Here is a 56401-nt window from a genome sequence, read left to right as displayed (position 1 = left end):
ATCCAAACATAAGGGTTGTCTTGGAACTGTGGCGTAATTACTCTGTCAGCGACACCATAACGTTTTGCAAGTTTGAGTGCCTTAGGTATATTTTTACACAGCAATACTAGTTTTATATCCGGGACTAATCTCAACGCTTTAAAAAGAATGTCATGACGCTTCTGTTTTACAACTCGACCTGCGTGAATAAGGTAAGGTTCATTAGGGATGTCAGGGTTTGTTGCTTCAGAAGCGGTTACAATCTCAGCTTTATTAATCGGATTATAAATTGTAGTTACGCTAGCTGGTTTTATAAGCTTTCCAGATAGTGCTTCTTGAGCTACGCCTTCACTTACAGCAACAATATGTTTGTTGTTATAAGCTTTCTTCTGCCTCAGCTTTCTGAATAACTTTAACGGGCCCAACTTACCTTCTCTTTTAATTTCTTGGGCCATGGCATTATGCAAAACGTAGTAAATGTTTTTAAATGAACATAGATTTGCAACTTGGCAAGAAGGGTCAAGGTTAGCCAAGTGAAGATTAAATTTACCGACACTTTTTTCCGTTTGTAAGACAAGTTGCTGCATGTCTCTTGCTGTTTGCTTTAACCGACCCGTCGAAGTACTTTTACGATGGCAGGTGGTTTCGTACAAAACGCTATAATTTAAACTCTTATCCGTATATTCAATACGAGGCTCTAAGATAAAAAAGTGAACATAATGACCTTGATACTGCATTTGTCGCGCTAACGTTATCATTACCTTCTCAGCGCCGCCGCCGCCAAGGCTATCAATAAATATGGCAATGTTTCGTTTTGTCATTAATGTCATCTTGTTAGGATTTAGAGTTAAGCGGAAGAAATTTGAAGCATCATAATATCGTAAAACGCCTAGAATATAACGGAAATATTAAAAAAAGCTTGTTTACGTCGATCATCTCCTTAGAATCTTATTCTAATGATGAGTAAAAGAACTCTTTTTTTAGGTTAGGTTGTTTAAATTAGGTATATGAAAAAAATTAAATATTTGTTTATATCGCGGGTATCGTCTCATTATCGCTACTATCGTAAGCTTACGAAATTCTTAGGCGATGAGGCTCACCTACAAAAACTAAAGTTTTTCGCTTTTCCTCGACCATCATTTTTCTCACAAGTTAATGACCTTGATTTAGATGACCTAGTTAATGTACATGTTGAAAGAAAGAAAGTTAGGCACCCAATTCTAAATACTAACCCTATATTGCTAGGTGCTATTACTCGTTACTATCGTTTTATTGAAAAGTGCAGAGCAAGTTACTATTTTAGCTATTTCTCTAGTCATGATATCGATACTGTCATTGTCTGGAATGGCATGAAGCAACCAAATAAAACACCTTATGAAGTCGCCAAAGCATGCGGTATCAAAACTCAATTGTTTGAAAACGGGTTGCTTCCAAATACAACAGTACTTGATCCAAAAGGTGTGAACGCTTTAAATTCAATGCCTAGAGATGCAAACTTCTATTTAAACTGGGACTCAGGCTCCACTGAAAAAAGTGAGTTGTCGTCTAATTTAGTGAAAAGAGCACCACATAAGAATCGGAAATCTGATGATGCCCAAGTGACATTGCCAGAACGATTTATCTTTGTTCCATTTCAAGTGCCGAATGACACCCAGATTGTTTGTCACTCACCATGGATTAAATCAATGGAAGCTTTTTACGAAGAACTCGAAAAAGCAGTTAGCTTTATGGATTCGGACGTAAAGTTTGTCGTTAAAGAACATCCATCTTGGCCGCGCTCATTTGTAGATTTACACCATAAAAATCCACAAATTATTTTTGCAAATAACAATGAAACGTCATCACTCATTCAAGAGTCCGAAGCTGTACTAACAATAAACTCAACTGTAGGTATTGAAGCATTATTGTTGAACAAAAAAGTGATCACGTTAGGCAATACCTTTTTAAATATTCAAGGTCTGGTAAAGCACTGCCAATCGCCCAAAGAGTTAGCAGATGCGATCACTGAACTTAAGATCTGGAACTTTGATCCTATTTTACGTGTTCAGTTCTTAGATTATTTAGCCAATGAATATTTAATCAAACAAAGTTGGAATAACTTATCTAACGAGCAAGAGCATTTTAGAGAAGTAAAAGCTAGGCTGGAAACTCCTTACCAAGTTGATTAGTACTTTATTAGGAGAACAGTGAAAGATCTCGTTGTTCATCTAGGTTTTCGTTTAAATATCCGTTAGTTAAAGTGGCGAAGTGAATTTAATTTGAAATGAAGCCAGTAAAAGTGATCTTTTCTTTGTACTGTTGCCGAAAAAAAAGTAGAATACGCGCCACTAAATTAGTCACTCTGACGTTATATTTTCCAGATTTTGATTGTAAAAAGACCAATATCGAGTTTTTCGAGGTGCGAACACGAATTAACTTGATCTTTAGCGTCAAATTCTGTATAAATTGCGCCCTTTCAAATGCCCGGGCAAATAATTAGCCGTAAGGGTTAATTAGATTGGCGTCAGAATTTAAGTTTTGGAGTAAATTGACATGTCAAAAGTGTGCCAAGTAACTGGCAAGCGTCCTACAGTTGGTAACAACCGTTCACACGCTCGCAATGCTACACGACGTCGTTTCTTGCCTAACCTACAAACTCACCGTTTTTGGGTTGAAAGTGAGAAGCGTTTCGTTAAATTACGTTTATCTACTAAAGGTATGCGTATCATCGATAAAAATGGTATTGATTCAGTGCTTGCAGATATGCGTGCAGCTGGTCAAAAGGTTTAAGGAACTAAATCATGCGTGATAAAATTCGTTTAGTTTCAACGGCTGGAACTGGTTATTTTTATACAACTGATAAAAATAAGAAGTTAATGCCTGAAAAGATGGAAATCAAAAAATTTGATCCAAAGATCCGTAAGCACGTGATCTTCAAAGAAGCTAAAATTAAGTAAGCTTTAAATTGATTCTATTGAAACTTTTGCAAAAGTTTTAAAAACCCAGCCAAGTGCTGGGTTTTTTGTATCTTCAAATCCCTCATTCACAGCTTTTCCTTAATTTTCTTCCTATAAGTTGCTAATCTTTAAGAATCTTATTTAAAAAGAAGAATCAATCTTATGCGTCTTTCTCAAAAAGGCTGGAACAACGTTCTTATTTTCGCCTGTTTATTTATGATTATTCTGTTTAACTACACGAGTAATATGTTTGCTACAAACTCAGAAAAAATGGCTGTTGAGCCTTTGGTGCCAAACTCTAAGCTAGTGCAAGCTATCGACTTTAGTGGTATTGAAATTCAAAGGTTAGGGGCGAGTTGGCGAGTGTTAAGTAAAATCCCTACAGCGACTATCTCCAATCCTGAGGAATACGTAGACACATGGGTTCAACAACCTCTTGAGCAAATTGAGTCAGTGCCTTTAGTTTTAGACAGCGCGGTGTCATTGCCTGTTGTAGTTTGGTTAGCGGGTAACGAAGAGGGTTTAATTTTTGAATTTGTCATCGATCACCAAGAGCAGTCCGTATACGTACAAAACAAAATGACGGGAAATTGGTATGCGTTAAAGTATTCGATGCTACCTCAGTTTATCCCAAGAGAGCTTTTAGATGCCTGAATTACCAGAAGTAGAAGTCAGTCGGCTAGGTATATCACCTCACATTACCGACCAAAAAATATCAAAAGTGATAATCCGCAACCCTAACTTGCGTTGGCCGGTTCCCGATGATGTGAAAAGCGCAGAAGGACAAGTGGTTGACTCAGTGAGTCGAAGGGCTAAATACCTGTTATTAAATACCAAAGTAGGTAGTATTATTTTGCACTTGGGAATGTCAGGTAATTTGCGAGTCGTTGATAAGTCGGTACCATTATTAAAGCACGATCATATTGATATTGAATTTGGCAATGGCGCGGTACTTAGATTAAACGATGCTCGTCGTTTTGGAGCTTGTTTATGGCAGGCGCCAGACACACAGCATGAATTAATGGGAAAACTTGGCCCTGAGCCATTAACCGACGACTTTACAGATATTCATTTGTTCGAAAAATCCAGAAACAAACAAGTTGCTGTGAAGAACTTTATAATGGACAACCATGTTGTGGTTGGCGTAGGTAATATTTATGCCAACGAAAGTTTGTTTAAGGCTGGTATACATCCCAATCGGGCGGCAGGGAAGATATCGAAAAAACGATATGAAGTTCTTACTCAACATATTAAAGAGACTTTGGCGAACGCCATAAAGCAAGGCGGAACAACGCTTAAAGACTTTATACAAACCGACGGTAAACCGGGCTATTTTGCGCAAGAACTTTTAGTTTATGGGCGCAGCGGCGAAGCGTGTGTAAAGTGTGACCAAAAGCTAAAAGAAATAAGATTAGGACAGCGCAGTACCGTATTTTGCGGGCATTGCCAACGATAACTAAGTGGGAAACGATGGAATTTTTAAATACGCTACAAGCTACTTTTAACGAAGGTAAAACAAAACCTCTGTCATGGCGGAAGTCGCAATTGTTAGCATTAAAAGAATGTTAATGGAAAACGAAAATGCAATATATGACGCGCTATCTTCTGACCTTAGTAAGTGTCAATTTGAAGCTTACGTTTCTGAATATCAATATGTATTAAAAGACATTAAGCACTCTATTAAGCAGCTAAAGTCTTGGAGCAAACCGCAACACGTTTCCACACCAATGTTAGCGCAACCTGGTCGAAGCTTTATACGTCCAGAGCCATACGGTACTGTGTTAATTATGGGAGCATGGAATTATCCATTGCAACTAGTTTTAAGTCCTATGGTGGCTGCTATAGCCGCTGGTAACTGTGTTGTATTGAAACCATCAGAACTTGCTGCGGCAACATCAACACTGCTTGCTACTTTAATTCCTAAATATATGGATGCCAGTGCTATCGCCGTTTATGAAGGTGGTGTTGAAGAAACTACAGCGCTATTAAAACTCCGATTTGACTACATCATGTATACCGGTAGTGAAAACGTTGGGAAGATAGTGATGCGTGCGGCCAGTGAACATCTAACCCCTGTTACCCTAGAGCTTGGTGGCAAGAGTCCGTGCATTATTGACGCCGACGCAAATCTTAAAGTGACGGCCGATCGTTTGATATGGGCAAAGTTTTTAAATGCCGGGCAAACCTGTATTGCACCAGATTACGTGCTAGTTGAGCGCAAACACTCAAAAGCGTTAATTGAAGCTTTAAAACAGTCATTATTAAAGCAGTATGGTGAGTCTGCAAAAGAGTCGCAAGACTATGGCAGGATCATTAATCAGCGTCACTTTGACCGTATATCTGAGTATGTTGCTGCCGAATCTGACACGATTGTGCATGGTGGACAGGTTAGTCGCGATGAAAAGTATATTGAACCAACACTGATGTTAAACCCTGATTTAACCAGTGGTGTGATGCAAGAAGAGATCTTTGGACCTGTGTTGCCAATTATCGAAGTGGAGTCGCTACAAGAATCAATAGATTTTGTTAACAGTCGTGAAAAACCATTGGCGCTATATATGTTCAGCAACAATGATAAGAATGTTAAATTAGTCACTCAGCGAACGAGCTCTGGCACCTTATGTATCAATGATGCCGTTATATTCATGGTGAACCATAACTTACCATTTGGTGGTGTAGGCAATTCGGGCATGGGGAGTTATCACGGTAAATGGGGATTTGATACGTTTAGTCACCTCAAGCCAATTATGCATCGTAGCTTTTGGGCAGATGCACCAATCAGATATGCACCTTATACATCGCTTAAAAAGAAACTATTTAAATTAGTGGCTAAATTATAAAGATAAATGGCGGGGTAGCGGCTTAATTAATATGACGTTATTTCTGCTAAGTCGTCTCTAAAGCCGTTGTACTGGCAGTATATGCTGTCGTCAAAACGGGCGATGATATTGCTGGTACAATATCGATGTGCAACATCCGCATCAATATAAATAAGATCGCCCGCATTACAAGGATGCGGGCTTTTTCTTACGTAAACGTTTTCGCATTGAGTGTATTTAGGCTCATAATTTTTCGTTGAAAAATCATTCACTTTAACTTCCCAAAGAAAAACAACGGTGACCGCAATAATAAGTGCAGCAATAACACCAATTAGTGACTTGTTCACTGTTGTTTCTCATCACGTTTCATTTTTTAAGCGTCCAATTTAGCAAAATAAACTTTAGCTGCGGCTTTTACTTTTGGTGCTAAAAGGAACGCAGAAAGCATTGTTGGAATAGCCATTAAGCCATACATACCAATCATGAAATTAAACACAACGTCGAGCGTTACAATACAACCAGCAACGATAGACAATAGATAGAACCATTTATATAAGTGGGCATTTTTGTCACCTACCATAAAGGCAAAACATTTTTCACCGTAATACCAATAGGTAAACATGGTTGATGCAGCTAAGAACAGAATTTGAATAGCGAGCAGTATCTGGCCAACTAAACCTAGTTCTTGACCAAACACTTGCATGGTCAGTTCAACGCCTTTAACACCTTCAACGTCTTGCCACATGCCAGATGCTAAAATCACGAGAGCAGTACAAGTACAGATTAATAGCGTATCGATCATTGGACCTAACATACCAACCAACCTTCTCTTATTGGCTCGTCCGTTTTAACTGCACCGTGTGCTAGAACTTCAGTACCAATACCGGCTTCGTTTGAGAACACACCGCGTGAAACACCAATAATGATGACACCTAAAATACCTCCTGATATTGCTTCAGCTTTAAAAGCTTGCACAAAAATACTAGAAAATATGGCCGGTATCTCAGGTAAATGGTTAAACAGAACCGCAAGTGTCATTAAGAAATAACTAATAGCCATGATAGGAACTAAACGACTCGTTACATAAGCAACGCGTTTTAAGCCACCTAAAATTACGCCGGCAACAAGGGCCGTAATAACAACCGCTATAATGGCATTGAACATCATTGGGTTAGTAACCCAACTATCGGGAACCAATTCCTCTCTAAATGCAGCCGTTAATTGGTTAGCTTGAAACGATGGAATAGTGCCAAACAAGCCAGCAAATGCGAACAATAGTGCAAGCGGTTTCCAACGTTTACCAAGGCCTTCCATGATGACGTACATTGGACCACCATGAACATCTCCATTTTCATCTGTTTTACGATACATAACACCAAGTGAACAGGTGAAAAATTTAGTGGAAACACCTAGTAATGCCGTTAGCCACATCCAGAAAACCGCACCTGGACCGCCAGCGGTAATTGCGAGTGCCACGCCACTAATATTACCCATGCCCACTGTACCGGCTAGCGCTGCCGATAGTGCCTGCGCGTGAGTAAGGTCACCCTTTTCTGAATCATGATCATGCTTGCCTGTTAGTAAGCTGATGCCATGAGACAAGTAACGGAAGGGAATTAACCGCGAGTATATTGAGAAAAAGATACCGCCGCCAACAAGCCACACTATCATTGGCATTCCCCATACAAAATTGGAGAATGCGGCTGTTACATTAATTAACCATTCCATCTAAAAATCCTAAACGTTATTATTATTTTTTCTGCTTTTTTGCCAAACATAAACTATCCACAGAGTTAACAGTAGCAGTGGAATACACATAGTTAGCAAACTATTCCAACCGTACGACTTTATTACCCACCCAGCGGAGAGCGATGCTATGGCTTGGCAAGAGAACATTATCAAGTCGTTAAACCCTTGCACTCTAAACCGTTCTTCTGGCTCGTAGCTCTTGGGAAGCAAGGATGTTGCAGATATGAACATAAAGTTCCACCCAACACCTAACAGTACCAATGACGCCCAGTAATGAACATACTCTTTTCCTAAAAATCCGATCAATAGGCATAAAAAGAAGATAATAACGCCAGAAATGATCATTTTTTTGTGACCAAAGCGCTTTACTAAAGAGCCAGTGAAAAAAGAAGGCAGATACATGGCGATAATGTGACTTTGAATTACCCATTTAGTATCGGCCATATCAAAGCCATGATGAACATGCATACTGATAGGTGTTGCGGTCATAATGAAACTCATGACACTAAATGCAACGGTTGCAGAAATTATGGCAACGAGGAAGATTGGTTGGGAGATAATCGTTTTTAACGATCTAGCTTCGCCTTCAACCTGGCTGGTGGCTTTATGAACATCCACATACTTTGAAAGAAGTAATAAAGCAGGAATATAAAGAAGTGACATAACTGCAAAAGAGCCGACAAATTCAATGTCGAAAATATCCTTTCCAACATAGGCAATCTCGGGCCCAATATAAGCGGCAATTAATCCTGCTATCAACATAACAGAAATGGCTTCACTGGCATGTTGCTCTTTAACAGACTCCATAGCGGCAAAGCGGAACTGCTGGGAGTTTGCAATCATAAAACCGAAGTTAAAGATGGTGAAACAGAACATCCAAAAGTGCTGTAAGTAAATGGCATAACTAGTTATTAAGCAGTTTATCAACCCCCAACTCGCAGCAAGCAAAAAGCCTTTTTTACGACCAATTGTTGCGAGCAGCTTTACGGCGGGCAACATATAACAAGCAATGCCAACAATCATGCAAGCAATAGGCAGAGTTGCTAAAACAGGAGATGGGGCGAGCTTTAACCCAACAAAACCACCAACAAAAACAACAACAGGGCCAATAGAGCCCATTAAGGCTTGAGCGAACATCAGTAGCCAGACGTTCTTATGCATGTTTGAAAACACAGGAATTCCAATTTGAACTAGTATTAATAGAGAAGGGCAAACCTGTTAAGTTAGATTCAACCATGTAGTATGGTATGACTATGTGAAAGTTTCACCTTTAACGCAAGAGGAAAAACATGAGGATTTTTAATCTTTTATTTATCGCAACTAGCTTGTTCGTGTCTTTTGGTAGTTTAGCGAATGAAAAGGCTAACAAGTCAGCCGTCAGTTTTGAAAACCCAAAAGAGTTTCGCGATATTAAAGCGAGTGATGAAAGTCAGAAGCGGTTTACCTCGCGATTGCAAAATAAGTTACAAGACTATATCCAAAAGTTATCTAAAAAACTGCCGGCAGGTTATTCGTTAAATATTGTATTCACTAATATCGATCTAGCTGGCCGAGTAGAGTATAACTTTAACATGAGCCGAGAGATTCGAGTGGTAAGGCAGCATGACTGGCCACGCTTAAACTTTAAAGCAGAACTTCTTAAAGACGGCAACGTGATACAAAACCAAGACTTCGAACTAAAAGACTTAGCATTTATGGATCGCTCAATTGGGCGACTCTCTTCTGGAGATACGCTTCGATATGAAAAAAGAATGTTAAAAGAATGGTTTACCAGGGATAAATTTTTCAGAATTTAATAAAATCGGGCGAGTAAAGCAAAGTGTAAATGTTTGTAAATTAAAGGGCATTCAAATTGACAACAAACTTGATGGTGGCTAATATTTGGCCGTTGATAACAAGGAGAGATTCATGAAATTTTTACATTCAATTATTCTTATTTCGCTGATGAGTTCAGCAGCTTTTGCCGATGAAAAAAAAGCAACGGTTACTTGGAAAAACCCAGATAATTACGTTGATATCGATTCTGCTGACGACCATAAAGATAACTTTAGAACAAAGGTGTTTACTCAGTTAGAGTTGGAGATAGAAAAGTTAGCAGGTGAGTTACCAGAAGGTTATAGCATTGACATGGAATTTGTTAATGTAGATTTAGCCGGTACAGTAGATCATAGTTTTCAGATCACGCGAAAGATGAGAGCTATTCAAGAAAGTACGGTTCCTGCCTTTGCATTTAATCTAGTATTAAAGCAAAACGGAAAGCCTATCTTAAAAGGACCTATCCGATTGCAAGACCGTCACATCATCGCTAGGGGTGAGAGAATCAAGGCGTTTAGTGGTATGGAATCATTTAAAATAGAAAAGCGACTGTTAAATAATTGGTTTTCTGGTGATTTAGTTAAAATCATCAAGAGTTGGGAAGAGAATAAAGACTCGCTTGTGGCAAACAGGTAGTCATAAGCAGGCAGTCATAAAGGCAAGCAACTAGAAGTCGCTTGCCTTTTTATTAGCTACAAGTTGCTTCTCTTACTGAGTCAATAAATACATTCTCCACGGGCACATTGCTCATACCGCCAACACTGCCAGTTTCTAACAGCTTCAATTGCATCTACGACGTCCATGCCTTCAATAACACCGCCAAACACTGTATAGCCATAACCATCACTGGCTTCGTTTTGGTTTAAGAATGAGTTATTTACGGTATTAATAAAAAACTGAGAAGTGGCTGAATTTGGTGCTGACGTTCTTGCCATCGCAATACGACCACGGTAATTTTTAGTCCATTTCTAGATTCAAGGTCAATGGCATCTGCTGTTTCTATTCTATTTAGTTCGGCATCAAAACCACCGCCTTGGATCATAAAATTGGCAATCACTCGATGAAAAATAAGTTCATCGTAAAATCCAAGCGTTGCATAATTCTTAAAGTTTTCGGCTGTGGCCGGTGCGTATTTCTCATCAACTGCTAGTTTAATTAGGCCAAAGCTCGTTGTCATATCATAACAAGCGTAATTGCCTCTAGAAACATCAATAGCTGCACTGCTGTCATTGGCTAATACAGGATAATCAGGAGCAGGCTCACTGCTTGATTCATCCGAACCACAACTGATAAGTAAACTGGCGGATAATACAGAGACTAATAGGGTGCGAAACATAGGTCTAAATTCCATATATTGTTAATTATTTTTATTTGAGTGTACGGAGTTCATACAACCTTCACAAGCCCATCTATCATAAAAAAATAGCTCTGTTATTATGAGCATAATTAAAAATAAAATAACGGAATTTATCATGCAACAGCAAATTTTAACGATGTTGACTATGCAAGATGAGATGAATACAAAGGTTCATCCAGAGTGGCGCAAACAGGGCTTTGCTTGGCATAGAGCTATGTGGGTTGAATTGGCAGAAATGTTAGATCACTATGGTTGGAAGTGGTGGAAACACCAACAGCCAGATATTGAACAGGTTCACTTAGAACTAATTGACATTTTTCACTTTGGCCTAAGTGCTAGGTTAGTATCAGGTGAGTCTGTAGACGTTATTGCAAATAGTGTTGAGGAGTTACTTAAAACACCAAACAAAGAAGCATCGTTTGCCGAAACTATTGAAACTATGGTTGCTAACACGCTTGCTACAAAAGGTTTTGATGTTGCTACGTTTGCAGGCTTGATGGAGCAAAGTGAATTAAGTTTTGATGAGTTATTCCGTCATTACGTCGGTAAAAATGTATTAAACTTTTTTAGACAAGATCACGGTTATAAAACGGGCGAATATATTAAAATTTGGAATGGCAAAGAAGACAATGAAGTATTAATGGACGTTTTACGTTCAACGGATGCTTCACAAGCTGATTTCAAAGACAAAGTTTACCAAGGTTTAAAAGCAGCTTATCCAGCGTAGTATAAACTGCATAAAAAAAGCGCTCAACGAGCGCTTCTTATGTTTAAAGCAACGAAATAACTTGCTGCTATAAAACGAATATTAACCTGTTTTGCAGTCTAACGATTACTTTATAGCACCTTTAAACTCGCTTAGAGTGCTATGAAGCGCGTGCAGTTTTTTCACTACGCTCTCAATTTCATGTTTTTGCATCGCTGGAGTTTGGTTAGACTCTTTGATTTGTAAAATTTGCTCAGCGGTTTCTTCTAGGTAAGGCATAAACTTTTTAGCCGAGCAGTTAAATCCGGCTTCTTCCTTAAAGATATTGCCAAACTTACCGTGGCCCTGTTTTTTTAATTCATCTATAGACTTATCGGCGTCGATGGCTTTGCGATATAACTCTTTTAAATTCTCTTCAAGACTAACGATTAAACTTTCCACTCAAGATTTTCCTGCATTTTCCGATAACTGATAGTGGCTAGTTTAACCGAAATTAACTAGGCTAAACAGCGAGACATCCAATTTAAGTAATTTTATTGGTACCTTGAATAAACAAACCAGGAGAAAAACTGTGTTCGTTTCATCATCAAGTAATGGAATCGCCTCACAAGCAATGGAAGGTGGCGAGGCATTGGCGGCTAACTTAGCCAAAAGTGCGCAGGAGATTGAAGGTCAGGCCGCATTGCAGCTATTAGCAAGTACGGCTCAACTTCAACTTGCAACGCCCTCTGTTGGCAGTACAGGTGGACTAATAGGGACTACAATTAATATTACCGCATAACGTAATGTTATTTGGTGCTGGCTTTACAGCTTAATGCGCCATCGTAATCCTAGGTTGTTAGGGGAGAGTTAGAGGCTAATTGGCGTTTTGCTGGCCTCTCCCCCTATTTCTCTCACTAACTTAGGCATTAAAAAACCAGGCAATTCTACTAACATTTGTCCATAAACTCGTTTAGCGTCAGCCTCGTCTACGTTGAAGTGACTCGCACCATCAACCTTATCAAATAAATGTAAGTAATAAGGCAGTATCCCAACCTCAAATAATCGTTCACTCAAGTTGACTTGTGTTGCAACGTTATCATTGATGTTCTTGAGTAAAACGGCTTGGTTTAACAGGGTGCAATTAGCTTGCTTTAACTTTAGTAAACCATTGGCCAGCTCAGGTGAAATCTCATTTTCATGATTAATGTGCAAAACCATTATGGTTTTTAATCGGCTGTTTTTAAGAATGTCACAAAGAGCTTGTGTAATTCTTGATGGAATTACCACCGGCAGTCGAGTGTGGATACGTAAACGTTTAATATTTGGAATGAGCTCTAGTTGCGATACAAACCATGAGGTGGCATCGTCTTTTGCCATTAGTGGATCGCCTCCACTTAAAATCACTTCATTTATTTCAGAGTGATCCTCTAAATATTGTAAATGTTGTTTAAGTTGCGATTTATTTACCGAATTATCTGCATATGGAAAGTGTCGTCTAAAACAATAACGGCAATTTACAGCGCAGCCGGTTTTGAACATGATAAGCACCCTAGACTTGTATTTATGCAATAAGCCAGGTTGCGCTGAATTGTGTTCATCAAGTGGGTCGGTAATAAACCCTGCTTTGGTCTCAAACTCCTGAACACTAGGCATCACTTGCTTTAGCAAAGGATCGTCTATGTCACCTGGCATCATTAATTTAGCGAATGGCTTTGGTACGCGCATCGAAAAAAGGCGTCTGGCTTCGCTGTGTTGGTCTATATTTTCAGTACTTATTTGTAAAAATGACAGCAAATCATCCAGTCGTGAGAAGCTTTGTTTCAATTCTTTTTGCCATTGGGGCTCAACAGATAGGTTTGCTTGTTGTATCATTCGTTTCACTTATATTTTGGTATTAATCTACTTAGAGGATGACATGGCTTCATTCAGCACAAACCAATTTAAAGCTGGCCTAAAATTAATGATCGACGGCGAGCCTTGCAATATTTTAGAAAATGAAATTGTTAAACCTGGTAAAGGCCAAGCTTTTAACCGTGTTCGCATCCGTAAATTAGTTAGCGGTAAAGTTCTAGAGAAAACATTTAAGTCTGGCGAATCAGTTGAAGGTGCAGACGTAATGGATACTGAACTAGCTTACTTATATTCAGACGGCGAGTTCTGGCACTTCATGAACAACGATACATTCGAGCAGATTGCTGCTGATGAAAAAGCCGTTGCGGATTCTGTAAAGTGGCTAGTAGAAAACGACGTTTGTACGCTAACGTTGTGGAATGGTAACCCAATTGCAGTAGCACCGCCTAATTTTGTTGAATTAGAAATTACTGAAACAGACCCAGGCCTTAAAGGTGATACAGCTGGTACTGGTGGTAAACCAGCTACATTAAGCACAGGTGCGGTTGTACGTGTTCCTTTATTCGTGCAAACGGGTGAAGTGATTCGTGTAGATACTCGCAATGGCGAATATGTTGGTAGAGCACAAAAATAACTCTAATAAGTTAAATGCGTACCTTTAAAAGTGTGCGTTTAGCTTTATGAGTTAGCACAAATTAACATGTGCATAAAAATTAAGAGTCGCGTAGAGGCTCTTTTTTTGTTTTTAATTTAACGTATCGGATTACAAAGAAACATAAATATGAACAATAGCACCTCTTGGCAACCCAGCAGCAACATCGAAACTTTAAAGCAACGTGCGGCCTTTATCTCTGATATTCGTCATTTTTTTGCAAGTCGTCATGTTGTAGAAGTGGAAACGCCACTGTTAAGTCAGGGCACTGTTACTGATGTTCATTTAGATGCATTTAATACAAACTTTGAGCACGATACGTCCGGCGAAAATAAAACACTTTATCTTCAAACATCTCCAGAATTTGCTATGAAAAGACTGCTTTGCGCCGGTTCAGGTCCTATTTTTCAAATATCTAAAGCTTTTAGAAACGAAACCGCTGGGCGATTTCATAATCCTGAGTTCACTATGCTTGAATGGTACAGGCCAGACTTTGATGAACATCAGCTAATGGATGAACTTGATGACTTGCTACAACATCTTCTTAATTGTGAGCGCGGATTAAGAGTCAATTATCAGCAGGTTTTTATAGAGACTTTAGGTATAGACCCAATGCAGGAGTCATTGGAAGAGTTAAAGGTAGTAGTGTTATCACATAGCCCAAATGACGATTGGGTTGAGGCAGAAACGAACAAAGATACGTTGCTGCAATGGTTATTCAGCATCCTAATTGAACCTACACTTGGTTTTGACCCAAAAAGTAAAAGTTGGCAGCCTTGTTTTGTTTATGACTTTCCATCTTCGCAAGCGGCATTAGCTAAAGTGAATTCAGAAAATGAACAAGTATCCCATCGATTTGAGCTTTATTTTAAAGGCGTAGAATTGGCGAATGGTTATTTTGAGCTGCAAAGTGAAGTAGAGCAGTTGCAACGATTCGAAAAAGACAATCAGCAACGACTAAGCATTAATAAAGCTGCTAAACCAATAGACCACAACCTGATAGATGCACTTACGGTAGGCTTACCGTCTTGTGCTGGCGTTGCCGTTGGCATCGATAGGTTGTTCATGCTAAAAGTTGGTGCAAAATCTATTGCGGACGTTATTAGCTTTGATGTCTCTCGCTGCTAAACCTAAACCTAAACCTAAACCTAAACCTAAACCTAAACCTAAACAAAGATTGATAGATTCGTTTTTAAATGGCTCAAATAACCAATTAACCAATTAACCAAATAAACCCGACAAGGTTTGTTTGAGTCCGTCTAGCGAAATTGGTTTAGTAAGTTTATGTTTAAAGAGTTTTTCATTTTCGTGAGAAAAAACATCTGCAGTTAGTGCAACCACTATGCTATCTGGGTCATGTGCTTTTATCAGTTCGGTTGCTTCAAAGCCATTAATATCAGGAAGATTAATATCCATTAAGACTAAATCAAACTCATGGTTTTTATACAGCTCGGCGCTTTCTTTTCCTAAGTCCGTAAGGGTTACCACGCAATTTAAGTTTTCTAACATCGCCTTAACCAAGACCTGGTTTATCATGTTGTCTTCGACAACTAAAATACGGAGTCCTTCTGGAATAGGTTTTTCAATACTTTCTTCTGTATTTGCAGAAGCTGCTGGCGGTGGAGTCAGTGGAATAGAAATACTAACGTGGGTACCAACATTAACTGAACTTTTTAGTGAAATTTCACCTTCCATAAGCTCAACCAAACCTAGCGTAATACTCAAGCCTAAGCCTGTTCCTCCTGCGCTTTTTGACCTACTTGATGGTACTTGTCAAATATTGTCGGTAAGTCTTCTTCTGCTATACCGATACCTTGGTCAATAATATCGATAAGTATTAGGTTATTTTCAATCTTTAGATTGAGTTGTATCGTTGAATCGGACGGTGAAAACTTTATGGCGTTGCTCACTAAGTTAATGACGATTTGTGAAAACTTGCCTGCGTCGAGGTATACGTCAAAATTACTGTCCGACGTATATGAGTGAACAATTTTAATGTTACTTTGTGAAGCTTTAACATTAAGCATGTTTAATAAGTTGTCTAGCGTGTCGCATATATCAAATTGATTAGGCTCAAGTTCCATTTTACCCGCTTCAATTTTACTTAAATCTAATACGGCGTTAATCATCGACAACAAGTGTTTCGAACTGAAATCTATGTTTTCTAGGTAGGTTTTAGCAATAGGTGTTTTTAAATACTCTTCGGCATTATTTAATACTAAATCAGTGAAGCCTAAAATAGCATTAAGAGGAGTACGGATTTCATGAGACATGTTAGATAAAAATTCAGTTTTGAACTGATTCGCCTGCTCTAAACGTTTTGTCTTAACTCTCAACTCAAGTTTACTAATAACTTCGCTACCAAGGATCTTCAACGCTTTTCGTTGGTGCTCAGCTAACTTTTTAGGCTCTCGGTCGATAACACATAAGGTGCCAATAGGAAGACCATCAGGAGAAATTAAAGGCATGCCTGCGTAAAACCGAATATCTGGATTGCTAGTGACTAATGGATTGTCAAAAAAGCGTTCATCTTTTGTTGCATCTTCAACTTCAAATACTTCATCTTGAAGAATGGCATGGCTACAAAAAGCGATATCGCGCTCCGTCTCATTTGCGCCTAAACCTACTTTGCTTTTGAACCACTGCCGGTTTGGGTCAACTAAGCTAATTAAGGAAATTGGCGTACCGCATATTTCCGAAGCTAACTCAGTCAAGTCATCAAAAGATTTTTCGGCCTCGGTATCAAGAACTTCGTATTCCAAAAGTTTTTGTATACGAGCTGATTCGTTTTTGTGCAGAGGTGCGGACTTCATTTACTGCGTTCCTTATTTAGAACAGTTCGATCGCTTCATCATTTGAAGTAGTATTGAGCTCTTTTTTAAATATTTCAATAGCCTCTGTAATAGTAGCACCGTTCATTACTGCCTCATACATAACAACTTCACTATCGATGCTATAACTGCTTTTAATTCTAGTTCTCAAACACTGCCAGTCGTCAGGGTTATCAAGTTTTTCGTTATCGCTAAGTATTTCAGATAATAAAATAAGGTTTTTTTGAACATGATCAAGTCGCTGCGCTAGGCGATCATAAAATTGAAAAGCAACAATAGCCCCGTTTACCTTTTGGTACATTAATGCCGCTTCTTGTTTTAGTTCAGGAGGGCACTCGGATTTATTTTGCATGTTTAAACAAAAGCTTGCTAAATCTTGAAAAGAATCGCCAATTTGCTCAATGGAGTTTTCGCCATCTAGCATTCCGGTTTGTATTTGAGCTACATTCAAAGCTAGTAATCTAGCGGTTTCAGAACGAAAGCAAAGATCTGGCTTAGGCGTCAAATTAATAGACATACACGCTCTCCTAACTAGTAGGTGTTGGTTTAAGCTGCTCAATTATATTAAAAGCTTGTCTTGGGTGGTTAGCAAATATGCCATTGGCCCCCACGTTAAATAGCCACTCAATCTCTTCAGTGTGGTCGACCGTAAAAACAAACACTTTTAAACCAAAAGATTGGATTTTATGTATCAAAGCTTTATTTAAACAGTCCATATCTAGATGGACGCTATACAGCGGAAAGTCCTTTAGCAACAGCTCAATATTAATTGGGTTTACCGCTAATAATAGACCAAGTTTGAGATCTGGCAGGTGTGTCGCGATATTTTCTAAATAATGATGGTTAAATGATGAAATTAATAGTCTTGAACGGTCAAAGTTGTGTTGAGTACAAAGCCTTGATAATTCTTTTTCAAATTTATGAATAGACTTCAAATATTTAATTTCGATATTAAGCGTGAAGCTAAATTGGGCACAGTATTCAATTAACCAAGCAAGCGTTGGTAGTGGCTCGCCGTCATTACCTTTTATTGTCGCTAAGTCATAATCGGTGAGTTGCGTAACGTGCTTATCAATGTTGAGTAAACGAGTTAACCAACGGTCATGGAAAATAACAAAGTCATTCTCGGTTTCAAAAACGTCGACTTCAATGCCATCCATCATCTGATCATTACAATGACGGATAGCGACTTGACTGTTTTCTGGGTGAATTGCGGACTCACCTCTGTGTGCAAACACTATCATAAAGAGCGGTCGCTACTTTGCTGGTAGTGAACTGGGCTTGGTTCTCTTTGTTGCTTGTGTTTCATAAATTGCCGCCGCTAAAATAATGGAACCTCCACCAATAGTAGCAAGTGCAGGCACTTCAGCAAGAATTAAAAATGCGAAGGTAATTCCATAAACCGGTTGTAAGCAACCAACCAAAGAGGCGGTTTTTGCAGAGGTCAATGAAATAGCAGACGCAAATAAAGCATGCGCACAAGCGGAGAATACAACAGCAAACAAGACTAGCTTAGCGATGGTTTCAAACGTTAGATCAAGCGCTGGGGTTTCTGTAATTGGAAACAATAAAAGTGCAGTCACTACAAATTGAAAGAACATAGATTGGCCGCCAGAATAGTGACTAAATTTATGTTGTACTAGGATGTTACGAAGCGCAAAACAAAACGCAGAAATTAAACCACAGCCTATGCCTATTAATGTATCGTCACTTAATGACTCTCCACCAAACCATAAATCTGGGAATAACATAGCCACACCAAATAAAACCGCTAAACCCAAAACCATATCTTTATTGGTTGGGTGAGTTCGCCTAAATAAGGGCTCAATAAAAACGGTCATCATTGGGTAGGTGAAAAGCGCTAACATGGCGATAGCAACGGTTGTAATTTGAATTGCGTAAAAGTAGGTAACCCAATGGATAGCAGCCAATGTACCAATCGCTAAGGCGGTCAGCGCATCTTTTTTTGACTTAAGCGTTAAGGATTGTTTTTTATAACGAATGAATAAAGCCAGGAATATAACGGCAAAAAAGGCTCGATAAGCCGTCATATCCAAAGCGGGTAAATCAATTAATTTGGCAAAAAGCCCAGCACCACCTAGTAATAAAACACCTAGGTGGAGTTGAAGTAAACCGGACATAAAGATTTAGCTAGATTTTTTAGTTGCGAACAGTTCGCCTAAGCGAGTTGTTGAGCCTGCTTCAACATCGTCTGCAAATTCAATAGCGTCTTTGCCAAAAAGACAAACAACCGTTGAGCCAAGCTTAAAGCGGCCCATCTCTTCGCCACGCTCTAGTTTCACAGACTTTTCGCCTTCCGCTGGATAATCCCAACGATTCACAAACTTACCGCGAGGAGGTGTGATTTCGCCAGCCCAAACGGTTTCAATACTTCTTACAATAGTGGCGCCTACTAACACCATCGCCATTGGACCAAGTTCAGTATCAAACATTGCTACTACACGTTCGTTACGAGCAAACAAGTTAGGTACGTTTTGAGCCGTTAATGGATTAACAGAGAATGCATCGCCCGGTACGTAAATCATATCAGTTAACGTGCCAGCAACTGGCATATGCAAACGGTGGTAGTCGCTAGGAGCAAGATAGATACAGGCAAAGTCACCGTCATCAAATTTCTCTGCCAAATCTTCGTAACCACCTAGTAACTCTAATGCGGTGTAGTAGTGATTTTTGGCTTGTACTAAACGACCATCGTCAATTTTACCTAATTGACTTACTGCGCCATCTACTGGATGTGCAATTTCGTTTTCGCCATCAACAATAGTACGTACGTCTTCAGCTAACTCACGGGTGAAAAACTCGTTAAAGGTCTTATAGTGTTTTGGATCTGGATATTTAGCTTCATCCATATTGATGTCGTAAGCTTTGATAAAACTTTTAACAAAAAACGTGGTAACAAAACCTAATTTAGCTTTTGCTAAGTAACCGACAAGCTTGGAAATACCATGTTTAGGCAAGGCATATTGAAAGGCTAATTTTAAATTGTCGTATTTCACTGTATTTTCCTACTGTTTTTTGTGAGCCGGTAATTGTAACCGACCCATCTTAAATTGAGAATTATTTTGCGTCTTTTGACTGGTGACGAAGGGTGATTTCATCAACGGTTTGTAAAATTCGTATATAACTTTGATAGCGTTGTTGACTCACTTTACCGTCTTTTATCGCCTGCTTTAATGCACAACCAGGGTCATTTTTATGACTGCAGTCTCTAAACTTACATTGCGTTATAAAGTCTGAAAACTCTATAAAACCAGCCAATATTTCTTCTTGGCTTAAATGCCACATGGCAAATTCACGAATCCCTGGCGAGTCAATAACAGCACCGCCATTCTCTAAACGATAAAGCCTAGAAGCGGTTGTTGTGTGCTGACCCAAACGGCTGTTCGTTGATACAATTTTTGTTTCTATATTAACGTCTGGCAAGATTGCATTTGTAAGTGATGATTTGCCCACACCAGACTGGCCAACAAACACGCTAGTGTGACCTTCAATGAGTTGTCTAACTTGGTCAATACCTTCTTCTTCAATAGCAGACAAAGTAACCACTTCGTATCCAATAGAACGATACAAGGCAACGGTATTTTCAACTACATCGCGATTACTGTCGTCTAACAAATCCATTTTATTGATTAAAATGATTGGTGTGATGCTCAATTGCTCAACGGCCACTAAGTAACGGTCAATAATGTTAGGTGTTAAATCTGGAAGCAGGGCAGAAACAATTAATATTCTATCAATATTCGCTGCCACAGGTTTTAAACCATCATAAAAGTCCGGTCGAACAAACTCACTGGTTCGTGGTTCAACGGCTTCTATTACGCCCTGGAAGTCTTCATTGTTAACTGTGTATGGTCGCCAAACAACGGAATCACCGCATACTAAAGAGGCTACGTTACGACGAATGTTGCATCGGATCATACTTTCGTCTTCTAACTCTACGTCGGCGTGTTGGCCATAACGCGTAATAATTCGGCCAAAGGTTTGAGGGCCTAATAAAGCGTCATCGACAATAACTTCTGGCTCATTGTTTTCAGCGCTCTTGGCCTTAGCCAGGCGCTTACTTTGGTTAGCCTTTATGCGACGTGTCTGTGATTTGGATAATTTCTTTTGTTTTGCCACTTTTGCTCTATGATTTAGTTATTAAAACTTGTGAAAGTCATTAAAAAGAATAACAATGCCTTTATAGTATACGTAACCGACCTTGATAAAAAGGAATCAGTAGGACCTTATATGTCTTTTAGTGAAAATAATCTAGTTTGGGTAGATTTAGAAATGACTGGACTAGAACCAAGACATTGCAAAGTTTTGGAAATAGCCACCATAGTAACCGACAGTGAATTAAATATCATTGCTGAAGGCCCAGAGCTAGCTATCCATCAGTCGGACGAAGTTTTAGATAACATGGATGAGTGGTGCATTCGTCAACACGGTAAAACTGGCCTTACTGACCGCTGTAAAAAAAGCACAGTAACAGAAGCGCAAGCCTGTGAAATGACTATCGATTTTCTAAAGGATTATGTGCCAGCTGGTGTTTCTCCAATGTGCGGAAATAGCATAGGTCAAGACCGTCGCTTTATGCACATTTACATGCTTTCTTTAGAAGAGTTTTTCCACTATAGAAATATAGATGTCAGCACAATTAAAGAATTAGGCAGAAGATGGCGCCCTGAAGTTCTAGACGGCGTTCAGAAAAAAGGTGTTCATTTAGCGTTAGACGATATTCGCGAGAGTATTGCTGAGCTTAAACATTATAAAGACACCTTCTTTAAGCTTTAATTTAAAAGAAAAGCGAAAACCCAAAACCGCAATGTTAGATGTGAATCTCATGCGGTTTTTTTGTATTAGTCTTGCATCGACTCAAGTTCAATTTCAATCGCTCTGCAACTTATCCACACTTCATATAGTGACATTAATAACGACAGTACTAACGTTAACAAGCTGCCGCCAAACATTAACGACCCCATTTGAGGCTGCTCTAAAAATAACGCCAACATGGCCAATACACATAACAAAAAACTCAATACACCACAGGTTTGCATGGATCTGATTAAATGCAATCGACTTTTTAAGTTGGTAATTTGTCTTTTCACGACCACTTCTAAACCTTTATTATTTCTTTGATTTAGTTCTCTAATTAACTGAGCAAGCACTAAAAATCGATTTGTGTAGGCTAAAAGCAATAAGGAAATAGCAGGAAATAAAAGGGCGGGAGTGGTTAGGGTCATTAGATAGATCCACAAAAAATAGGGTTTAAAAAGCATACAGATTGTATCAGCGAATTTACAATAGTTTTTGGCTACAAAAAGTAGTTATTTTTAAACACAAAAGTTGCTATTCTGTTTTGAATAGAGTCTAGCCTTTCATGGAGAGCGACCATTGGCTGTAAATAAAGTGGACGAAAAAGAACTACTTAAGGTAAAAGACGAACTGGCAAAACTGCAAAAGTCTTTAGCTATAGTAGAAAGTGATAAACAAGAAGCGGAGGATGCGCTTCTTGAATTATCGCAGCACCTGACTGCGCAAGAAGAGTCACTTGAGTTATTACACACCAATTCAAACTCAACTATCGCAAGGTCCACGTCTTCTGATAGTGAGCTAGACAGCCTTTATGCTCGACTTAAAAAATCTGAATTGGAAGCTGAAAGTTTATCTGAACAGTTATTAGCAAAAGACTTATCCATGAGTCAGTTATTTACTGAAATCGGCGACTTAAAAGATTTACTAGAACACTATCAATCAATCGAGTCCAATCAAAATCAAGAGTCATCACGCCAGTCAAAAGAGTTTCAAAGCCAACTTAGTCAGCTACAAAAACAATTATCAGCCATGGAACAACAAGGCGAAGAATATCAAAAGCTGTCTGACTCTGATAAAGCTGCGATAGCCAAACTTCTTGCGGAAAAAAGCCAAACTGATGAACTCGTTGAACAGTATAAAAATGATCTAGAAAGGGCAACGGAGTCTTTATCTAAGCAGCAGAAACAATTAGATGAGCATATTGAGCTTACTAATAATCAAGTGCTCACTACGGCAGAAATCAATAAGCAACTTGCCTCGCTAAAACAAGATAATGAACATAAAACTTTTGAGTTAGATACCTTACAGGCTGAACTTGACGGTTACAAAAGTGATATTGAAAAACAAGCGGATGTAATAACCGATACACAGATGGTGAATGCGTCTCTGACTGAGCGGGTCGAACATCTAGAAGAGAGCCTTGAAACTGAAATTCAAGCTGCTACAGGATATAAGCTGCAGTTTCAAAATGCAGAATTATTAAATACAGATTTAACGAGCAAGCTAGAGACATTCAATACACTTCAAACTGAGTTGGAATCAGCCCAACTTAAATTATCTAAGCTAGAAAGGCGTAATGCTGAGCTAATTCAAGCTCAAGTAAAGCAAGAGCAGTCGGTAGACCAATCGGTCGTTGAACTTGAAAACAAAGTTACTGCATTAAACGATTTGCTTGATGACGAAAGTAGCAAGCATAAAAGCGAAATAGCAGTATTGCGTAAGCAGTTAGATAATGAAAGTTTGGCACTGAAAGCAACACGTGAAGAGAAAGAAAAATCAGAGGAACTGTTTGCAGCTAGCCAAGCCGAATTAAGGTTAAGTCAAGCGAGTTCCTCCAAACTAGAAAGTAAAGTCAGTCAGCTTGAAGATACCCATCAGACAACAATAGAAGCACTGCGCAAGGCTGAATCCGAATTAGCACAGGTAAAAGGTGAGTTAGCAAAAGTTGAGTCTGAATTAGCACAGACGAAAGCTGAATCAGCAAAAGTTGAATCTGAATTAGAACAGACAAAAGCTAAGTTAGTCACAACGTTGGAGCAATTGCACCAGGCAACATCCGGTTTGGATGTTAGTCAGTCAGAAATGGCCTCGCTAAGACACTCAGACGCTGAGAATGAAAAGGTCATTGCAGATCTAAAATCTAGCATAGCTTACTTAGAAGAGAGAGCCGCAAAAGTAGAAGAAAGCGCCGAAAGAAAACGAACAGAACTTGAAGCTAAGGCTGCCGTATCGGAGGCTAAGTTAGGTGAAGCTGAGAAAACATCACTAGAACTTGAAGCTAAGGTTACCGCTTCGGAGGCTAAGTTAAGTGAAGCGGAGTCTGAACTAAGCAAGGTGGAGCGTGCACTTAATGAGCTCGAACGTGAACTCGGTAAAGCAAAAGATAATGCCGCTGAATTAGCCCTTAAGCTTGAAGAAACTGAGAAAAAATCAGTAGAACTGAGCGGCAAAGAAACGACGCTGAAAGAACAACTTAGGTTGGCAAGTGAGTCGGAATCAGAGCAAGTTTCTATGCTAAAGGGTGAAGTAGACGAACAGCAACAAAAAGTGGATGCTGCGGAATTACGAATTAGTGAGCTAACTGCCAAGCTAGAACAGGTAGAAAGTCACCAACAAACACATACTAGCCAACTACAGAGTGATATTGAATCGACTCGAGCGCAACTAGCTTTGGCTAATGATCTTGTGGTGCAGGGACAGCAAAAAGTAAGTGGCTTAGAGTCTGAACTGCATCATTATAAAAATGCAGTAGATGAAAAAGAACAGGTAATATCAAAACTGTCGCGAACTGATGAAGCAATGTTGTTATTGGAAAAAAATAACCTAACGCTAACAAATGAACTGCAAAACATTGGTGAAGCGAAGCAAGAGCTTCAACGCCAATTAGATTATGCGGAGCAAAAAGCAGCATCGTTGCAAGCCCAATTGTCGACATCTCAAAGTGTTAGCACAGAGCAAAGTGACCAATTACTAGAAACGAATATTGAGTTTAATGACTTAATTGAGCGGCTAAAAGTAGAGAATGCGCAATACAGAAATGACTATGAAAAACTTAAAGTAAGGTTAGATGACTCACTTGAACAATTAGCGCAAGTTGATGATGACTTAATTAAAGATCAGCATAGGATGTTAGAACTTGCTGACGAGTTAAGAAAAGAGAAAGAGCAACGTCATCAATTTGAACATGAGCTAAACTTAGTCAATGAGCTTGAGCAACAGCATAGAGAAGAGCTTGAGTCTTATAAGCAAGGTCATATTGAAGAAAGTGAATTAGTGGCAGAAGCTGAAGTGAGCCATGCAAGAACGGTTATTCAGCAGTTGCGAGCTGAAAACAATCGTTTAAAATTAGACTTAGATGAAAAAATTTCAGATTTAGAAAGCCAGGTTACCGAGTATCGGTTAAAATTCAATTTTGCTCAGCAACAATTAGTTGAGCAACAACAGTTATCAGACTAGCATACGTAAAGTAATTGCTTATGATTTAACAAATTGAGACATTATTTATGAGCCAAAACAAGGCGAACAACTTTGCACAAATCCGTGCACTTCCGCGTAAGCAGCAAGGTATTCTTTCTCTTATATTGCTACAACGCATGTTACCAAATTATCAGTTATTTACGGCCGTTACCGAATTCCCTCAGCCTCATCAAATAGAAAATGTAATGAACAGCTTATGGGAGCGTTTGTTAGTGCATGGCAGTAAGCTTAACTTCGTTGCCCTAGAAGAAAAAGTAGAGATACTGACACCAGACGAAGCTGACTTCGAAATGTATGGCGTTTACCCAGCTATTTATTTTTGCACAGGGCTATTAAATTATATAGCCGGTCAGCAAACAGAAGACGATTACGACGCAGTAGCCATTGCGAAGATATCGCAAGGTTGTATTGTTCACCTCATTGAATACCAAGCTGGTGATGTAGAGTTAGATAATAGTGCTATCAGAGAGCATGAGTTAATGGTTAATGAAGTTGAGTTATTAACTGAGTTAATAAGTTGGCTAGAAAGCTTTGACATGAAAAAGCTGTCAGCAAACGACATTAAAAAGCAGTGTATTGCTAAGGCTTATGCAGACGGCGTGACGAACATTGGCATTGCGGTTGAAGAGTAGGTTTTAGATTTAGAAGCAGTGTCACTAAGGCACTGCTTTTTCCGTTTCCGCTGTCTGCTATTTTTCCTTGACCAAGACCAAATTCACCAGTTTATGCACTAACGGCGAAACAATAAAAATAGTGGGGAAGGCCACTGAGAATGCAAACCCCCACGCTTTTAGCCACATCAAAACAATCCCCGGAATTAATCCAACATTAAAAATACTGATCACCAAAGACATAATGCAAGACATGATCAGTGCCATAAAAAACGAAAATACAAAACGATGATACTTTTGACTAATCACAGGAGCCCCAAATAGAATAATTTATTAGATTACAGATTACAGATTACAGATTACAGATTACAGATTACAGATTACAGATTACAGATTGCAGATTACAGATTACAGATTACAGATTACAGATTACAGATTATAGATTACAGGTTATAGATTACAGGTTATAGATTACAGGTTATGGATTACTTGTGCTTTCGCCAGCGATTGTATTTTGCGTGTACACCTTTGGTTAAGCTGGTGGAATAACCTTCCACAGCATCTATACCAGACAATATGCCAACAACTAGTATTGATAGTTTTACAGCAACAAGAGAGTCAACAACGGCAACACAGACACCTAACGCGGCTAATGCCCAAATAGTGGCGGCGGACGTTACACCCGTTACAACACCTTCACGTGTCATCATGACCCCAGCACCCAAAAAGCCAACACCGGTGACCACTTGACCAATAATACGAGATGGATCAGAAGCGTCATTAATAACAAAAGTAGCAATAGCCACAAACATGTAAGTTCCAAGTACTACTAATGATGACGTTCTAATGCCAACGGGTTTTCCGCGGAGTTGCCTTTCAAGTCCGATAATTGTGCCGCAAAGCAAAGCCGCGCCAATTGATTTCCAGCTAAAAGGGTGAATGGATAGTATTTCTGTTAATGTCATAATAGTGCTCTGAAAAAAGGCGTTATACACGTTAAACTAATTTTAGCCCAATACTTTCTAGTAAGTTTACCGCTTCAAATCTTGAGAAGGTTGCGCCTTCAATGTCATTTTCAAATAAGTTAATTGAATAATCTACGGCTTCGGTAAAGTTCGCGTTGGTTAAAATGGTTTTATTAAATTGGCTATTGGTAAAGTCAGTAAAACTAAAGTCTGCGTTTTTAAAAACACCTTCACGAAAGTCTACATCGTAGGCTTTGCATTCTTCTAATACCAAACTAGGTAACTCTAAGCCAAAAAATGAACTGTCGTTGAGCACGCACTTTTCAAATTTTATTTGTGCTGACAAGGTAATATTTGGCCAATAAGCTCGCGTCCAATCAATACCTAGCATTTTGCAATCGGCAAATAAAACATCTGAAAACTGGCAACCACCTACTTTTGATAAGCTTAGGTTGCATCGGACAAAATGACACTCAATAAATTTACAGTCTTCAAAGTTTACGTCACTAAAATTACAGTCGGTGAAAGTACAACCTTCAAATTCACCTTCCACTATAAGGCTGTCAGACATGTCTAAGTCGGTAAAATACTCATCTAAATAATGGGTGTTGCTGTCTATGTATTTGATCAAAATATTACCTTGTTATTAAAGCGGTTTATTTAATAAATATTGAATTAAGGCAAAGTACTCTTTTTTTGATTTGAAACCAGTACTCAGTGTTTGGTAACGGCCGTTAATTATTAACGTAGGAACACTATTGATACCCTGTTGACGAATGAATTGAGTTTTTTTACTACGGCTCGCATATTCACCTTTAATAACAAAACTATTGATGAGCTTTGATACTTTTTTTGTTTCAACACCTAAACGATTAAAAATGGAATTTACTTGGCGAATAGAGCTGAGCTTTTGCTTTTTTACGTGGATAAGATTAAAGACTGAATCAGTAAAGCGAGCTTTTAATTTTAAACGTTCAGCCACAATTAGCGCTTTGCTTAGGTATTTTTCTACTTCAACATTCTGGCCAGGCATATTCTCGACATGGTTATTTATAAACGCAGTACCTGGCGGCAATGTAGATTTAATTTCTCTCATGAAGCTCTCTTGCTTAAAACAATGAGGGCAGTAAAATGAAAAGAACTCTCGGACTTCAGGTTTTTTAACGTCATAAGGTTTTAACTCTTGATAATGCACGCCTTCTTCAAATTCTGCTGCGTTTGATTGGAACGCAAAAATCGTAATTAAAAGTACAAATAAACTTGTGAGTAGTTGAATGTTTTTTGACATGTATTTGACTTTATAACGGTCCATGTAGATTCCTTTGTATCGAGTTATCAATAATATAAAATGATTGTTGCAGTAACGCGATGATTATTCAATCAGTAGCTTTCATAATATTAAAATAGGACGCCACAGGTGAGACTTAGCAATCGTTTAAGCACAATTCAATCAATTGCAGAGCATGCCCATAAACAATATAACTACGACTATATTTGGGATACCTGTTGTGACCATGGGCAGCTAGGGGCAGGCCTGTTAAAAAGCGGCATAAGCAGTAAACTCTTTTTTGTTGATATTGTTCCAGAGTTAATGGCTAGCTTAGAGCAAAACCTGAATCAGTTTTTCCTCAATCAGAAGCATCAATGGCAAGTATTGTGTGAAGACGTTTACTGCTTGCCCTTAAACGATGTAGAAAACTCAAACGGCAAACATTTAATCATTATAGCGGGCGTTGGCGGTGACTTAATGCTTGAGTTTATCTCTCAACTAAACCAACGATTTCCAGACTTGTCGTTAGACTTTCTATTGTGCCCCGTGCATCATCAATTTTCATTACGCAGCCAACTAAGGAAAATGGAATTTAGCTTGCGCCATGAAGAGGTGTTGGAAGATAACCAGCGCTTTTATGAAGCACTTTTAGTGACATCAGATAGTACAAATCAGTCACCGCTGATTAGCGTTGCAGGTGAGGTTCTTTGGCAATATAAAACAGCGAGTGAGCAAAACATGCTTAAACGCTATTTATCAAAAACACTAGAGCATTATAAACGAATGCAAAAAGGAAACAGTAAGCTTGCCGATAGTGCACTTGTTGCTTATGAAAGTGTAAAAATAGAAAAGGCGTCACTTCAATTTACTTCAAAATAGACGCCTTTGTTTAGGACTAATGTTTAAGACTAATGTTTAGGGCTAAGGTTAGAAACGGTAGCTGACGTTACCGTAAACAAAACGGCCATCTAAGCTGTAAGGTGTAAATGGACTGTAGGTAAATATCTGATTAAAGTTACTAAAACCGATGTTGTTTACCGTGTCTTGAGGGTATTGATCAAATAGGTTATTTGCACCTACAGATACCGTCCAGTTCTCATTAGCTTGATACGAAACTTCAACGTCAGTAATCCACTTCGCCGCTAACACTTCATCATTATCTGGGTTACTTGAAACATCAACCACTTCGCCATATCGCGTTGCTCTAAGTGTGGTAGACCAATCGTTATAATCCCAAGTTGCCGATAAATTCACTTTGTTTTTTGGCGTGCCTTGTTCAAACCGAGCCACTTCTCTGCGCGCAAAGTATTGGTAACTATCACCAAGTGCCGCTAATTCAGCTGGATTATCCTTAATGTGTGTTACTTCGGTATCGTTTATATTTGCGGCCGCATTTAACGTTAAAGAACCAAAACCTGCTTCACCCAATCCGTTTAAATCAAAGCGGTAAGTCGCAACAATATCAACACCTTTAGTTGTAGAGTCGATTGCATTGGTAAAATAGCGAACGCTTTGTGCGTTGGTTTCACCTGCTTGTTGCAGAATATCCACAACTGCAGCACCGCTTAAGTTTTCAGATAGCACTATGCGGTCATCAATTTTTATCTGATACGCATCAACGGTGAAGGTAAAATCGTCATAAGTATAAATAAAGCCTGCCGTTGCGTTTACTGACTCTTCAGCTTCTAACTCTTGTGCTCCTAGCGCTACTGCTGCGTCGTCAGTCACTGGGAACAAACCTACCTCTTTAGGAATACCGTCTTCAAAAACAGTGCTAATAGACTTGTATGAGGTTTGCGCTAGTGACGGCGCTCTAAATCCAGTGCTAATTGCACCACGAATCGAAAAGTCATCGGTTACGCTATAACGTGTGGCTAATTTAGACGTGAAGGTGCTACCAAAATCGCTGTAGTCTTCAAAACGGCCCGCTAGGACCACATTTAAACTGTCTGTTAAATACGTATCTAGCTCTGCAAAAACAGCAACATTGTGACGGCTTTCATCGGTTGCGCTATCAGGAGAAAAACCCGATAGAACTTGCGCGCCACCAGAGGCAATTGGATCTCCGTTTGCGTCAGTAGCTGTAATGTAAGATGCTTCTTCGCCCACTTCAATTTGGTAATTTTCGTGTCGGTACTCTGCGCCAACCGTTAAATACACAACGTCAGGCAAACCAAAATCCACCGAGGTATTAGCATCGGCATTTAATACAATTTGTTGATATTTTAGAGCGCCATTGTCAAATGATGTTGGGCTATTTTCACCAAGGGATGTATTTAAACTATTTGTGACACCTAACCCAAAGTCATTAAGTCCGTAATTCGCACTTACGTCCCAAGTCCAATCGTTTGTATCGCCATTAACCCCAATGGCAAATGCGTAATCTTTAACATCAGAGACTATCTGTGGCAAAAAACCATCGGCATAAATAGACTCAACATTTCTGGAGTCTTTAGCACGGCGATAGAAACCGCCTGAGTTGCCTTCACGATCTGAATAACTACCAAATGAATATAAATCAACAGAGTCAGATAAGGCGTAACCTAAGTTGTAAAATAAAGCCATATCTTCAATGTCGGCTTTACCAAAGCGATGGTTATAACGATCAATTGTTAATTCACGAGGGTCTAAACTGCCATCCGCTAAACGGTCGTATTGCTCTCTTTCGTCTATGCCTGAACGATTAGTCGGTTCGTTGTTACGTAGCTCTAAAGACACATTCACAAAACCTTTTTCGCCAAGTGCAAAGCCACTATTTGCGCTAAAGGTGCGAGTTGCACCGTCATTGATGTTTTTGTCAGAGCCTTTAGTAAAATCAAGGTTACCATTTGCATCAATACCCGTCTCAAGTAACTGAGGAGAACCAGCCATTTGTGAGTCATACTCACCATAGGTTAAGCTTACGCTGCCACCCTCTGAAGCATCTTTCAAAACAATATTGATAACGCCGGCAATGGCATCAGAACCATATTGTGCAGCCGCGCCGTCGCGTAAAACTTCTACACGTTTAATTGCTGAGGTTGGGATCATGTTTAAGTCAACCGCTGAACTACCACGACCAACCGTGCCACCTAAGTTAAGTAACGCACCTGAATGACGGCGCTTACCATTAATAAGAACTAGAGTATGATCGGGAGCCAGGCCGCGAAGAACCGCTGGTCGAGCGTGATCTGTGCCATCAGCAAGAGTTGCACTAGGATAGTTAAAGCTTGGGATTTGACCGCTTAATACTTGGCTCATCTCTAACAAGCCCGAACGTTGTAAGTCTTCACCAGTAATAATGTCTACCGGTACCGTACTTTCGGCTACGCTGCGAAGGCTGCGACGAGTACCTGTTACCGAGATAACTTCAACATTTTCTAACAGCGCGTCTTGCGTTTCATTTTCGTTAGCTAAAGCAAATGGTGATGTTCCTAAAGCGCTTGCAACAGCAAGACTCAGAGCCATCATTTTAGTGGAGGAATTCGTCGAGCTCATATTTTGGTCCTTGGATATTCTGCGTATTCAAAAATAAGGGCGCATAATATCCAAGGCGATAATCGCTGACAAAGACCATTCAGCGATAACATATTACTAACTGGTTTTAACCTAAAACCTTGATTGTTGAGTAACTGGCACTAATCGGCATAACCACTACCAATGGCTCGAAAGGGCATGTCTAGCTCCAGTTCAGGTACTTTTATGCCTATCCACGCTGGAAATGTATTGCTATTTGGACCTGGAAATAAAGTGTATTCGTCTTTCCAAGGGTATTGCATTACCGCTGCTTCTATTTCTGGAATCAGCTTTGATGCTTTAGCACCGCTAATGGTTAAAAATGCCTCTGGTTTGGCGCCATACCAGTAACGATCTGGCGTTTTAGTAGTGTAGGTTCTAATAGCTGGGCGGCCTTCTTTTACGCCCCAACCAACCACTTCGTATACAGTATATTCATCAGCGCCTTGTTTTTTTAACGCAAACCAAGAGTGAACCGCAAACCAGCCACGCCAGCTAAAAGCGTCAGCTGCATAAAATTGAATAACTGCATCTTGAGTCAGTTCCGGGTTTGGCGCTAAACCTGCTGGCTCACGACTTGTTTCTCGCCAGTTTTTGGAACTACAGGCGCTTAAAAGCACCACAGTAAGAATAAAAACAATGAGCTTTACGTTCATTTTTATAACCTTTATTTATTAAATATCTAATTGGTTTACGGCAATATCAGACTTTCGATCGCTAGGACTCCACAAGTCCTTTATTAATAACTTATTCTGCTTAGAGGCTAAGGTAGTGAACAGTGTAACCGACGCTTTTTCATCATTGGTGCTCAACAGTTCTTTTTCTAGCAACCGACGTTGTAATTGAGCTGCAACAGGGGCTGCGGTATTTATTATACTTGCGCTGCCCGCGACGGCTTTTTTTATAAGCGGAGCTAAAAAAACATAATGAGTGCAGCCTAAAGCTATTTGATCAACGCCTTGGTTAATTAATGGTGTTACATATTCATTAACTATTTGCTGAGCATATTCGCTAGTAAGATCATTATTTTCAACTAAATCTACAAGCTTAGGGCTGGCTTGAACTCGCACATCTACATGGTCGACAAAGCGGTTTACAAGAGCTTTAAATGTGTCGCTATTAATGGTTTGTTCTGTTGCGAGTACACCAACAATGCCCGATTTACTGTTTAATGCAGCGGGCTTAATGCCAGGCTCAACACCTACAATTGGAATATCGAAGTTGGCCCTTAATAACTCAATGGCGTTAACCGTCGCTGTATTGCATGCAACAACAATTGCCTTACACTGTTGTGTAATAAAGAACTGGGCGATAGCGAAACAACGTTCTTCAATGTCTTTTTTACTTTTATTACCGTAAGGTGAATAGGCTTGATCGGCCACATAAATCAAATGTTCATGTGGCAAAAGCTCGCTAATGTCTTTGGCAATTGAGAGGCCCCCAACGCCAGAGTCAAATATGCCAATGGGTGCGGCTTTTTTTTTAGACATAAAACGCGATTAATCCACCAAAATAGAGTTGATTTTGCTTTGATCAGTGAAGTGGCTATAACTTGTAATGGCCGTCATCACTTTGTCGTTGCTCATTAATTCTTGCATTGCAACTTGACCTACAAGTTCAAAACCCTGCTCAATAGCTTGTGGATTAGTTTTATATGCGGCCTTCATTTCTGCAGAGCAGTTTTCTGTAAGCAAGCGTGTTATTAATGAGCCAATAGCTTTGTCGCTATTGGTATAGTTGTTTGCCGTAATATTTGAAAAAGACTCAATTTCAGGGTGCGCAGCCATGGCAAAGAAAATCCATTTTGCTAACTTCTTCCGCTCTTTGCCATTTAAGTTGTCTACTAAACAAGAGGCAAATTGTTGTGTGGAATTATCGGCTAGGGATGCAGGAGCAACGCTTAAAAGGCCAACAAAGAGTAGTGATTTTAAAATTGTATTCATTATTTTCTCGTTATTATTTTTTTAGTGAACAAACAACCGCTTTTGTTATAGAGATTAAGTCTAAAGCAGATAGCTCAATTTCTAAACCTCGTTTTCCACCACTGACGTATATTTTTTCAAACACGAGCGCAGATTCGTCAATAAAGGTTTTTAACTTTCTCTTTTGTCCTAAAGGGGAAATGCCGCCAAGGATGTATCCCGAGCTTTTTTCAGCAGACTGTTGCGACGCCATTTCCGCCTTTTTAGACTTAGCTATTTTGGCAAGCTTTTTCATGTTTAGCGTTGTATCAACTGGCACAATAGCCACCACAAGATCACGCCCGTCCAGGGTAACCATTAGGGTTTTGAATACGAGTTTAGAAGACAAGTTCAACTTTTCAACGGCTTCTAAACCAAAGGACGCAGAGGTGGGATCGTGCGTGTAAGCTAACACTGAGTGTTTTATTTTTGTTGCAATAAGCTGATTAATAGCTGGTGTCATTTTAACAATTAACTAGGAGTCATTGACTAGCTTTATAATGCGTTTGTTTCTTTCCGACAGGGGCATTGCCTTAAAAGGGCTCACATTTGCACCACCTGTATTACCAGAAGGAACAAGACCCACAAAGGTTTTGGTTGCTGCGCCAACAATTCTGAAAATTTGCCCTAGCGCTTCTTTCAAGTCATTTTGAGATATGGCCCACTGAAGCATTTTTAGATGGGACTTAACATGCAATATTGTTGAGTGTTGACCCAAAACGTGAGCATTCTCAAGTGCATTAAATGCCTGGCGGCTATCACCTTCAGCGGCGAATTTTTTTGCCGAGATAAACTCTTGCTGTACAAAAGGCTTCATTTTTTGGTACATGTTATTTCTCACAATTAATAGCGCATTTATTCAACTTATTAGATTATGGCGAGGGTGGATTTCTGTCAATGTTCTATTTATTTCTAATTTGACCTTTTGAAAAGTAAGGTTTTTAAGTCCGTCGAATAAACATTAATATACGCTGAACACCTTTAATTTAGCTATCATCTGATCTAAAAGTTAAGTAACATCATTAGTCATGAAATATTTCCTTACAAAATTTGTAACGTATTAAAAGTAATAGCAATTTACCAACCGGTTGCGCTATCCCAATGGAACCTCAAAAATATTATGCTCAATTGGCTAACGACGCTTTTCTCAATTCCCCCAGATAACATGTTGATGTTTGGTACCTACAGCAATTGGATGGTGGTGTTGTCGATATTTATCGCGATATTTGCCTCGTTTATGGGCCTACAAGTATCAGCTGAAGCCGCAAGAGCAGGCTCTTTCAAACGCAAACAAATAATGTTGTTGATAGGAAGTATTGCCTTAGGTGGTGGTATTTGGAGCATGCACTTTATTGGCATGTTAGCGTTTAACCTTTGCACAGACGTAGAGTATGGCTGGCAACTAACCTTGTTGTCTTTACTGCCGGGAATAGGTGCTTCTTGGGTGGCCTTAAATCATATTTATAGTAATAAAAATGGGCCTGTATCTTTACTTATTGGTGGCGTGCTTGTTGGTGCCGGTATTGGCACAATGCACTATACCGGTATGGCCGCTATGGAAATGGCTTCGCAACTTAGGTACGACCTATCTACATTCGCGTTGTCTATTGTTGTTGCAGTTTCGTTAGCCGTTTTATCACTTTGGATTCGTTTCGGCTTAAGTAAAATCTGGCATAAAAAAGGCGGCGAATGGCAGGCCAATTTAGCGGCGAGTGCTGTAATGGGGCTGGCGATATCTGGCATGCATTATACCGGAATGGCGGCCGCGCGTTTTGTGAAGCCCCCGGGTTTTGAAGAAAGCTCTCAGCCCCCTGAAACGTCAATTTACTTAGCGCTTGCGGTATCAGGTATCACTATTCTAATTATCTGTTTAGTTATGGGTATTAACATCGTTTACAAGTATCGCGATATTTCACGGCGTGCGCTAGAAAATGAGCGACGTTTAAAAGCCACTATGGATACTGCCGTTGACGGTATTATTACAATAGATAAGCGCGGTACGGTTACTAGTATTAATAAGGCCACTGAACATTTGCTAGGGTGGTCTGAAGCTGAGCTTGTTGGTAATAACGTCAAAATGTTAGTACCGGAGCCTTTCAGAAGCGGTCATGATGGCTACATACAGCGTTATTTAGAAACCGGTGAGGCTCGAATTATTGGCCAGGGACGAGAAGTTCAAGCCCGCCACAAAAATGGCGAAACGGTTGATATCCGATTAGGTATTGGCCATGTGAAATTAGCAAATAATGATTTTTTTGTCGCGTTTATATCTGACATACGTCAACGCTTAAAAATGGAGAATGCACTTCGTGAAAATGAAGAAAAGTTTCGCTCTCTTATTTCTAATATTCCAGGTATTGCTTATCGATGCTTAGATGACGAAAACTGGAGTATGGTATTCATTAGTGATGCCGTACAAGCAATTACTGGTTATGCCGCCAACGACTTTACCTTGCCAAATCCAACCGTTAATTACTCAGACCTAATTCATCCGGACGATTTAGCACGTGTGAATGAAGCTGGCACTACTAAAGGCTCTTTTAGCATTGAATACCGAATCATCCGAAAGGATGGCACAGTTAGGTGGGTAATGGAGCACGGCGCTTATATAACTGAAAAGCAAACAGGCGAAGTGTGGTTGGACGGCTTTATAATGGATATTACTGAGCGTTATCAAATGGTTCAGGAGTTACGTCAGGCGAAAGATAAAGCTGAACAAGCTGCGTCGGCCAGGGCAACCTTCTTAGCCAATATGAGCCATGAAATTAGAACTCCAATGAACGCGATTATAGGTTTTAGCGACATTCTCCTTGATAGCGAAATGGAGAATGAGCAACAGCGCCACTTAAAAACCATTAACAACTCTGCTAAGTCATTATTATTCTTACTGAATGAGGTTTTAGATAGCGCCAAGCTTGATAAAGGAAAACTAGATTTAGAGATCAGAACGTTTTCACTGGTTGAAGAAGTTGACGCTGTAATTTCAACTCTCTGGCTACAAGCTCGTAACAAAGAATTATCGTTAATTACCGAAGTGTCGCCTGAGCTAGAAAGCTTATACTCAGGTTCTCCTGAGCGTATTAGGCAAGTCCTTACCAATATTGTTAATAACGCGATTAAATTTACACAGGCGGGTGAAGTTAAGCTAACCGTTGCGCCAGTTAACGGCAATCACATCGAGTTTGTTGTAAAAGATACAGGCATTGGCATGAGTCCAGAGCAGCTTAGCACTGTGTTTGAACCATTTACTCAAGCAGATGCTTCTATGAGTCGTCGTTTTGGCGGCACAGGCTTAGGCACCACTATTAGTAAACAGCTGGTGGAATTGATGGGCGGAAAAATTTCAGCAAATAGTGAGTTGAATAAAGGAAGTGAGTTCCGATTTGTTATTCCGCTGTTGGCTTCACAGGAAGTAAAAGAAGAAGAGAAGCAGCATATTGCACTGCCACCTCAAACCATTTTGGTGGTTGATGATATACAGCAAAATATAGATTTATTGTCGGTTCTGCTTACTCGAAATGGTCACAAGGTGCTTACCGCACGTGATGGTCAACAGGCGTTAATAAGAATGGAATCAGAAGCTAACATTGATTTGGTATTAATGGACGTTCAAATGCCAGTAATGGATGGTTTAACCGCTGCTATTGAACGACGTAAAATAGAACAACAACACAATATTAAGCCTATTCCAATTGTTGCGCTTACTGCGAGCGTTTTAGAAGATGATAGGTTAGCTGCAGAAGCGGCTGGCATGGAAGGTTTCGCAAATAAACCTATTGACTTCTTATTGCTAAATCAAGAAATGGCAAGAGTCTTAAAAATTGATGTTTCTAACACTCAAACTAAAAGCTCAAGTACTCAAAGTTGTGCACTTATTGATGAGAAGAAAGGGTTTTCGTTGTGGGGAAGTAAAACTGAGTATTACCAACAGCTCATCTATTTTGTTAAAGAGCAACGTGTTGAGTTTAATGATCTACAAAAAAGCGTTGATTCCAGCGACTGGGCTGCTTTGAGTGCGTCGGCACATAAACTAAAAGGTATTTGCGGCAATTTGTCTTTGATTAGTTTAATGCGCAACTTTGAAAAACTAGAAGTTGTTCTAACCAAAACTCCAGAAGAGTGTCGAAGTACAGTAGATTCGATAATTAGCCTATTTCATCAAGTAGAAATTAAAGTGGCAGAGACGATAGAAGAAAAAAAGGCTGAGGAAACCAAAGATATTGATGTCCCTTCTTTAACTAAGTTGCTTAATCAAATAGAGGCCTCCGTGGCTGAAAATGAAATAGATGAAAGCCTTTTGGAGACACTATCTGAATTTAAGAGCAGCCAGTACCGTGAAAATGTAAGTGCAATTACTGATGCCATTAATGACTTTGAATTTGAGCAAGCTCAGCTTCATATTCAAACACTCTTAAGCAAACTACACAGTCAACAAAAGGAATTGTAAATGTCTAAAAATGAACAGCCTAGTTTACTTGTCGTTGACGATGAGCCTGCAAACCTCAGGGTTATGAAGCAAATTCTACAAGAGGACTACCGTTTAGTTTTCGCTAAAAATGGTGCAGAGGCATTGCGTTTGGCCGAGCAAAAAAAGCCAGACTTAATTTTGCTCGATATTATGATGCCAGACATGACTGGATTTGAGGTTTGCGAAACCTTAAAGAAAAACTCTAGTACTAAACAGATCCCTATAATTTTTGTTACTGCGCTTGATGACGAAACTGATGAAACGCTTGGGTTTGAGTTGGGAGCAGTTGACTACATTAGTAAACCAGTTTCACCACCAAGAGTTAAAGCAAGAGTAAAAAATCACTTGTCACTTGTTCAAGCGGATGTGCTGCGCGAAACAAGGTTACAGGTTATTCAACGCCTAGGTCGTGCTTCCGAGTATAAAGACAACGAAACTGGCATGCATGTAATGCGTATGAGTCATTATACACAGGTGTTAGCGCTTGCTTATGGTTTGGGCGAGTCTATGGCAGAAAACTTGTTGAATGCGGCACCTATGCACGACATTGGCAAGATAGGTATCCCAGACAGTATTATGCTCAAGCCTGGGAAGTTAACTGATGAAGAGTTTGCCATCATGAAAACTCACCCTCAAATTGGAGCTGAAATTTTAGGTGGCGATGACTCAGAGTTAATCATGTTAGCTAAATCGGTTGCGTTAACTCACCATGAAAAATGGGATGGCACTGGTTATCCTAATGGCTTAAAAGGTGAGGAGATACCAATTGAAGGGCGCATTACTGCGTTAGCAGACGTATTTGATGCGTTAACTAGCAAACGCCCCTACAAAGATGCTTGGAGCGTTGAAAAAACCATGGACTATATGCGCGAACAAAGTGGACGCCAATTTGAGCCAAAGCTCATAGAGCTTCTAGAACAATCACTAGGTGACATTCTAGAAATAAAAGCACAATTTTTAGATTAATTGAGTTCGCTTATGGCTTTGATAATGACCGCTGGATTTTGAAAGACCACCATGTGATCGCTATTTTCCAGTGGAATATACTGTCCGCCAGTTTTCTCACTAATAGCTTTGCTCCAAGTTATACCTTCTTGTTGCCATAAGGTTAAACGCTCTACATATTGCTCATCAGCTTCCGCAATATCAATGGATTCGAAATCGCTATCTATAACGGTGATTGGCACGGTTAAGTTGATATCATAAGAGTAAGCGATGGCTAAGTCATCGTGATAGTTAATCACTTCAATAGCTCTATTCAGCTGATTCGGAATGTTGGCTCGGCGCTGACTTATTAAATTAAAGTAAGGCCAGTCCATATCTTCTGAATATTCAGGAGCAATTAATGCTTCCATTTCTGTTTTTTCATTTTCTAATTTAACGAGTGTTCTTTCAGTCCAATTACCTTGTTCAATGTGAGGCATTAAACTTTCTTGAACGTCTCGATACCAGGAAACAGGGTAGTCTTGATATAAACTAATAGAATGCGGTTGCAATACATCGGGATCAATCCAAACTAAATCAGTTAACTTATCTACCAAGGTTGAATCTGAACTGTTTTGCCAAGTGTGAGCAAGCAGGTTACCACTAGCAAAACTGACCATTATAAAAGCCTCTTCGTTCAAGGCAGCTAAAGTTTGGTCGAGTGCAGGCGCAAAAGAAGCATAAGCCGGTTCAGCCACCATACTGCTAAATCCATTGCCAAATCGTTCAATAGCATGAACTCGATGAGTTTTAGCAATGAGAGGTTGTAACAGCGAAAACCAAGCGCTATCGCTGTGATAATTTTTATTGAAACCTGACAAAAGAATAACTGCAGGTCCGTCATGTTCCAAGCCCATACTGCGCACGTGAACGTCTAATGGGGTGGTTTTGTTTATTCTGTATAGGCTAGAAAATTGGTCCAAAGGGAGCGCACTAACGGAATTAAAAAAGTGCAGAATTTCGTTGGTAGAATTAAAGTTAGTAAAGTGCCAAGAGTGTTGTCCTCGCTCCAAAGCAACAAGCTTATTAATATTTGAGTCGTTCTCAAATATAAGCGTCGACATATCTTCACCAATATCTACTTTAACTTCTGTCTCAATGCCGTTTTCTTTGGCAATAATATTAATGGCTTGTTCACTGGAAATTAAGCCAAAGTTTGAGTGTTCTAAACCCATAAACGGTAAAACGGAATCATTTTTACCATGCACCATCAGATAGTTTGTATTGTTTTCAATTCGACATTGCTGTGATAGTTGTTTTGACATTGGTGAAGCAACTGACGCGAGTGCAGTAAACTTGAGGTTGCTATTACACATTAAGTTTTGAACAAACAATCCACCTTGAGAGAATCCAGCCCCATAAAGTTCGTTTTCGATGATGTTATATTTGCTTTTAACATCAGCAACTAACGCTTCAACAAACCCTAAATCATCAATACCTAAGCGGTGGGGTTTATTGCAATCACAGCCTTCATTCCATTCTTCTACTTGTGATTGTGGGTACACCACTATGTAATCTTCGGAAGCGCTTTCAAAATTGGCTACGCTTTTCATTCGCCTAGCCCCTTGTCTAGAGCCGTGAAAAACAAGTAATAACTTATAGGCTTTATTTGCGTCAAAACCAGTTGAAGGTTTTGCTAAATAATAGATGCGATCATTAAGCTCAATCTTAGAAAGCGAATTGGAAGTTTTGTTTGAGTTCTCTATATTGAGACTCTTTTTCGGCGAATTGCCTGTGCCATTGCAACCGACTAAAAATAATGTGATGGCGAATAGTTTTAAAAATAAGTATATATATTTACGCATATTGTTTTACTCTTTATCCAAACGGATGCTTACCAAAACATAGGAAGGTAAATCGGCACATATTTTCAGCTTATGTTTATGTTATGTTAATGTTATGTTTTTATTTTCTATATATTTCAATTGGATGGAATCGTTTAAGTGCTATTGATTGCTGATGTTACTTTTGACCAAGGTCAACGAAAGTTAATAAAAGGTGAGCTGTCTCGTTCGCTTGAACCTAAAGTTTTTAGTCTTTTGGTTTTGTTGATTTCAAAAAAGAGTCAAATTGTAACTCGAGATGAACTCATAGCTGAGGTCTGGAAAAATCGCATTGTAGGTGAGGGGGCAATTAATCGTACTGTATCTTTGTTGCGAGCTCACTTTTTAGCGTTGACCAAAATTGATATTATCGAAACAGTTCCTACTCAAGGTTATCGCCTTGTTGCCAATCTAGATGAGTACACAGTAAGCCAACCATCTGACGTTAATAAAACAGCACAATCAAAAAAACGTTTTAGATATTCGTTCCCATTTGTTTTTTTAACTTTGCTGGTTGTCGCATTTTTAACAACCGTTATCTTTCTACAAAAAAACGAATCTGTCGATAAAGCGCCCATGGCTAGTTTAGAATTATTGGATGGACCGCTCGTTGGTTTGTCAGGTTGGGAGTATGGCTTATCAAGTACAATTGATGGCAGTACACTACTCTTTCATCACGTTGGCAGTGACTCTATGGACGGCACTGACAGTGTTCAGCGAGTGTATTTGTATAGCACTGAACATCATACAAAAGAGTCTATTTTAGAAAGCTCAATTTCCGCTATTAGCCCGTCAGGTGAGCATGTAATTTACGTTAATTATGAAGCGCAACAATGCACCTTTTCTTTATATACCGTTGCGAGCAAACGTAGCGAGTCGTTGATACCTTGTGACGAACCTCCATCTCATCTTATTTGGGGCAGCAACAATACCTTCTATTTTAATAAACGACTCAGTAAGTCACACCCGTATCAGGTATTTAGTTTTAACTTGGATACGTCTCAAATAACCCAAATAACAAATCCCAACAGCGCTAATAATACCCGAGGCGATTTTAACTTTTCGTTTAGTAATGTAAGCAAGATGTTATCAGTGGTTCGTTATCTTGATGAGCAGGCTTCTCAAATTATTTTGTTTAAAAACAACATCCAAGTCGCTGAATTTGACGTCAGTTTAGGCATAAAGAGTTCAGCCTGGCACCCAACAAAAAACCAGTTACTTATGGCAGACACATCCAATATATATTTGTTGGATTCTAATACTGGGGTTTATACAAAGATAAAGCAGCTCAATTTGGATGTGAAGTCACTGGCAACGGCCTACAGTAATGGAAAGCCTTTGTTATTAGTTGGAAATGCGCATGTAAAGAGTAGCGTCATAAAACAACATTTGGCCGATGGTTATCGCGAGGTTTGGCAAAAAAGTGGTCAGACGGAAATGCTTCCCAGAGTAAAAGGCAACACTCACTTAGTATTATCTACCCGCTATAAAAACCATCAATGGTGGCAGGTAAATAAAGGAGATGCGTCAATTATAAAAGCTGAATTGCCCTTTGATTTAAAATTTGTAAGGTATGAGATTTCAAGTGATGAGAATTATATCCTTTTTACTAAAAATGGAGTGGTGTATGAGCTGGATATTGAAACGGGTCAGTTAACTACATTATTTGATGATCATGAACACAGCTACGTAGTAAATTATGACACTAATAATCAACAGAGCCTTATTTACAGTGGTAATCAGAGCGGGCAGTGGCAACTTTGGCAATATGACCGAGATACTAATACACATACAAAACTAACAAAAAATGGCGGATATAGCGGCTATGTTGTTGGCGAGTATTTATATTATTCTAAATACACAACAGATGGGCTTTGGCGAAAAAAGCGTTCCTTAAACAACGAACAGGAAGCAGCTGAAGAACTGCTCATAAAAGACTTTAGTAGGGTTAATTGGCTGAACTGGCAGGTAATCGACACCAATATCTATTTTTATAGAAAGGCATCAGGTGTTTGGCGCTATAGTTTGGACGCAAAAACCGAGGAGCTTATATTTCAGGCTCCTGCAAATTTTGTTCATCAATACACAATTTCACCAGATCAGAAGTCAATTTATTGGGTCAAATTAGAGCCGGTTGAAGGTGATATATTTCAATACGCTATTGACTAATGAACAGGCTTATTTGCTTTGGTTATTAATAAACCCTTCCTGCTCCATGTCTTTTAGTACTTGAGAAATTGCCGGGACTAATTTTATGTGTTTTTTGTGAATGTAATGATAAAGCTCAACTTTTGCTAAAGGGGGATTAAGCATGTAAATATTATTAGGTGGACTACTTTCAAAACTCTTATTAGCAAGAACTTTACTAACTACAACAACATCCAACCGATCTTTTTCTAACATTTTAAGTAGTTGCTCTACTCTAGATACGGAAACAACAGTCATACCTGCAGTGGCGCTTTCAAGTACTTTAATCCCTCGGCGTATACCAACTCGATAGGGACGTAGATCGCCCCAGTTTGTTATTTTAATATTTCTATTTTTTACAAAGGCCGCAATTTCAATGGTATTTATTGGGACAGGAAGCCTAATAAGGTTGGTATAAACATCATCTATGCCCTTTTTCCGAAATACCTCTCCGTCGACTATTCCTTTATTGGCAAGTCTTAATGAACGTTCAGCTGGAGTAAAAACGATAGAAATAGGGATGTTAAGTCGAGCGTAGGCTTCTGTTAGCACCAGTTCGCTAGCGGTAAAATTTCCTCCAGAGCTGCTCGAAAATATTAACGCAGTTTGAGCCAATGAAGAATTTGTAAATAATAAGATAGTGAGCAAAATAAACTTAAGCATAATTTGCATTCACATACTCGACAATAAGAATAGGTTTTAAAAGCTTAGACTAAAAATCAAACTCAGCATGAATTTAATTGACTTGCTCGGTCTAAATTTAAATATGTAAAAACGTGCAAAAAAACAAAAACTTTAAAATACAAAAAGTAATGGGGGTAAAGACCTGTGAAAGAGGTTACAAAATAAAAAGCCTCAGCGAGTGCTGAGGCTTATACAAATAATTAGATGGATTAACCTTTGGCTTCTATCTCATTTTTTGCTTTAGCATTTTTATATGCTTGGCGTGATTTTGTATCACAATATTTTGAATTATTCTGGCGATCTCTTTTGCTTACTGAAGCAGATGAGTAATGCTCTTGGCACCAGTTGGCATTCCTTGCGCGTAAAGTGTGCTTTGCACTAATAGGCTCTTTTGCCACTTGAGCGGTTGTATCGTTATCATTCGTGGCTGAACAGCCTGAAATGACTACAGCAGCTGCAAATAATGGTAAAGCTATTTTAAATTTTCTCATGCTAATCTCCTTCGCATTTGAACGGTTTTTGAGCGTTGTTCAATTTTAATACTAGTGTAATGCACATAAAAAACAAGTGTTTAAAGAAAAGAAAAGAAAAACACCCACGTGATGTCAGGTAAAACTATGTGCGGACGTCGCTATTTAAAAGGCCAAAGACCTGATCATTTTTCCAATTGCCACCCAAAATAAAGTTGTCTATTAAGGTGCCTTCATGAACAAAAGCACACTTTCTTAATAAATTAGCACTGGGTAAATTGCCCTCTGTGACGGTCGCTTTTATCTTGTGAAAGTTAAACTGGTTAAAGCACAACTCAATCATGCATTGTGTAGACTCAAAGCCGTATCCTTTTCGTTGAAAATTAGGGCTCAATAGAAACCCAAGTTCAGCTTGTTTATAAGGACTCCATTCAGCCAGCATGCCCGTTAAGCCTACTGGAAGAGCGGACTCTTTTTCTCTAATAACAAGGGTTAGCCAATGTGAAGATGTCAGCTCCCAAGGATGCAAACGAGACTCAAAGCGGGCCCTAATCTCCTCTTCGCTTTGAGGGTCGCAAACATACTGAATAACCTCAGGTGTTTCATGTAATAACTTGAAAAAAGGCCAATCAGACTCAGTCAGTTGATGATATGTCAGGCTTTTAGATTCTAGCTTCATGATAAAACCATTAGATAAATGAATACACAGAAATGGTGTAACCATCGCAATCTGCGCTGCTTTTGTCTGTGCTGTATTTTGTTGGATAGCCTAAGCGGCTATCAAAAGAAGGTTCACCTTCTATGCTGTTTATTGCAGACTTCATTTGCTCAAACAAAGCTAAAATTGTGGGATAGTTATTATTTTCTAAAGGGAGGTTATTACCTGAGTCTATCTCGTAGACTTTCGTAATTGAATTATCCTCCACTGTTATTTCAACTGCAGGCAACGCATCTGCAGTTGGGCAGTCATTAGGCAGATTTTGATAAGTGAATGTATAACTCTCTATGCCTGAACTCATCCATATCTTTTGATTCATCTCGATAACACTTAATAAATCAGAATTGTCATTTGAGTCACTACTGCATGCACTAAGAGTTAGGCAGCTTAAAAAACTTATTAGCATTATTAGTTTCATTTTCTTCCTTGTGGGCAAGGGAACAAGCCCCAATTAGTTTTATCACGTTAGTGATTAATAAGAAAAGTTAACAACCTTTGGTCGCTTTTATTAATTATTGTTTAATAATCTGTAACAACTAAACTGAAATATCAATACTTCTCAACAATCATATACGTATGAAGCTCTGGATATTGAGCCAGCTCTAAATGTTTAATGCTGCAACCAAGCTCTTTAAAAAGACTTAAAAAACCGTTTGTGCCTAGCGACGAATAATAAACTTCAGGGCCCATATAATCGTCCGTATGAAAGCCAGCTTCGCTGGTTCCTCCAAAAGAAAAAATGAAAATTCCACCAGCATTTAAACTTTTGATTATTTTAGTTATTACCTGTTTTTGTTCGCCAAGCGGTATATGCCAAATGCTATCCCAAGCAGTAATGAAGTCATACTTTTGAATCAATGAATATTGGCATATATCAGCATGAATGAAGTTTACCTTTGGATGTTTTTCTTTAGCAAATTGGAGCATTTTTTCAGAAATGTCTAACCCAGTAGGGCTGTAGTTTTGCTCTAACAAAAGTTGGATAAAACGGCCTGTTCGGCCACAACCTATATCTAACGCTTTGCCTTGTTTTTTTGAGAAACCCAGAGCCTTTTTATGCGCATCAATGCCATTGCTCATATTAAAAACCTTAGCATCCCAAAGGTGGGTGATTTTATCGTAAGCTCTACCTATGTCTTCAGGTTTCATGATGGGCCTTTTTTGAATTCAGCTCGGCTATTAACTCTACTAAGCGAATAATTTTTATGTTGGATAACTGCCGATAATCAAAATAAGGGCACACGATTATTTGATGCTCATGATTAATCGCAAACTCATTGTCTAACCACGTTAAGCCGTGAGGCAACTTTAGTGAATTAGCGTAAGTTCGGCCCATAATGATGTGCACAGCTGGTGGTGCGGGGGCCGCAGGTACAGCAAAACTAGGCGGTGTAAACATCAGACTTGTGCCACTCTTTAGCTGTAATAGCTTTTGATCGCGGTAGTCTTGCCAACAATGATACTCCTTTGTGCCTACACGTTCAGAGGTGCACGCAAAAACAAGTTTTGCGTAAACATTAAAGACTTTTCGCCAACCATTACCGCACGCTTGCCCACAGGCATAAATTTCACCTTTTGACATGGGGTGAACATTGTCATCGCTGACGTTAAAGTCAAAGTCTGGTCGGTTGCCAATATACACGTTAAATTGTGCGTCATTATCGCCAAGTCCAATAAGAGTGGTTGTTGCTTTAGTCATATTAGTCACTGTAGCTCATATAGTCTCTCGTATAACCTCTCATATGGTTCTTCGCATTGTTCTCATCACGCATATTTAATGCTTTTACACCCAGTCCTGCGTATGATGGTCGCGCTTTGTTTAAACACAAGCTAATTTGTTCTGTCACTTCTGGAGTTTACCTAATATGGCCTTAAAGCCAACCATCTATAAATTTAAAATTGCATTGTCAGACTTTAACAATGATCACTACGACAGCATTCAATTAACGGTAGCGCAACACCCTTCAGAAACAATTGAAAGAATGATGGCCAGAGTAGTTGCGTTTCTGCATTCAAAGTGCCAACGACAAAGAACAGCTAATGACATTTACAAAAGGGTTGAGCTCAGTAGATGAACCAGACATTTGGTTGAAGGGCCTGGACGATCAATTACACCTTTGGTTAGATGTTGGTGAGCCAAGTTTTGAACGAATGAAAAAAGCATCTCGGCTAGCAAAACAAACCGTGGTTTATACGTTTAATTCAAAATCAGAGGTTTGGTGGAAACAATCACAACCTCAATTATCTACCATTGCCGTCGAGGTTTATCAGTTTAATTGGGAAGAGATTAAAGCGTTAGCGTCACACGCGAATCGCACAATGGATATTTCATTAACCATCAGCGGCCAATCTATTTATGCTGCCATTGGCGATGAGCAAGTAGAGTTAAACTGGGTTCAACTTCAATAGAGGAACCCAGAATAAACGTTTATTTACCTAACATTCGACTAATAGTACCGTCTTTGTCCATAAACTGGTGTTTAAGCGCACCAGCAATGACTAATTCGACGCCAAATAAAGTCAATTAAGAATCCTCTAAACACCACACAGCAAACTCATTGCCACTCGGCTCTATGAAATGGAAACGACGGCCACCAGGAAACGAAAATATTGGGGTCGATATTGTTCCACCAAACTTCTCTACGGTACTCTGAGTCGCTTCTAGGTTGTCAGTTTTAAGAACTAGTAGGGCGGCTCCGGCTGCTGCGTTTGATGTTAAGTCAGATTTGTAAAAACCACCGTCTAAGCCTTGGTCATTAAATGCGGTGTAGTCTGGTCCGTAATCAATAAATGTCCAACTAAAAGCATCTTCAAAAAATCGTTTAGTTGCAGGTAAATCTCGAGAGGGAAGTTCCACATAGTTAAGCTTGAGGTTGTGACTCATATTTTCCTTTCCTTGTTAAATCTTTATTACTTCAGATTCACGTTAGCGCTTTTCTATTTTTAAAATTTAGTGTCTTTAGTGCTTCCAATCTTTTGTAGACTAATAAATAAAAAAGCACTGATAAACCCAGAAATAACGGTGAAAACTATACGTTGGATAGCCGTTATAAAATCAGTCTCTTTAGTATATTCAGCAAAACCGAAATAACTAATATTTAGGCTCATTGCTATAGAGACTTCAAAAATAGGAGCTGCTAAACCAAAAGCGAAAACAAACAAACGTTGTTTTAAACCCAAGGCTAATACAAGAATTGATATTGCAGTAAAAGTAGCAAAATGATCACGAAAAAACATGATAAAAATGAACGTAGGCTCAACTTTCATAATCAATAGTCTAGTAATATTTAGACTCGCATAAACCAAAGCACAAAGGATTATGATTTGTGGGTTTGTCATTTGGATATTTTTCATGACACTAGCCTAAGTGTTTAACTGTTTGATATTAAGTTTTATATTCTTCTATATCTGGCCGCCCGTCAATCGCAATAACTTTCCTATTGATAAGTTTAGTTCTTAAACCGTCTATACTCTGCGTTAATTCGTCTCTAATAATTCTTATCGCAGGGGAAATGAGTTGACGACGTCGTAAAGCTTGCACAGAAGTTTAGACGGTGGGTGATTATCTTCGTTTCCATGAAACTGTATAAGCAGTTTGCCCATTTATCAAAAGATAATTTAGTCCTAGGATAAGTTCATACCAACTCAACGGAGAACGCGACATGACACGTTTATTAAATATCCCGACTTTCTTATTAGTGAGTGCTATTTTGGCGCCATCAGTGCTAGCAGAGACTACAACTTCAAAAGTAGTGGCAGCTAACGATATTAAATGGGGCTACCTAAACCCGCTTAGAGGAGATAAAAGCCCTGGTGCAGCTGACTTGTGGGGTAACCGAACGACTGATACTGCAACGGGAATGTTAGTTCGCTTTAAAAAAGGTTTTGAGTCGCCGCCACATATTCATAACATCACCTATCGCGGCATTGTGATTGAGGGTTTGATGCACAATGACGACCCAACCGCGGCAAAAATGTGGATGCCGGCTGGATCGTTTTGGACTCAGCCAGCGGGTGAAGACCATACAACCGCTGCCAATACTGAGACGAATTTAATTTATTTGGAAATAGATTCGGGGCCATATTTAGTAAAGCCGTCTAAAGAAGGGTTTGATAACGGCGAGCGCCCGTTAAACCTACACAGAGACAATATGGTGTGGCTAAATAACAGTGCGCTTGTTGATATAAAGGCCCATGACGTTAAGTTAACAACATTGTGGGAAAGCACAGCAGATATGAACGGCTCAATGATAAAGCTGCCTGCTGGTTTTGAGGGGAAAATTACTACCAACGCGAGTGAATTTAGAGCCGTAGTGATTGCTGGCTCAGTTGACTACAAATCTAAAGCTAATAAAACGGTGCAACATTTAAGCCCAGGCAGCTATGTAGAGTCTTCGGGTAAAATGAGTCACGAAATTACAAACTCTAGCAACACAGAATCAACTATTTACATTCGTACCAATAGTAAGTATCAAGTTAAATAGCAGCTTGAAATACAACTAAAAAGGTTTTCCCAAAGCGGGTGATTACTTGTCTACGTAGCACACCTTAGTGCTTGCAATATAGTCATGTAAGCACCGCTTTTCACGACCAAAAATGAATAGCGGGTTAACAATTCTATTTATTCATTTACCACTGGCTTTAGCTTAATCGTGATTTTTGTAATTAAAAAAGCAACCGCAGTCCAAAAGGTGATGATTACGCCATAGGCCAGAGCGGATTGAGGCGACGCTCCAAACTCTCCAATTATGAAATGGCTTTCACCCAAAAGCTGCGCAATACCAGTCCAAAGAACAGGAATATTGATCCAAAACAAGGCAGGTAACATTGAACCTTGGACGTCAATTAGTGCTAACAGCAAAGGGATCTGAAGAAGTAAAACAGTAATAATAAAGCGTTTTAGAAATACATTGTTGGATAACATAATGACTCCATGTCAAAAAAGGGTGAATGAATAATCGCCTCTGCAGATAGCTACAAGTACAAAATACAATTTAACTATTTGAAATTAATTACGATCAAAAAATGTCTACTAATGATTAAAACACAAAAAGAATAGAAAATGCACACTAAAAATCTAAAGACTATATTTGTTATTGGTATTATTGCCGCCATCGCTTTTATTTTAATACAGCCACTTTTTGGTATGCTCACGCTAACATCTAGGCATGCCTTCGCCTATGTGAATATAGGTAACTACAGCGAGACTGCAGCTTTAATCTTATCTTGGTTTGTGCATATTTCTGTTTCGGTATTTTATGCCTTTATTTCGAGTGTAATTTTTAGCTTTAACTCCTCTAGTACCGTCAATACAGGGCAAGTGGTAATATTGGGTTGGCTAACTACATTAACCGCAACGCCAGCCAATGAATGGGTTGTTAAATTTGTTACTAAAGGGCAGTGGGCTGAACTATCTTCACTATCAGCCTTAAACACACAAATAGGGCCAAAGCTGTGGTTACACATTTTGTTTTTTGCATTGGTTGTAGGTTTATTAATGACAGCAAAGCGGTTTAATAGAGTTAGGCTTTAATCGTTAAAGGTAGACTTTACGTCTATCCCAACATTGTCTACCTCAATAGCTATCTCAACGTTTATCTCAAAATCTAGCTCAGGGTTTTAATTTCTTTCGGGGTTAGATAGCGCCATTGTCCTTCCTCAACATCAAGTTTTACATTGCCAATTGACTCTCGGTGAAGGGAAATTACTTTATTACCAATTGCAGAAAACATACGTTTTACTTGATGGAATTTACCTTCGGTAATGGTCAGTAACACTTCCCGTGCAGTTAGAACTTCTAAGGCAGCAGGGCGCGTTAGATTTTGCTCGCCTTGCAATTTAATACCAACTTTAAACTTTTCAGTCGCATCCAAGGCAATGTCTTTGGACAACTTAACTCGATAAACCTTACTGCACTCTTTATTTGGCGATGTAATATTAAATGACCAACGTCCATCATCAGTAATTAAAACCATACCGGTAGTATCAGCATCGAGTCGGCCAGCAATATGCAATTCAGACGGGTTTTCAACACTGAGATGGTTGAATAAAGAGGGGTATGCTTCATCTATGTTGGAGCAAATAGTACCAGCGGGTTTATGCATAATAATATAACGAAAGTCTCTGGCTTTAAGTATATCGCCATTTAGACGTAGGTCATTATTTTCATGAACTTGAGTCGTCTCATTCACTTCAATAGCGCCATTAACGGTGACTTGGCCTGCCTTAATTAATTCAACTGCCTCTGACTTTGATAGCGCAGTACTTTTACAAACAAATTTATCAAGGCGCATTGCTGGTACTCTTAAAGATCTTTTGGTTTTTAGCAGGTCGCAAGCTCCACTGCTTTTGATGCGTGGATCAGAGTTGTATCATAAAGTGGCACGTTTGTATGCTGTTGCTGTACGAGCAACGATATTTCCGTGCATCCTAGAATGACGGCTTCGGCACCTTGGTTATGGAGTTTCTCTATGACTTGAATGTATCTCTCACGAGACTTTTCTTGGATGTTGCCTAGACAAAGCTCAGAATAAATAATGTTATGTACAGCACTTTGGTCTTCACTATTTGGCACAATCACTTCAATTCCGTACTTATCGCTAATACGATTTTTATAGAACTCTTGCTCCATAGTGAACTGTGTACCTAATAAACCCACTCGTTTAATGCCATTCGCTACTAGTTTTTCTGCGGTCGCATCGGCAATGTGAATAAGAGGTATAGAAAGAGATTGTTCTATTTTTTCTGCTACTTTATGCATGGTATTGGTACAAATTAGAATGAAATCTGCACCTCCAGCCTCAATATTTTTTGCCGCGTTCGACAAAATGACAGCGGTGTCGTCCCAACGACCTTGGTGCTGTAACTTTTCAATTTCAGCAAAGTCGACACTGTAAAGAGAAATTTTGGCTGAGTGTAAACCGCCCAATTGAGCTTTTACGCCTTCATTAATATTTTTGTAGTAGCTAGCCGTAGATTCCCAACTCATGCCACCTAACAAACCAATTGTTTTCATAAAGAACTACTCGTGATATTTACGAATGACCGCGACTTTATCACCTTCTAACTCAAGTACTTCCATCATAGTTTGAGAGTACTCAATAGGCTGATTATTTTGTGGATGAACGCCTTTTGCGTAATTTTTGTAACGAATAGCAATGGCGGAGTTATTGAATACAAATACGTCTAACAATGTTGCTTCGTATTTGTCATGAGCACCTAAATAAAATGTCATCCCTTTTCTCATCGACGCTTTTCCGTCTGGTAACCTAGAATCGTCAACTACATATGGTAAATGTGAGTGACCAATATCGTCGGTTAACAAAGAAAGGTAGCTTTCTAGTTCTTTGCTTGTTGCGTTTGGTTTTTGGGTTTCCGTCATGAGCTTAAAGTAGTGATGAGCAAACTTTTCTAAGTCTAACTCTTTGGCGAGTAATGAAAACGAGCTATAAAATAATAGGGTGAATAAAATTAAGTGTTTCATACAAACTCCATTTTATTTTATGTTTTGCTTAACAGTTAATTGCTTTTTACTCATTAAAAAGTAATAGCGGGTATTTAACGCTTTAGTTAGTTTTAACATTTAAGCCTAGTTTTTATATTTAGGCTTAGTTGCTAGTTAGCGCTTTAATGCTTTTTACAACTAGGTCTCGGTCTACAATATGTAGATGATGCTTTTCTGACTCAGAATATACAATCCGACTATTAGTGGACAAGCTTTTGAAATATGCCTCGGCATCAGCCTCTAATGAATCCATGCTTTTAGCTATTTCGTCTGGCACAAATGGCGGGTCATAACGCTTGTCCATTTGTTTTGATCTTACGGTTATAATCGGTTTATCACCAAAGTTAGCGGCATTAGACAATATTTTATAGCTTTCCATATGGTCAACGTTTTCAGGCACTCTTTTAAACATTGGGTCGTGTACACTTTGTTCAAAGCTATAGAAGCTTTGCAGTTTTTTGTTTTCTGATTTGAAGTTCTCAGGCCAGCGAGTACCCATAGTATAAAAGTAGCCAAATACAGGAGGATCAATTAAAACAGCGCCAAGTACTTCTTGAGGGTAAAGGTTGTTGTAAGCGCTAATGACGTAAGATGCATATGAGCCTCCGGCAAAGTAAAGTGGCGCTTTAACATCGGCAGCGGCCAGTAATTTATTTAACCTAATGGCCATATCATTTACCGTGAAAGGAACGGGACCTTTTTCGCTTTTACCTAATCCTGCGCGGTCATATAAACAAATACTATAATCATTTTTTAATCGGTCTATATTTTCTAGCCAAACCCCATCAGAGCCAGCGCGACCAAATCCTTGTTCTAGGATTAATTGTGGTTTGTCGTTTTCATAACATTCGAGGTAAAGCTTGAATCCGCCAACATCATATAATCCTGCTTTGGTCGGCTTAAGGTTAAGCTCTGTCGCTAACGTTGCAAAAGAATACAAACATAAAATCACACTCGTCATTAACTTCATACAAACTCCATTTAATTAAACTTACTCACCAATCCCAACAAAACCTACCATGCGGCAGATCAAATCGCCGTCTTGCTCTACAAAATACTGACCAAGTTGGGTTTGTTCAGTACCTTCAGGGCCGGGCCCACTGAATGCAACAGTGACGCGAGTTACGCCAGCAATCGAGTCAGCTTTTATAACCTTCGCAGCCCATCCGGGTGCATGTGCACTAAACATACCTACATAATTATTTAATGATTCGATTCCATTGATTGTTTCAGGCGTTCGAGGATCATCATATTTAACAGCCTCTACAACAGAGCTATTTATTGTAGAAAATCGAAGTTTTTCATCCTCAATTTGCCAGGCTTTAAAAAATGTTTTAATACAATCAGACATTACGGGTTCCTTTTTTAAATTTTAATTTAGCAAATATATGACTGTCATAAAATTTACCATTTTTATAAATTGCTTGTTGAAGAACCGCTTCCGGTAAATAATTACATTTTTCCAGAACTCTCATTGAGCCGGTATTACCTGAGAAAACGGCTGCGTGCAGTCTATTTATCTCGGTGGTTCGAAATGCCTCTTCTGTAACAATATTAACAGCCTGTGTAACAAGGCCCTTTCCCCAATATTCTGAGCAAAGCCAATAGCCAATTTCTCCATTTCGCGAGTATTCAAATTCATCTATCGACACACCGATGCAACCAACAAGTTCATCTGCAATAGTAATAGCACGAATTAAACCTAATTGACTGCCTTCTTTTATCCACCATTCGGCATCAGCCTCGGTATAAGGACTCGGAATCTTTGATTACATGTAACTCTTTGTTTTTATTTTGTTGTGCTATATGAATTCCAATGGATGTATAGTTATCAGGTTGCTCTATCTCAACGATATCTACATTTACATCAGAATTTAGCTTTCGAATATTATTAAGAGTTTCAGCATAGTTGCTAGAAGCGATGGGGGTTTGGTTTGCTAAAAGGGATTTTTCACTTGGCGCTAAGGTCATACAGCCGTTTAAAAGCAAAAAACCGATTATAGTAATAGTTAATTTAAAGTGCACAAGATCATTCCTTAATTTTTGTACTTTAAAACCACTGTACATTAAGCTAATTCTATAAGCCAATCAGTAAGTTAAAATAGAGCCCTGACATACCAACAGTTATAAACGCTAAAAAGCTGATAACGGCGGTTCTTTCAGGAACCGCGTGGATTACCAGTGAAGGCATTTCCTTTAAAGTAGACAAAGGAGGAACGTAAAAAGTTGAATATGACTCAAAGCTTTTAAACTTATTCCACAGTTTGGAACAAAACAACTTTAATCCAGACAGGTACATTAATACAAAGGTGGAAGCACCAAGCGCTTCAACTAAAGCCATAACTTCCATGCCGACCATTATTTCAGGGCCCGCTAATAATAGAACAATGATGCAGGCCAATGTATACCAGCTTGCTTTAGATAATATTGTTTTGAGCCGATTTAGCACGTAATTTCCCTTGTTGGCTTATATACAGGATCAGCTAACGGTAACAAAAAGTCATTTTTGTTAGGGGTTAATACCGGGTAAAGCTATTTACATCCTGAACTTAAAAAATTCATTATGCACGATTGGACACTGCCTCGTAAGCCATGATTAAAAGATAGCAAACAATGCCAGCGGTGAATGAATATATTAATGATGCTACTGGAGCCCATAAATAACCTATAGCTGATGTAGAAGAGGCGTGCTGGTCCGTATACAAAGCTTCAGTAACATGCCAATACCCATAAGAAATGATAAGAACGGTAGTGGCTAAAGACAACCAAAGTGCAACTTGTCCTTTAAATGACGATAGTAGGTTTGTGCAGAGGGCTAATAGTATCAATGGTAAAAGTGGTATTAGTCTGAAGGACCCAGTAAGTATTGTGCGCTCCACGCTCGAGGCACCAAAAGCTTTATTCCAAGCTTCCTGAAACTCAAAGTTACCGATAATCAACATGACAAAAAGATGATTTAAGTCTTCGTGCAGCATCACTAAAGCGGTAAAACACGCTAAAATATATCCCTTCTTCATTGTGTTCCTTTTGAGTCTCTTGTAAGTTGTTACTTTACCCCAATTTAATTTCTACATAACCTAGCGTTAAAGTTGGAACAAGCAAAGTAGCAATTATGCAGTAAAAAAGAATAATCCCAGTAATAAGCTAAACCAACCAAATGAGTGTAACTGCCGCAAATATAACACCACAAAGACCCGTGCAACTTTGTTGAGCCCGAATACACTGAGCTTGTTAACCTTGGGATTTGGTATAAATGAGCTTGTTGTCACCGTCAGCAAAGAAGTTTTTCACTTCAGCTTCAAATGTAAAACCGTACTTTTCATAGAACGCTCTTGCTGTTTCGAACTCAGGGAGCTGAGATGTCTCGACAATTAGCAGTCTTGCACCTCGACTTTTTAATTCGGACTCAACGGCAGACACCAAAGACCGACCAAAACCCTTGCCTTTATAGCCTTCCTTTGTCCATAACATTAGCAGATTCCATGTCCCTGACGTAACAGGCTCTGGAGCGCAGTATGCAAACCCTACTGGTTCATTTTCTAACGCAGTGAACCATATTTCGTCATCAGGATTTTCTAGATGGTTATCCAAAGTCTCTAAGGTATAAGCAATCGAATCAGCATCGAACTGTCCGCTTTCTGTCAGAACTTTTTGCAGTTCTTCTTTATGTTCTTTAGTTGTTTTAGAGATCATTTTATATCCTATTATGGTTAATGCTTAGCTATCTACACGTGTTAATTTCAGCGAGGTTCAAATCAATGTTTGCAACAATATAGCCATATTCTTTTTTAGATAAATCTTTAGATTGAAAATGCTGTTTAGCTAGCTCATGAGTCCAAGCAGTACCGCAAGGTGCAACAGGAATCGTAGTATCAATTTTTAAAAGGTGACTTTCTTGAATCACGCCACCTTTTTTGACAATGCTTTTAGCGCAAAGACTTAAAGCATATTCAACAGCAAATTTGTCCACACTAGGCAAACCAACAAACTCGACATCACAACCAAGCTTTTTATTGCCTTCAATATCGACATAATAAAGCTGTCCTGATGTTGTACAGGCTGAGCAAATAAAAATCAAACAGAACAAAAAGATGCACTTAACGCTCACAAGAACTCCTTGTGTGGAAAATCTATGTTGGTATTCCATAGCCATTGTAAAACTGCAGTTACTACTAATAAAGCGACTAAAGTTATAATAATCGGTGTGATTAGAAGACCCATTTAAGATAAAACTCCCTTTTATATTGATACTTACATATAACGCCAGCTTTGGTGAGACCCTCTTGAAT

Annotated in this window: 64 protein-coding genes and 4 pseudogenes (1 of these 68 running past the window's edge); 22 read left to right on the top strand and 46 right to left on the bottom strand. The window is 39.1% G+C overall.

Annotated elements, in window-relative coordinates; translation table 11 throughout:
* Window positions 1-800, bottom strand: the 5' portion of a protein-coding gene (locus tag GNP35_RS12725) for a glycosyltransferase (protein ID WP_196492518.1). Its footprint begins 292 nt before the window's first position; the window shows 800 of its 1092 coding nt (coding positions 1-800); its start codon is at window positions 798-800; its stop codon lies off the left edge, out of view.
* A gap of 186 nt (window positions 801-986) precedes the next feature.
* On the opposite strand from GNP35_RS12725, the gene GNP35_RS12720 reads away from it, so the two are divergent.
* The 6 genes from GNP35_RS12720 (at window position 987) to GNP35_RS12695 (ending at window position 5755) form a co-directional block, all read left to right on the top strand.
* Window positions 987-2147, top strand: coding sequence for a capsular polysaccharide export protein, LipB/KpsS family (locus GNP35_RS12720; RefSeq protein WP_155696464.1), 1161 nt, complete (start codon window positions 987-989; stop codon window positions 2145-2147).
* Window positions 2148-2511: 364 nt separating this feature from the next.
* On the top strand, window positions 2512-2748 hold the full coding sequence (gene rpmB / locus GNP35_RS12715) for a 50S ribosomal protein L28 (protein ID WP_155696463.1): 237 nt from the start codon (window positions 2512-2514) through the stop codon (window positions 2746-2748).
* A gap of 11 nt (window positions 2749-2759) precedes the next feature.
* Window positions 2760-2915: a 50S ribosomal protein L33 gene (gene rpmG, locus GNP35_RS12710; protein ID WP_105050859.1), complete on the top strand. Its 156-nt coding sequence runs from the start codon at window positions 2760-2762 to the stop codon at window positions 2913-2915.
* A gap of 162 nt (window positions 2916-3077) precedes the next feature.
* Window positions 3078-3569, top strand: a complete 492-nt coding sequence (locus tag GNP35_RS12705) for a hypothetical protein (RefSeq protein WP_155696462.1) — start codon at window positions 3078-3080, stop codon at window positions 3567-3569.
* Window positions 3562-4371, top strand: coding sequence for a bifunctional DNA-formamidopyrimidine glycosylase/DNA-(apurinic or apyrimidinic site) lyase (gene mutM / locus GNP35_RS12700; RefSeq protein ID WP_155696461.1), 810 nt, complete (start codon window positions 3562-3564; stop codon window positions 4369-4371). The genes GNP35_RS12705 and mutM overlap by 8 nt, the downstream gene beginning before the upstream one ends.
* 112 nt (window positions 4372-4483) lie before the next feature.
* Window positions 4484-5755 (top strand): aldehyde dehydrogenase family protein, encoded by a 1272-nt coding sequence (locus tag GNP35_RS12695; RefSeq protein WP_330997812.1) that lies wholly within the window; start codon window positions 4484-4486, stop codon window positions 5753-5755.
* A 26-nt stretch (window positions 5756-5781) separates the two neighbouring features.
* Here the strand turns inward: GNP35_RS12695 and GNP35_RS12690 are convergent, their stop codons facing one another.
* The 3 genes and pseudogenes from GNP35_RS12690 to GNP35_RS16370 form a co-directional block, all read right to left on the bottom strand.
* A complete protein-coding gene (locus GNP35_RS12690; RefSeq protein WP_155696460.1) occupies window positions 5782-6081 on the bottom strand; it encodes a hypothetical protein in 300 nt (99 codons plus the stop codon).
* A gap of 26 nt (window positions 6082-6107) precedes the next feature.
* Window positions 6108-7405: pseudogene (locus GNP35_RS12685) on the bottom strand (alanine/glycine:cation symporter family protein).
* A gap of 66 nt (window positions 7406-7471) precedes the next feature.
* Window positions 7472-8656 carry an MFS transporter gene (locus GNP35_RS16370; RefSeq protein ID WP_155696459.1) on the bottom strand — a complete coding sequence of 395 codons (1185 nt, stop codon included), beginning with the start codon at window positions 8654-8656 and terminating at the stop codon, window positions 7472-7474.
* 116 nt (window positions 8657-8772) lie between these two features.
* Between GNP35_RS16370 and GNP35_RS12675 the strand changes: the two genes are divergently transcribed.
* The gene (locus GNP35_RS12675) at window positions 8773-9279 is read left to right on the top strand and encodes a DUF3016 domain-containing protein (protein WP_155696458.1); all 507 of its coding nucleotides are present in this window, start codon (window positions 8773-8775) and stop codon (window positions 9277-9279) included.
* Window positions 9280-9391: 112 nt separating this feature from the next.
* Window positions 9392-9934: a DUF3016 domain-containing protein gene (locus tag GNP35_RS12670; protein ID WP_155696457.1), complete on the top strand. Its 543-nt coding sequence runs from the start codon at window positions 9392-9394 to the stop codon at window positions 9932-9934.
* 52 nt (window positions 9935-9986) lie between these two features.
* Here GNP35_RS12670 and GNP35_RS12665 read toward each other — a convergent pair.
* Window positions 9987-10475, bottom strand: a pseudogene (locus GNP35_RS12665) (peptidylprolyl isomerase).
* 295 nt (window positions 10476-10770) lie between these two features.
* Here GNP35_RS12665 and GNP35_RS12660 point away from each other — a divergent pair.
* Window positions 10771-11382 carry a dUTP diphosphatase gene (locus GNP35_RS12660; protein WP_155696456.1) on the top strand — a complete coding sequence of 204 codons (612 nt, stop codon included), beginning with the start codon at window positions 10771-10773 and terminating at the stop codon, window positions 11380-11382.
* A gap of 105 nt (window positions 11383-11487) precedes the next feature.
* On the opposite strand, the gene GNP35_RS12655 is transcribed toward GNP35_RS12660, so the two are convergent.
* Entirely contained in the window at window positions 11488-11802 is a 315-nt protein-coding gene (locus GNP35_RS12655) for a prephenate dehydrogenase (RefSeq protein ID WP_155696455.1), read from the bottom strand.
* 130 nt (window positions 11803-11932) lie between these two features.
* Between GNP35_RS12655 and GNP35_RS12650 the strand changes: the two genes are divergently transcribed.
* Window positions 11933-12142, top strand: coding sequence for a hypothetical protein (locus tag GNP35_RS12650; protein WP_155696454.1), 210 nt, complete (start codon window positions 11933-11935; stop codon window positions 12140-12142).
* A gap of 68 nt (window positions 12143-12210) precedes the next feature.
* Here the strand turns inward: GNP35_RS12650 and epmB are convergent, their stop codons facing one another.
* Window positions 12211-13215, bottom strand: coding sequence for an EF-P beta-lysylation protein EpmB (gene epmB / locus GNP35_RS12645; RefSeq protein ID WP_155696453.1), 1005 nt, complete (start codon window positions 13213-13215; stop codon window positions 12211-12213).
* Window positions 13216-13258: 43 nt separating this feature from the next.
* Between epmB and efp the strand changes: the two genes are divergently transcribed.
* Together efp and epmA are read left to right on the top strand one after the other, a co-directional pair.
* Window positions 13259-13828, top strand: coding sequence for an elongation factor P (gene efp / locus GNP35_RS12640; protein WP_155696452.1), 570 nt, complete (start codon window positions 13259-13261; stop codon window positions 13826-13828).
* 147 nt (window positions 13829-13975) lie between these two features.
* Window positions 13976-14974, top strand: coding sequence for an elongation factor P--(R)-beta-lysine ligase (gene epmA, locus GNP35_RS12635; RefSeq protein WP_155696451.1), 999 nt, complete (start codon window positions 13976-13978; stop codon window positions 14972-14974).
* Window positions 14975-15067: 93 nt separating this feature from the next.
* Here the strand turns inward: epmA and GNP35_RS12630 are convergent.
* The 6 genes and pseudogenes from GNP35_RS12630 to rsgA form a co-directional block, all read right to left on the bottom strand.
* Window positions 15068-16659: pseudogene (locus GNP35_RS12630) on the bottom strand (GAF domain-containing hybrid sensor histidine kinase/response regulator).
* A gap of 16 nt (window positions 16660-16675) precedes the next feature.
* Window positions 16676-17194, bottom strand: coding sequence for a hypothetical protein (locus tag GNP35_RS12625; RefSeq protein ID WP_155696450.1), 519 nt, complete (start codon window positions 17192-17194; stop codon window positions 16676-16678).
* Window positions 17195-17204: 10 nt separating this feature from the next.
* A complete protein-coding gene (locus GNP35_RS12620) occupies window positions 17205-17921 on the bottom strand; it encodes a glycerophosphodiester phosphodiesterase (protein WP_155696449.1) in 717 nt (238 codons plus the stop codon).
* A 12-nt stretch (window positions 17922-17933) separates the two neighbouring features.
* Window positions 17934-18818 carry a DMT family transporter gene (locus GNP35_RS12615; protein ID WP_155696448.1) on the bottom strand — a complete coding sequence of 295 codons (885 nt, stop codon included), beginning with the start codon at window positions 18816-18818 and terminating at the stop codon, window positions 17934-17936.
* Between the two features lie 6 nt (window positions 18819-18824).
* Window positions 18825-19694, bottom strand: coding sequence for an archaetidylserine decarboxylase (gene asd, locus GNP35_RS12610; protein WP_330997811.1), 870 nt, complete (start codon window positions 19692-19694; stop codon window positions 18825-18827).
* 61 nt (window positions 19695-19755) lie between these two features.
* Window positions 19756-20817, bottom strand: coding sequence for a small ribosomal subunit biogenesis GTPase RsgA (rsgA, locus tag GNP35_RS12605; protein ID WP_330997810.1), 1062 nt, complete (start codon window positions 20815-20817; stop codon window positions 19756-19758).
* 111 nt (window positions 20818-20928) lie between these two features.
* Between rsgA and orn the strand changes: the two genes are divergently transcribed.
* The gene (gene orn, locus GNP35_RS12600) at window positions 20929-21474 is read left to right on the top strand and encodes an oligoribonuclease (RefSeq protein ID WP_155696447.1); all 546 of its coding nucleotides are present in this window, start codon (window positions 20929-20931) and stop codon (window positions 21472-21474) included.
* 65 nt (window positions 21475-21539) lie between these two features.
* Here the strand turns inward: orn and GNP35_RS12595 are convergent, their stop codons facing one another.
* Window positions 21540-21923 carry a DUF2721 domain-containing protein gene (locus GNP35_RS12595; RefSeq protein WP_155696446.1) on the bottom strand — a complete coding sequence of 128 codons (384 nt, stop codon included), beginning with the start codon at window positions 21921-21923 and terminating at the stop codon, window positions 21540-21542.
* A 151-nt stretch (window positions 21924-22074) separates the two neighbouring features.
* Between GNP35_RS12595 and GNP35_RS12590 the strand changes: the two genes are divergently transcribed.
* Both GNP35_RS12590 and GNP35_RS12585 read left to right on the top strand, forming a co-directional pair.
* A complete protein-coding gene (locus GNP35_RS12590) occupies window positions 22075-24951 on the top strand; it encodes a coiled-coil domain-containing protein (RefSeq protein WP_155696445.1) in 2877 nt (958 codons plus the stop codon).
* 47 nt (window positions 24952-24998) lie between these two features.
* The gene (locus GNP35_RS12585; RefSeq protein ID WP_155696444.1) at window positions 24999-25604 is read left to right on the top strand and encodes a DUF416 family protein; all 606 of its coding nucleotides are present in this window, start codon (window positions 24999-25001) and stop codon (window positions 25602-25604) included.
* 57 nt (window positions 25605-25661) lie between these two features.
* On the opposite strand, the gene GNP35_RS12580 is transcribed toward GNP35_RS12585, so the two are convergent.
* The 4 genes from GNP35_RS12580 to GNP35_RS12565 all read right to left on the bottom strand — a co-directional run bounded on the left by GNP35_RS12580 (window position 25662) and on the right by GNP35_RS12565 (window position 27860).
* Window positions 25662-25892, bottom strand: coding sequence for a DUF2798 domain-containing protein (locus GNP35_RS12580; protein ID WP_330997809.1), 231 nt, complete (start codon window positions 25890-25892; stop codon window positions 25662-25664).
* A gap of 176 nt (window positions 25893-26068) precedes the next feature.
* Complete coding sequence (locus GNP35_RS12575; protein WP_155696443.1) at window positions 26069-26548, bottom strand: MgtC/SapB family protein; 480 nt, start codon at window positions 26546-26548, stop codon at window positions 26069-26071.
* A gap of 31 nt (window positions 26549-26579) precedes the next feature.
* A complete protein-coding gene (locus GNP35_RS12570) occupies window positions 26580-27179 on the bottom strand; it encodes a pentapeptide repeat-containing protein (protein WP_155696442.1) in 600 nt (199 codons plus the stop codon).
* Between the two features lie 15 nt (window positions 27180-27194).
* A complete protein-coding gene (locus GNP35_RS12565; RefSeq protein WP_155696441.1) occupies window positions 27195-27860 on the bottom strand; it encodes a thiol:disulfide interchange protein DsbA/DsbL in 666 nt (221 codons plus the stop codon).
* 105 nt (window positions 27861-27965) lie between these two features.
* Here GNP35_RS12565 and GNP35_RS12560 point away from each other — a divergent pair, with 105 nt between their 5' ends.
* Window positions 27966-28697 (top strand): tRNA (adenine(22)-N(1))-methyltransferase, encoded by a 732-nt coding sequence (locus GNP35_RS12560; protein ID WP_196492517.1) that lies wholly within the window; start codon window positions 27966-27968, stop codon window positions 28695-28697.
* 48 nt (window positions 28698-28745) lie between these two features.
* Here the strand turns inward: GNP35_RS12560 and GNP35_RS12555 are convergent, their stop codons facing one another.
* From GNP35_RS12555 to GNP35_RS12530, 6 genes are all read right to left on the bottom strand, one after another.
* On the bottom strand, window positions 28746-31295 hold the full coding sequence (locus GNP35_RS12555) for a TonB-dependent receptor plug domain-containing protein (RefSeq protein ID WP_155696440.1): 2550 nt from the start codon (window positions 31293-31295) through the stop codon (window positions 28746-28748).
* Window positions 31296-31435: 140 nt separating this feature from the next.
* Entirely contained in the window at window positions 31436-31969 is a 534-nt protein-coding gene (locus GNP35_RS12550; RefSeq protein ID WP_155696439.1) for a DUF3750 domain-containing protein, read from the bottom strand.
* 18 nt (window positions 31970-31987) lie between these two features.
* A complete protein-coding gene (murI, locus tag GNP35_RS12545) occupies window positions 31988-32803 on the bottom strand; it encodes a glutamate racemase (RefSeq protein ID WP_155696438.1) in 816 nt (271 codons plus the stop codon).
* 9 nt (window positions 32804-32812) lie between these two features.
* A complete protein-coding gene (locus GNP35_RS12540; protein WP_155696437.1) occupies window positions 32813-33256 on the bottom strand; it encodes a hypothetical protein in 444 nt (147 codons plus the stop codon).
* Window positions 33257-33269: 13 nt separating this feature from the next.
* Window positions 33270-33737 (bottom strand): Cys-tRNA(Pro) deacylase, encoded by a 468-nt coding sequence (gene ybaK, locus GNP35_RS12535; RefSeq protein WP_155696436.1) that lies wholly within the window; start codon window positions 33735-33737, stop codon window positions 33270-33272.
* Between the two features lie 12 nt (window positions 33738-33749).
* Window positions 33750-34103 (bottom strand): DUF3703 domain-containing protein, encoded by a 354-nt coding sequence (locus tag GNP35_RS12530; protein ID WP_155696435.1) that lies wholly within the window; start codon window positions 34101-34103, stop codon window positions 33750-33752.
* 291 nt (window positions 34104-34394) lie between these two features.
* Between GNP35_RS12530 and GNP35_RS12525 the strand changes: the two genes are divergently transcribed.
* Both GNP35_RS12525 and GNP35_RS12520 read left to right on the top strand, forming a co-directional pair.
* Window positions 34395-37721 carry an MHYT domain-containing protein gene (locus tag GNP35_RS12525; protein ID WP_155696434.1) on the top strand — a complete coding sequence of 1109 codons (3327 nt, stop codon included), beginning with the start codon at window positions 34395-34397 and terminating at the stop codon, window positions 37719-37721.
* Window positions 37722-38708 (top strand): response regulator, encoded by a 987-nt coding sequence (locus GNP35_RS12520; RefSeq protein ID WP_155696433.1) that lies wholly within the window; start codon window positions 37722-37724, stop codon window positions 38706-38708.
* Here GNP35_RS12520 and GNP35_RS12515 read toward each other — a convergent pair.
* Entirely contained in the window at window positions 38705-40531 is a 1827-nt protein-coding gene (locus tag GNP35_RS12515) for an alpha/beta hydrolase (RefSeq protein ID WP_155696432.1), read from the bottom strand. The two genes, GNP35_RS12520 and GNP35_RS12515, sit on opposite strands and share 4 nt — an antisense overlap.
* A 138-nt stretch (window positions 40532-40669) precedes the next feature.
* On the opposite strand from GNP35_RS12515, the gene GNP35_RS12510 reads away from it, so the two are divergent.
* The gene (locus tag GNP35_RS12510) at window positions 40670-42718 is read left to right on the top strand and encodes a winged helix-turn-helix domain-containing protein (protein WP_155696431.1); all 2049 of its coding nucleotides are present in this window, start codon (window positions 40670-40672) and stop codon (window positions 42716-42718) included.
* Between the two features lie 9 nt (window positions 42719-42727).
* On the opposite strand, the gene GNP35_RS12505 is transcribed toward GNP35_RS12510, so the two are convergent.
* The 7 genes from GNP35_RS12505 to GNP35_RS12475 form a co-directional block, all read right to left on the bottom strand.
* Window positions 42728-43399: a substrate-binding periplasmic protein gene (locus GNP35_RS12505; RefSeq protein WP_196492516.1), complete on the bottom strand. Its 672-nt coding sequence runs from the start codon at window positions 43397-43399 to the stop codon at window positions 42728-42730.
* A gap of 230 nt (window positions 43400-43629) precedes the next feature.
* Window positions 43630-43911, bottom strand: coding sequence for a hypothetical protein (locus tag GNP35_RS12500; protein WP_155696429.1), 282 nt, complete (start codon window positions 43909-43911; stop codon window positions 43630-43632).
* A gap of 124 nt (window positions 43912-44035) precedes the next feature.
* Window positions 44036-44569 carry a GNAT family N-acetyltransferase gene (locus tag GNP35_RS12495; RefSeq protein WP_155696428.1) on the bottom strand — a complete coding sequence of 178 codons (534 nt, stop codon included), beginning with the start codon at window positions 44567-44569 and terminating at the stop codon, window positions 44036-44038.
* 10 nt (window positions 44570-44579) lie between these two features.
* A complete protein-coding gene (locus GNP35_RS12490; protein ID WP_155696427.1) occupies window positions 44580-45026 on the bottom strand; it encodes a DUF6174 domain-containing protein in 447 nt (148 codons plus the stop codon).
* Between the two features lie 131 nt (window positions 45027-45157).
* Complete coding sequence (locus GNP35_RS12485) at window positions 45158-45757, bottom strand: class I SAM-dependent DNA methyltransferase (protein WP_155696426.1); 600 nt, start codon at window positions 45755-45757, stop codon at window positions 45158-45160.
* Window positions 45747-46307 carry a DUF6942 family protein gene (locus GNP35_RS12480; protein WP_155697138.1) on the bottom strand — a complete coding sequence of 187 codons (561 nt, stop codon included), beginning with the start codon at window positions 46305-46307 and terminating at the stop codon, window positions 45747-45749. Before GNP35_RS12480 ends, GNP35_RS12485 begins: the two co-directional genes overlap by 11 nt.
* A 1-nt stretch (window position 46308) precedes the next feature.
* Complete coding sequence (locus GNP35_RS12475) at window positions 46309-46455, bottom strand: hypothetical protein (RefSeq protein ID WP_155696425.1); 147 nt, start codon at window positions 46453-46455, stop codon at window positions 46309-46311.
* A gap of 18 nt (window positions 46456-46473) precedes the next feature.
* Between GNP35_RS12475 and GNP35_RS12470 the strand changes: the two are divergent.
* A pseudogene (locus GNP35_RS12470) lies at window positions 46474-47017 on the top strand (YaeQ family protein).
* A 115-nt stretch (window positions 47018-47132) separates the two neighbouring features.
* Here GNP35_RS12470 and GNP35_RS12460 read toward each other — a convergent pair.
* Both GNP35_RS12460 and GNP35_RS12455 read right to left on the bottom strand, forming a co-directional pair.
* The gene (locus tag GNP35_RS12460) at window positions 47133-47492 is read right to left on the bottom strand and encodes a VOC family protein (protein ID WP_155696424.1); all 360 of its coding nucleotides are present in this window, start codon (window positions 47490-47492) and stop codon (window positions 47133-47135) included.
* A gap of 59 nt (window positions 47493-47551) precedes the next feature.
* Window positions 47552-47962 carry a hypothetical protein gene (locus GNP35_RS12455; protein WP_155696423.1) on the bottom strand — a complete coding sequence of 137 codons (411 nt, stop codon included), beginning with the start codon at window positions 47960-47962 and terminating at the stop codon, window positions 47552-47554.
* Between the two features lie 308 nt (window positions 47963-48270).
* Between GNP35_RS12455 and GNP35_RS12450 the strand changes: the two genes are divergently transcribed.
* On the top strand, window positions 48271-49092 hold the full coding sequence (locus tag GNP35_RS12450) for a DUF4437 domain-containing protein (RefSeq protein ID WP_155696422.1): 822 nt from the start codon (window positions 48271-48273) through the stop codon (window positions 49090-49092).
* A 137-nt stretch (window positions 49093-49229) separates the two neighbouring features.
* On the opposite strand, the gene GNP35_RS12445 is transcribed toward GNP35_RS12450, so the two are convergent.
* Entirely contained in the window at window positions 49230-49532 is a 303-nt protein-coding gene (locus GNP35_RS12445) for a hypothetical protein (RefSeq protein ID WP_155696421.1), read from the bottom strand.
* Between the two features lie 138 nt (window positions 49533-49670).
* On the opposite strand from GNP35_RS12445, the gene GNP35_RS12440 reads away from it, so the two are divergent.
* Window positions 49671-50141: a hypothetical protein gene (locus GNP35_RS12440; RefSeq protein WP_155696420.1), complete on the top strand. Its 471-nt coding sequence runs from the start codon at window positions 49671-49673 to the stop codon at window positions 50139-50141.
* Between the two features lie 73 nt (window positions 50142-50214).
* Here the strand turns inward: GNP35_RS12440 and GNP35_RS12435 are convergent, their stop codons facing one another.
* The 11 genes from GNP35_RS12435 to GNP35_RS12390 form a co-directional block, all read right to left on the bottom strand.
* Window positions 50215-50901 (bottom strand): pseudouridine synthase, encoded by a 687-nt coding sequence (locus GNP35_RS12435; RefSeq protein ID WP_155696419.1) that lies wholly within the window; start codon window positions 50899-50901, stop codon window positions 50215-50217.
* A 29-nt stretch (window positions 50902-50930) separates the two neighbouring features.
* Complete coding sequence (locus GNP35_RS12430; protein ID WP_155696418.1) at window positions 50931-51623, bottom strand: aspartate/glutamate racemase family protein; 693 nt, start codon at window positions 51621-51623, stop codon at window positions 50931-50933.
* 6 nt (window positions 51624-51629) lie between these two features.
* The gene (locus GNP35_RS12425; RefSeq protein WP_155696417.1) at window positions 51630-52091 is read right to left on the bottom strand and encodes a nuclear transport factor 2 family protein; all 462 of its coding nucleotides are present in this window, start codon (window positions 52089-52091) and stop codon (window positions 51630-51632) included.
* Between the two features lie 124 nt (window positions 52092-52215).
* A complete protein-coding gene (locus GNP35_RS12420; protein WP_155696416.1) occupies window positions 52216-53082 on the bottom strand; it encodes an alpha/beta fold hydrolase in 867 nt (288 codons plus the stop codon).
* Between the two features lie 21 nt (window positions 53083-53103).
* Window positions 53104-53463 carry a hypothetical protein gene (locus GNP35_RS12415; RefSeq protein WP_155696415.1) on the bottom strand — a complete coding sequence of 120 codons (360 nt, stop codon included), beginning with the start codon at window positions 53461-53463 and terminating at the stop codon, window positions 53104-53106.
* Complete coding sequence (locus tag GNP35_RS12410) at window positions 53456-53836, bottom strand: GNAT family N-acetyltransferase (RefSeq protein ID WP_330997855.1); 381 nt, start codon at window positions 53834-53836, stop codon at window positions 53456-53458. The genes GNP35_RS12415 and GNP35_RS12410 overlap by 8 nt, the downstream gene beginning before the upstream one ends.
* Before the next feature lie 13 nt (window positions 53837-53849).
* Window positions 53850-54137, bottom strand: coding sequence for a hypothetical protein (locus GNP35_RS15320; RefSeq protein ID WP_196492549.1), 288 nt, complete (start codon window positions 54135-54137; stop codon window positions 53850-53852).
* A 52-nt stretch (window positions 54138-54189) separates the two neighbouring features.
* Window positions 54190-54561: a hypothetical protein gene (locus tag GNP35_RS12405; protein WP_155696414.1), complete on the bottom strand. Its 372-nt coding sequence runs from the start codon at window positions 54559-54561 to the stop codon at window positions 54190-54192.
* A gap of 112 nt (window positions 54562-54673) precedes the next feature.
* Window positions 54674-55129 carry a hypothetical protein gene (locus GNP35_RS12400; RefSeq protein ID WP_155696413.1) on the bottom strand — a complete coding sequence of 152 codons (456 nt, stop codon included), beginning with the start codon at window positions 55127-55129 and terminating at the stop codon, window positions 54674-54676.
* A gap of 214 nt (window positions 55130-55343) precedes the next feature.
* Window positions 55344-55805, bottom strand: coding sequence for a GNAT family N-acetyltransferase (locus GNP35_RS12395; protein ID WP_155696412.1), 462 nt, complete (start codon window positions 55803-55805; stop codon window positions 55344-55346).
* A 28-nt stretch (window positions 55806-55833) separates the two neighbouring features.
* Window positions 55834-56220 carry a hypothetical protein gene (locus tag GNP35_RS12390; RefSeq protein WP_330997808.1) on the bottom strand — a complete coding sequence of 129 codons (387 nt, stop codon included), beginning with the start codon at window positions 56218-56220 and terminating at the stop codon, window positions 55834-55836.
* Between the last annotated feature and the right edge of the window lie 181 nt (window positions 56221-56401).

The organism is Psychrosphaera haliotis (assembly GCF_009728465.1).
In the GTDB taxonomy this organism is placed as follows: Bacteria; Pseudomonadota; Gammaproteobacteria; order Enterobacterales; family Alteromonadaceae; genus Psychrosphaera; species Psychrosphaera haliotis.
The sequence above is the reverse complement of the archived record's forward strand: the minus strand, read 5'-3'. Positions and strand labels throughout refer to the sequence as shown.

Excerpts from the sequence above, each read along its gene's own strand:
- epmB (WP_155696453.1), bottom strand. The coding sequence starts at position 13,215 with ATGATACAACAAGCAAACCTATCTGTTGAGCCCCAATGGCAAAAAGAA.
- mutM (WP_155696461.1), top strand. The coding sequence starts at position 3,562 with ATGCCTGAATTACCAGAAGTAGAAGTCAGTCGGCTAGGTATATCACCT.
- rpmB (WP_155696463.1), top strand. The coding sequence starts at position 2,512 with ATGTCAAAAGTGTGCCAAGTAACTGGCAAGCGTCCTACAGTTGGTAAC.
- GNP35_RS12565 (WP_155696441.1), bottom strand. The coding sequence starts at position 27,860 with ATGGACCGTTATAAAGTCAAATACATGTCAAAAAACATTCAACTACTC.
- GNP35_RS12575 (WP_155696443.1), bottom strand. The coding sequence starts at position 26,548 with ATGACATTAACAGAAATACTATCCATTCACCCTTTTAGCTGGAAATCA.
- GNP35_RS12495 (WP_155696428.1), bottom strand. The coding sequence starts at position 44,569 with ATGAAGCTAGAATCTAAAAGCCTGACATATCATCAACTGACTGAGTCT.
- GNP35_RS12515 (WP_155696432.1), bottom strand. The coding sequence starts at position 40,531 with ATGCGTAAATATATATACTTATTTTTAAAACTATTCGCCATCACATTA.
- GNP35_RS12695 (WP_330997812.1), top strand. The coding sequence starts at position 4,484 with ATGGAAAACGAAAATGCAATATATGACGCGCTATCTTCTGACCTTAGT.
- rpmG (WP_105050859.1), top strand. The coding sequence starts at position 2,760 with ATGCGTGATAAAATTCGTTTAGTTTCAACGGCTGGAACTGGTTATTTT.
- orn (WP_155696447.1), top strand. The coding sequence starts at position 20,929 with ATGTCTTTTAGTGAAAATAATCTAGTTTGGGTAGATTTAGAAATGACT.
- GNP35_RS12660 (WP_155696456.1), top strand. The coding sequence starts at position 10,771 with ATGCAACAGCAAATTTTAACGATGTTGACTATGCAAGATGAGATGAAT.
- GNP35_RS12705 (WP_155696462.1), top strand. The coding sequence starts at position 3,078 with ATGCGTCTTTCTCAAAAAGGCTGGAACAACGTTCTTATTTTCGCCTGT.
- GNP35_RS12440 (WP_155696420.1), top strand. The coding sequence starts at position 49,671 with ATGCACACTAAAAATCTAAAGACTATATTTGTTATTGGTATTATTGCC.
- GNP35_RS12490 (WP_155696427.1), bottom strand. The coding sequence starts at position 45,026 with ATGAAACTAATAATGCTAATAAGTTTTTTAAGCTGCCTAACTCTTAGT.
- GNP35_RS12450 (WP_155696422.1), top strand. The coding sequence starts at position 48,271 with ATGACACGTTTATTAAATATCCCGACTTTCTTATTAGTGAGTGCTATT.
- GNP35_RS12425 (WP_155696417.1), bottom strand. The coding sequence starts at position 52,091 with ATGAAACACTTAATTTTATTCACCCTATTATTTTATAGCTCGTTTTCA.
- GNP35_RS12400 (WP_155696413.1), bottom strand. The coding sequence starts at position 55,129 with ATGAAGAAGGGATATATTTTAGCGTGTTTTACCGCTTTAGTGATGCTG.
- GNP35_RS12585 (WP_155696444.1), top strand. The coding sequence starts at position 24,999 with ATGAGCCAAAACAAGGCGAACAACTTTGCACAAATCCGTGCACTTCCG.
- GNP35_RS12595 (WP_155696446.1), bottom strand. The coding sequence starts at position 21,923 with ATGACCCTAACCACTCCCGCCCTTTTATTTCCTGCTATTTCCTTATTG.
- GNP35_RS12620 (WP_155696449.1), bottom strand. The coding sequence starts at position 17,921 with ATGATAGTGTTTGCACACAGAGGTGAGTCCGCAATTCACCCAGAAAAC.
- GNP35_RS12415 (WP_155696415.1), bottom strand. The coding sequence starts at position 53,463 with ATGTCTGATTGTATTAAAACATTTTTTAAAGCCTGGCAAATTGAGGAT.
- GNP35_RS12615 (WP_155696448.1), bottom strand. The coding sequence starts at position 18,818 with ATGTCCGGTTTACTTCAACTCCACCTAGGTGTTTTATTACTAGGTGGT.
- GNP35_RS12445 (WP_155696421.1), bottom strand. The coding sequence starts at position 49,532 with ATGTTATCCAACAATGTATTTCTAAAACGCTTTATTATTACTGTTTTA.
- GNP35_RS12395 (WP_155696412.1), bottom strand. The coding sequence starts at position 55,805 with ATGATCTCTAAAACAACTAAAGAACATAAAGAAGAACTGCAAAAAGTT.
- GNP35_RS12500 (WP_155696429.1), bottom strand. The coding sequence starts at position 43,911 with ATGAGAAAATTTAAAATAGCTTTACCATTATTTGCAGCTGCTGTAGTC.
- GNP35_RS12540 (WP_155696437.1), bottom strand. The coding sequence starts at position 33,256 with ATGAATACAATTTTAAAATCACTACTCTTTGTTGGCCTTTTAAGCGTT.
- GNP35_RS12460 (WP_155696424.1), bottom strand. The coding sequence starts at position 47,492 with ATGAGTCACAACCTCAAGCTTAACTATGTGGAACTTCCCTCTCGAGAT.
- GNP35_RS12480 (WP_155697138.1), bottom strand. The coding sequence starts at position 46,307 with ATGACTAAAGCAACAACCACTCTTATTGGACTTGGCGATAATGACGCA.
- GNP35_RS12485 (WP_155696426.1), bottom strand. The coding sequence starts at position 45,757 with ATGAAACCTGAAGACATAGGTAGAGCTTACGATAAAATCACCCACCTT.
- GNP35_RS12530 (WP_155696435.1), bottom strand. The coding sequence starts at position 34,103 with ATGTACCAAAAAATGAAGCCTTTTGTACAGCAAGAGTTTATCTCGGCA.
- GNP35_RS12505 (WP_196492516.1), bottom strand. The coding sequence starts at position 43,399 with ATGCTTAAGTTTATTTTGCTCACTATCTTATTATTTACAAATTCTTCA.
- GNP35_RS12550 (WP_155696439.1), bottom strand. The coding sequence starts at position 31,969 with ATGAACGTAAAGCTCATTGTTTTTATTCTTACTGTGGTGCTTTTAAGC.
- GNP35_RS12455 (WP_155696423.1), bottom strand. The coding sequence starts at position 47,962 with ATGAAAAATATCCAAATGACAAACCCACAAATCATAATCCTTTGTGCT.
- GNP35_RS12420 (WP_155696416.1), bottom strand. The coding sequence starts at position 53,082 with ATGAAGTTAATGACGAGTGTGATTTTATGTTTGTATTCTTTTGCAACG.
- ybaK (WP_155696436.1), bottom strand. The coding sequence starts at position 33,737 with ATGACACCAGCTATTAATCAGCTTATTGCAACAAAAATAAAACACTCA.
- GNP35_RS12520 (WP_155696433.1), top strand. The coding sequence starts at position 37,722 with ATGTCTAAAAATGAACAGCCTAGTTTACTTGTCGTTGACGATGAGCCT.
- GNP35_RS12720 (WP_155696464.1), top strand. The coding sequence starts at position 987 with ATGAAAAAAATTAAATATTTGTTTATATCGCGGGTATCGTCTCATTAT.
- epmA (WP_155696451.1), top strand. The coding sequence starts at position 13,976 with ATGAACAATAGCACCTCTTGGCAACCCAGCAGCAACATCGAAACTTTA.
- GNP35_RS12525 (WP_155696434.1), top strand. The coding sequence starts at position 34,395 with ATGCTCAATTGGCTAACGACGCTTTTCTCAATTCCCCCAGATAACATG.
- efp (WP_155696452.1), top strand. The coding sequence starts at position 13,259 with ATGGCTTCATTCAGCACAAACCAATTTAAAGCTGGCCTAAAATTAATG.
- murI (WP_155696438.1), bottom strand. The coding sequence starts at position 32,803 with ATGTCTAAAAAAAAAGCCGCACCCATTGGCATATTTGACTCTGGCGTT.
- GNP35_RS12430 (WP_155696418.1), bottom strand. The coding sequence starts at position 51,623 with ATGAAAACAATTGGTTTGTTAGGTGGCATGAGTTGGGAATCTACGGCT.
- GNP35_RS12625 (WP_155696450.1), bottom strand. The coding sequence starts at position 17,194 with ATGTCTATTAATTTGACGCCTAAGCCAGATCTTTGCTTTCGTTCTGAA.
- GNP35_RS12555 (WP_155696440.1), bottom strand. The coding sequence starts at position 31,295 with ATGAGCTCGACGAATTCCTCCACTAAAATGATGGCTCTGAGTCTTGCT.
- GNP35_RS12670 (WP_155696457.1), top strand. The coding sequence starts at position 9,392 with ATGAAATTTTTACATTCAATTATTCTTATTTCGCTGATGAGTTCAGCA.
- GNP35_RS12675 (WP_155696458.1), top strand. The coding sequence starts at position 8,773 with ATGAGGATTTTTAATCTTTTATTTATCGCAACTAGCTTGTTCGTGTCT.
- GNP35_RS12435 (WP_155696419.1), bottom strand. The coding sequence starts at position 50,901 with ATGCGCCTTGATAAATTTGTTTGTAAAAGTACTGCGCTATCAAAGTCA.